This is a genomic window from Streptomyces sp. NBC_01390 (assembly GCF_045040105.1).
Classification (GTDB): Bacteria; Actinomycetota; Actinomycetes; order Streptomycetales; family Streptomycetaceae; genus Streptomyces.
Genome location: NZ_CP109551.1, coordinates 10,791,340 through 10,847,157, shown reverse-complemented (window position 1 = coordinate 10,847,157; position 55,818 = coordinate 10,791,340). Strand labels below are relative to the sequence as shown.

Here is a 55,818-nt window from a genome sequence, read left to right as displayed (position 1 = left end):
GCCCGTGCTGACGTGCAGCGCGCGCGAGTCGACCGGCCTGGACACCGTCTGGGACCGCCTCGAACAACACCGGACCCTGCTCGACTCGGCCGGCCGCCTCACCGCCAAACGCCGTGACCAGCAGGTCGACTGGACCTGGGCGATGGTCCGCGACGACCTGCTGGGCCGGCTGCACGCCGACGAGGCCGTACGTGCGCTCACGCCGGGCCTCGAACAGCAGGTACGGGACGGCGAGTTGACGGCCACTCTCGCCGCCGAGCGCATCCTCAGGGCATTCGGCGCCGGAGGCCACTGACCGTGGAAAGGGAATGAGGAATTCCTGAGACCGCTGCCCTGCCCGGCCGCCGCATGGTTGATGATGGGCGGGTCATGACCATGCTCCGTACGCCGACGACGTGCTCCGCGCCACTGCCCGTGTTCCGGGCAGCGGTGTTCGCCGTCGTCGGCACGGTGCTCGGGGTCAGCGCGCATCATCTCGGCGCCGGGGAGCCGGCCCCGTGGCGGTCCGGCGTGGTGGCGGCGGTGCTGCTGTTCGCCGTGGGACTGGCCGGTACCCGGCGCCCGCGTTCACTCGCCGCGGTGGTGGCGACCAGCGCGACGGCGCAGACGGGACTGCACGTGTGGCTGACGGCCGTTCACACACGTCCGTGGGGAGCCACCTCCGCGGCCATGCCCATGGCCGCGGACACGCATCCTGCGATGTCCGCCCATGGGACCTGGCCCGGGCGGCTCCACGACTCGGCGGCGATGACCGCCCTCCACGCCGTGGCCGCCGTACTCGTCGCCGTGCTGCTGCACCGCGCGGACGCGGCCTGCTGGTCGCTGGCGCGTGGTCTGACCGGGGTCGTCGACGCGGTGCGGGCGCGGATCGCCACCGTGCGGGCACTGCTCGACGGCCTGCCGGTGCCGTCCGGGCGCGGATCGCGGGCACGCCGCCCGCGCCGGACGGAGCCGCCGCCCCTCGGGACCGGACTCCTCAGGAACGTGGTCGTACGGCGGGGTCCGCCGCCGGCGTGGTCCGCCCACGCCCACTGACCCTGCCGGAACGACCGGACGCAGATCGGCCGTTCCGTGCCACCGCACGCCCGGAAAGACCCGGAGACACCCATGTTCACTGCCCCCGTCCAGCACGGCACCGCGCGACGCCTGGCCCTCGCGGCCGCCGCTGCCGGCACCCTCGTCCTCCTCACCGCCGGGCCGGCCGCCGCCCACGTGGAGGTCGAGTCCGACAAGGCTCAGGCGCTCGCGGAGAACGTCGAGATCTCCTTCGACGCCGAGGCGGAGTCCGACACCGCGGGGATCGCCGCGGTCCGGGTGATCCTGCCCGCGGGCATCGCGCCCGGTGACGTGACCTACGGCGAAGGCCCCAAGGGCTGGAAGTTCACCGCCGCCGACGACGGCTACACGATCAAGGGCCCGGCCCTGAAGGCCGGTGTGAACGCCGAGTACTCCGTCGTCGTACGGCAGCTCCCCGATGTGAAGGAGCTCGCCTTCAAGTCGCTGCAGACCTACAGCGACGGCAAGATCGACCGCTGGATCGAACTCGACGAGAGCAGCGAGCAGCCCGCGCCGGTGCTCAAGCTGAAGGCCGCAGCACCGGGTGCGAAGCCGGTCGATCCGTCGCCGAGCGCTACGGCGTCCGAGTCGCCGTCCGCATCCCCTTCCGAGTCTCCGTCCGCTTCTCCGTCCGTGTCGTCCACGTCCACGGTCGAGGCCACGGAGGCGACGAGCGACGACGGCGGGATGTCCGCGGGGGCCTGGATCGGCATCGGGGCGGCTGTGGTCGTGGCGGCGGGTGCGGCGTTCTACGTAGTACGACGCCGGAGCGCGACCCAGGAGTGACAGGCACCGTCAGCCCGTCCGGCGTTTGAGGACGAGCGCGTTCAGCGCGACGAGGGAGGCCGGGGGCATCGCCCCCAGGGACGGGACGGGTAGGGGCGGCGGGGGCGAGACAGACCCGCCGCCCCTCAGTCGTGCGGCGCGCTGCCGCTGACTCGGTGGTCGGCGTGGCTCAGCGCCTCCATCACCAGGCGGCGCAGATGCCCGTCCCGCAGGCTGTAGTGGACGTACCGGCCCTCGCGCCGTGTCTCCACCAGCCCCGCGAGCCGCAGCTTCGCCAGATGCTGGCTGACCGCCGTCCGTGACGCCTCGCACCGCTCGGTCAGCGAGCCGACGTCCGACTCCCCCTGCGCGAGCAGCCACAGCAGATGGAGCCGCGTCGCGTCGGACAGCAGCGCGAACACCTCGGTCGCCTCCGCGAGACGCGCGCTGTCCGGGGCACGCAGGTGCGCGTCGGCCGCAGTTGGCAGGGTCTCGCGAGCTGGCATGCCCTCAGCGTAGAGGCAGAACGGGCCCGTCGAGAGGGTCGGCGTACCGATTCCCGCATCAACATGTGCACGAGTGCGCACCTATGGCTAGAGTGGAGTCGGACCGCGCCCGCTCCCCGACCGGCCAAGGGACCGCCGCATGCTCTCCGTACTCCGCAACCGCACCTACCGCCGCCTCTTCACCGCCCAGGTGGTCGCCCTGACCGGCACCGGCCTCGCGACGGTCGCCCTCGCGCTGCTCGCGTACGACCTCGCGGGCGCGGACGCCGGTTCCGTCCTGGGTACCGCACTCGCGGTCAAGATGGTGGCGTACGTGGTGATCGCCCCGGCCGTCGGCGCGGTCGCCGACCGGCTGCCGCGCCGCGCACTGCTGGTCACGGCGGACCTCACCCGGGCCGGGGTCGCGCTGTCGCTGCCGTTCGTGGACCAGGTCTGGCAGGTGTACGTCCTGATCTTCCTGCTCCAGTCGGCGTCGGCCGCGTTCACACCCACCTTCCAGGCCGTCATACCGGACGTCCTGCCGGCCGAGCGCGACTACACGCGGGCGCTGTCCCTGTCCCGGCTCGCCTACGACCTGGAGAGCCTGTTCAGCCCGGCCCTCGCCGCCGCCCTGCTGTCACTGATCACCTACAACCGGCTGTTCCTGGGCACGGTGGCGGGATTCCTGGCCTCGGCCGCCCTGGTCGCCTCCACCGCACTGCCCGCACCCGCACCCACCACCACCCCGCGGACCGGCGGTGTCGGCGTGAAGCGGGCCGCGGGCGTCCGTCTCTTCCTGGCCGTCCCGCAGCTGCGCGCCCTGCTCGCCCTCGATCTGGCGGTGGCCGCGGCGGGCGCCATGGTCACCGTCAACACCGTGGTCTACGTCCGTGATCAGCTCGGCCGGAGCGCGGGTGACGTACCGCTGGCGCTCGGCGCGTTCGGTGCGGGCTCGATGATCGTGGCGCTGCTCCTGCCCCGGTTGCTCGACCGGGTCCCGGACCGTGCCGTGATGCTGCCCGGCGCCCTGCTGCTCACCGCCGTCTTCGTCGCTCTCGGCGCCATCACCTCGGCGGGCGGCGGCAGTTGGCGCTGGCCCGCGCTGCTGGCGGCCTGGGCGGCGTTCGGCGCGGCCTGCTCGGCGGTGCTCACTCCGACGGGGCGGCTGATCCGCCGGGCGGCGCCCGCCGAGGCGCGCACCTCGGCATTCGCGGCCCAGTTCTCCCTCTCGCACAGTTGCTGGCTGCTCACGTATCCGCTGGCCGGATGGCTCGGCGTCGCGGCCGGACTCCGGTCCGCGGTACTCGTCCTGGGCGCCGTCGCCCTGGCCGCCGCGCTGCTCGCCGTACGGCTGTGGCCCGCGCGGGAAGCGACGCCGGTCGAGCACGAGCACGCCGGTCTCCCCGTCGGGCACCCGCATCTGGCCGACGCCCGACGGGTTCGCGGCGGCTGGCGGCACAGCCATCACCCGCTCCTCGACAGCCTGCACGCCCACGGCTGACGGCCTGCCACCCGCCCGCCGGGACCGCCCGGTCCGGGATGCCGGCCATGAGCGACCCCGGTTTCGGTCAGGCGTCAGGCGTCGACCAGTCCGGGAAGGTGCTCGGCGAGATGCATGGCGTGCAGCCGTGCGAACTCGTCGTGCGTGCAGCGTCCGTACGCGGGGTGGGGGGCGTGCGGGCCCGTGTGGGCGGCGAACAGGGCCACCGCGTCCGCGAGGCCTGCCGCCGCCTCCGCCGCCGGCAGGGCCGGGTCCAGTGCCGGGGCTCCGTCGATCTCCGCGCCGAGCGAGTGCTTCGTCGCTCCACGGCGCAGGAAGATCCGCTTGGCCAGGGCGCCGGCCGTGGCCCGGAACAGGGCGGGCTTGAGTATGGGGTATCCGGTGACGGAGTAGCGGACGGTCTGGGCACAGTGCTGCAGCGTCTGCGAGAGGTTCCAGGGGCCGCCCGGAGCCAGCAGGTCGGGGGCGGGGCGGCCGCGGTCCGAGTGCAGACGCTCGGTGAGCTCGGTGAGGGTGGATGAGGTCATGGCGCGAGCGTATCCCGGTGCGAAACCATTTCGTTTCGCACCGATTCGCCCCCGTGTGCGCCGCCTCGTCAGCCTGAGGACGCCAGCCACGGCAGCGGGTCCGCGTAGTAGCCGTCGTAGATCACCTCGAAGTGCAGGTGCGGCCCGGTGGACAGCCCGGTGGAGCCGACCCGCCCGATCACGTCACCGGCGGACACGGCCTGCCCGGCGGTGACGCCGAGCGCGGACAGATGGCTGTACGTCGTCTCCAGGCGCTTGCCCTCGATCGTTCCGTGGTCGATGACGACGCGGTTGCCGTACGCCTTGGTCATCGCCGCGAAGACCACCTGACCCTGGCGGGCCGCGCGCACCTCGGCGCCCTGGGGCGCGCCGAAGTCCACGCCGGTGTGGAGTTTGGTCACGCCGGTGAGCGGGTGCTGACGCGATCCGAAGGGTGAGGTGACGACGAGGGTGCTCACCGGTGCGGCCAGGATCGCGCTCGCGGGTCCACCCCCGGTCGGGGGCTCCCGGTCGAACGCCTCGTAGCGCGGGAGCAGTCCTTTCACCTCGGCGAGGTAGGCCCGCGCCCCGGCGGGCACGCGTCCCGCCGCGGTGACCTCGTGGATGCCCACGGCGTACGCGGCGAGGGTGAGGTCCACCAGTTCGCCGTTGACGGTGCCCTCGGTCCTGAGGTCCGTGATCTTCCGTGCGAGGGAGCAGTCCTGGCGGCCGAGCGCCATGATGGCGTCGGCCTCGTCGCGCGGCGAGGAGGTTCCGTTGCCGTCGTCGTCCCTGCCCCAGGTCCGCCACTGCGCGGCCGTGAACCCGGCGATGCCCTGTTCGCCCGAGAGCTCCCCGGTGTCGTCGCGCCAGCCGGTGAGCTGGTCGATCTGGGCGGCGAGCACGGACGGCGCGACGACCGAGCAGGTGGCGGCCTTGCGCAGCCACGGCCCGTAGGTCTCGTTGACGCCGCCCCCGGCACTCTGCTGCGGGTCCGTGTCCGAGGGGCCGTCCCCGGGCAGACCGCCCGTCAGGGCCAGGAAACCGGCGACCGCGGAAAGGGTCACCAGACAGGGCAGCACCATCAGGGTGAAGAAACCCGGACCGCGTCTGCGGGGGCGCTCCACGGGCTGTTCCCGCTGCGGAGGGTCTGCGGGATCCCCGGGTGTCCCGGTCTGCCGTACGGCGGTCTGTGTCTCGTGCGGTGGTGTCCCGACGGCGTTGTCGTCGCTCACTCAACCGGCCGTTGCGGGGAGTTCCTCGTACTCACGTGCGGACGTTAGCGCCGCGTCGACCGCTCGTCAGCGGACCCGGGGGCAGAACCAGAGGCAGAAGTGGGTGCCGCCGGGGCAGGCCCGCCGGGTACGGCGTTCCCTCAGCAACAGCTCGCGTCCGCGCCGCCCGTCCCGACGTCCAGTCGGCAGAAGCAGGACGCCTCGATCGGGACGTCCGCCAGGGCGAGGGCGATCTTCAGCTGCTGGGCCACGATCCGCGCCTCCCCGTCCCTGCCCAGCCGGACCAGGCACTCGTGGAAGCCGTGCAGGGCCCAGACGTTGCCGGGGTGCTGCACCGCGCGCGGCAGTGTCTCGTCGAGGCCGAGGTCTGCCCGGTAGACGGCTTCCGCCTCGGTGACGCGTCCCTGTTCGAGGAGCAGGGCACCGTAGGCGTGCCGGGTGGGCTGCATCCAGCCCCAGGGCTCGTCGTAGGGAAGGTTGTCGTCGAGTTCGATCGAGCGCTCCAGGGCGGCGAAGGCGGCCTCGTGGTTGCCCTTGCGGTACTCCAGTTCGCCGTCGAGCATCGCCGACGCGACGGCGAGGATGTCGGGGCAGGTGTTGTTGAACAGCATCCGGGTCTCCGGGATCCGGGTGAGCGCCGAGCGGAACAGTTCGCGCTCCGCCTCGGCCTCGGCGATCCGGCCGGTGGCGGAGAGGGCGACCCCTCGGGCGTACCGGAGCATGGCCGTGGTCACGCAGTACAGCGACGGGTCGGCGGGGAGCGGCAGTTCGAGGACGTCCGCCCAGCGGCCGAAGCGGATCAGCACATGGACCCGCATGGCGAGAAAGCCCTCCAGCCAGTCGGCCATGGGCGGGCTCTCCACGCGCAGGAGTTCCTCCGGGACGGCTGCCTCCAGCTGCGCGGCGGCCTCCAGCGCGGTCCTGGACTGCCCCAGGAACATCGCGCCGTAGATCCTGAAGTGGTGGTTGTGCGCCCGGTAGAGGGTGTAGAAGTTCATCGCGCCGGACCGCTCACGGAACTTCTCGTCGGCGGCGATCGCCGTGCCGTTGTCTGCCACCACCCGCCGGTAGTCGCCGCAGAGCACGTCCAGGTGGGTGGGCATGTGCTGCAGGTGGCCGGCGTCCGGGACCAGGCCGCGCAGCCGGTCCGCGGCGGGCAGGGCGGTCTCCGGGGCGGCGGACATCTCCATCAGGTGGATGTAGAGGTGCAGGAGGCCCGGGTGGCGCGAGCCGGCGTCGGTCGCGATCGCCCGCTCCAGGACGGACTTCGCGACGAGGGTGCGGGCACCCTCGGCCGGTTCACCCGTGCGTACATCCCACAGCTGCCACGGCGTCAGGTTCATCAGCGCGTCGGCGTACAGCGCGGCGATGTCCGGGTCGTCGGGGGCGAGTTCGTACACCGTCCGCATACCGGCGGCGTAGGGCTCGTTCCACACCGAGCAGTCCTCGACGGCCTCGGGCTGCGGGTAGCGGGCCCGCAGAGCGCCGATCAGGGCCTGCTCGACCGGCGTGGCACCGGCCGCCGTCCGCCGCGCGCGTTCGACGGCGGCGTGGGTACGGGCGACGGTCCGTGCGAGGTCCTCGCCGTCGAAGAACTCCCAGGGCTTGTTGTAGTTCGGGCCGAGGGCGTAGGCGATACCCCAGTGGGCCATGGCGCAGTCGGGGTCCGCCGCGGCGGCGGCCTCGAAACAGGCGACGGCCTCCTCGTGGTGGAAGCCGTACGTCCACACCAGGCCCCGGTCGAACCACTTCTGGGCCTCGGCCGAGGACGTCGTCACGGGCCGCCCGTGAGTGCCGAGGTCGTAGCCGTAGTCGTCCATCCGTCTCTCCCACCGCTCGGGGCCTGTCCGGCGAGACTAGAGGCCGCCGCCGGCGCCCGTCCGCAGCCGATTCCGCCGCCTGCCGCCCTGGGCGCGGGGAGCCCGGCCATAAGATCACTCTCGTAGGCGCGAACGATGTTGACGGCTCGGGTGGGTGTCAACGTCCGTGCGGGGCAAGGGAAGTGAACGAGAGGAAACGACGTGAGCGAGCAGGGCAGCACGTCAGAGGGTCAGAGCCGGCTGGACACCTCGGTGGCCCACAACGCGCGGGTGTGGAACTACTGGATCGGCGGCAAGGACAACTACGTCGTCGACCAGGCGGTCGGTGACCACATCGACGCCGTGTTCCCGCTGATCCGCAGCGTGGCCCGCGCGGACCGCGCCTTCCTCGGGCGGGCCGTGCGCTTCCTGGTCGCCGACCGGGGAGTCCGGCAGTTCCTGGACATCGGGACAGGGCTGCCGACGGTGGACAACACCCATGAGATCGCCCAGCGCATCGCGCCGGAGTCACGGATCGTGTACGTCGACAACGACCCGATCGTGCTCGCGCACGCCCGTACGCTGCTGACCGGCACGCGCGAAGGGGCCACCGACTACATCGACGCGGACATCCACCGCCCCGACACCATCGTCCAACGCGCCTCGCACACGCTCGACTTCGACCGGCCCGTCGCCGTCATGATGCTGGGCATCCTGAACTTCGTGCTCGACACGGGCCAGGCACAGGACATCGTGCGCCGGGTCATGGCAGCGGTGCCCTCGGGAAGCTTTCTGGTCCTCACCCATCCGACGACCGACCCGGACCTCCACGGTGAGGGCAACGTCGAGGCGATGAAGTTCTGGAACGAGAACGCCACCCCGCCGATCACCGCGCGCCCCCGTGCCGAGGTCACCGCTTTCTTCGAGGGCCTGGAGCTTCTCGAGCCGGGACTCGTCTCCTGTGCTCGGTGGCGCCCGGAGAGCGACTCCGCAGACACTCTTCCGCAATTCGGCGCCGTCGCTGTGAAGCCCTGACCGAAGCCCTGACTGAAGCCGCTGGCCGACAAGAAAGGGACAGCGATTCCACAGGCTCTTTTCGGACGCGCATTCAGAGGCCGTCGGCGATAATCGCCATATGAGTACGACAACGTCTGAACTACTGGCCGCGTCGAGCGATCTACTCAACGTAACGGCCGCATTTGTCGCGGGCCTCTTCATCGCCGGCGCACTGATCTGGGCCTTCTGGTTCGGCATGCGGGTACGGGACCGGGAATCCGCCCGGCCCCGCCCCGACGAGCAACCCACTCTCCCGCCTTCCGGGCCGGTCCACGAGGTCCGCGAGATGAGGGAGCCCGACGAGATGCCGCGCGCGGCACAGGAGCGGGAGCGGCTCATGCCGCACGAACTCCACCACGCGTCGACGAAACGGCGCGAGGACCAGCAGCGGGGGCGCTGGGATCCCGGGTCCAGCGGGTCCTTCGGCAGTGGCGGCCTGGGGCGCCACTGAGCCGTCCTCGGCCTTGGTCCGCGGCCCTCGACCGGGGGTCGCGGCCCGCGGAGGTCTGCCCGGACGCGGTTGCCTTCAACAGGAGGCAACCATTCACCCGTTCGATTCGTATAACTCCTTGGAGGCGGGGCACAGGGAACTGGACAGTTGTATTTCCGGAGCTCCCCCGTCCACTTGACCGACGTCGTCGCCGATCGAGGAGAAGCGATGCAGCTGTTCGTCCTGAACTACGCGCGCCCGGCTGACCAGTTGGAGGTGAGCACTCCGTACAGCTATGACTGCGCACTGCAGTTGAATGTGCTTCCGGGCGGGCGGATTGCCGCTCATGACCATGCCGTGATGCGCGAATTCGGATCCACCACATCAACTGCCGGTTCCAAGACGCACTTCGATGACTGACATGGGCCTGACGCGATGACGGTCCTGGTTCTGACGTCCGAACAGGATGTGACGGCGGATCTCGTGGTGGCCCGGCTGAACACCACCGGCATTCCCGTGGTCCGGCTCGATCCCGCCGACCTGCCCGGCGAGGTCGCCCTGTCCGGCGAGTACGCGCACGGCGCCTTTCGCGGGTATCTCTCCGTCGGCGGCAGGGTGGTGGGCATGGACGGAGTGCGGTCCGTCTGGGTGCGCAGGCCGGGGGTGCCGGGGGCGCGCGCCGCCGTGCCGTCCGGCTGGCTCACGGAGGAGGCCTCACAGGCCTTCTACGGCATGCTCCGGGGCACCGGCGCCCGCTGGATGAACCATCCCGACGCCGCCGCCCGGGCCCGCCACAAGCCCTGGCAGCTCCATCTCGCGCAGCGCAGCCGGCTCCCCGTACCGCCCACCCTGATCACCACGTTCCCGCAGGCCGCCCGGGACTTCGCGCGGCGCTTTCCCGACCTGGTCGTCAAGCCCGTCTCCGGTTCGCATCCGCAGGAGCCGCCCAGGGTGGTGCCGACGAGCCGGGTGGCGCCCGACGTCGACTTCGCCGCCGTCGCGTTCGGGCCGACCCTGCTGCAACGCCGGGTCGACAAGCGGGCGGACATCCGGCTGACGGTGGTCGGCGACCGTGTCCTCGCCGCCCGCAAGGCCGTCGCACCCGACGCACACCCCGACGACATCGATGTCCGGTTCGCGCCCTCGGCCGAACCGTGGCGGCCGACCGACGTGTCGCCGCGGCTCACCGAGGCCGTGCACCGGTATCTGCGGGAGGCCGAACTCGCCTACGGCGCCTTCGACTTCGCGGAGGACACCGACGGGATCTGGTGGTTCCTCGAATGCAACCAGTCGGGTCAGTTCGGCTTCGTCGAGATGGACACCGGCCAGCCGATATCCCGGTCCGTCGCCGACTGGCTGGCCGGGGAAAGCCCGCCGGACCCACCCCTGAGCACCCATGCCCCCCTGGGGGCCGCCCACTTCGACGGGGCGCGTTCGCTCCCCCTGCGGACCTTCGGAGCCGACGTTCTCACCGTCGCCGACGAACTCACCGACGCGTACGTCGAGGTCTTCACCGCCCCGCCCTGGGACGACAGGGACCCCGAGGAGACCCGGGCGAGGTTCCGCGAGCGGCTGGAGACGGACGCGCACCGCCCGGGCTTCCGCGCCGTCGTCTCCTTCGCGGACGGCGGCGGAATACAGGGGTTCGTCACGGGCTGGACCACCGAGGCCCCGTTCCGCACCGACCGCGCGTACGGCAGGGTGACCGAGCTGCTCGGCGCGGAGCGCGTCGACGAGCTGCTGGTGGGCGCCTTCGAGATCGACGAGCTGGGGGTGCGGGCCGACGCCCGAGGCACCGGACTGGGGCGTCGACTGCTGTCCGCGCTCACCGCGGCCGCACCGGGCGGCCGGGCCTGGCTGCTGACCTGGGACCAGGCGCACGACACGGTGGCGTTCTATCGTCGGACGGGCTGGCGGGAGCCGGAGCCCCTGCCCGGCACGGAGTCGGACGTCGTGGTGTTCCTGTCCCCCTGCCACTTTCCCCCGCCCTCGACCCCCTCGCCTCGCTCCCCCACCTCGCCCGCAGGCGGTTGCACCGCCCCGTCCGAGCTCAACTGTTAATGGGATCCATTTTCATGTAGCGTCCTGTCTCGCTTGCCGACCGAGGAGGATTCCCATGGCCGTTCCCAAACGGAAGATGTCCCGCAGCAACACCCGCCACCGCCGGGCCCAGTGGAAGGCGACCACGACTCAGCTGGTGCCGGTCACGGTCGACGGGGTCGCGCACATGGTGCCGCAGCGGCTGGTCAAGGCGTACGAGCGGGGGCTCATCCGGCCCTGACCCGCCCGCCCCGTCGACAGTCCCGGCCTGCGCCACGGCCCTCAGTTGTTCCAGCTCTCGTCGTACGGGTCGCGCGGGGTCGGGACCGGCTTGGCCTCGGCGATGTCGAAGAACGGGATGACGCCGTGGTTCACCGGGTCCCTGGTCAGCCGGCCGGTGTACGTGCCGGTGAGTTCGAGCCAGGTGTCCGGTTGCAGGACCGGGGGGATCCGGCCGGTCAGCCCGACCTTGACCGGCTGGGCGTCGGCCGCACAGCAGTTGAGCGCCATCCGCACGAGGTACGGGGTGCCCTTGCCGTCGAGCGCGACGAACCCGGTGATGGAGATCCTGCGGTCGCCGAGCGAGCGCCCGTGGTCGTAGGCCGCGCGTCCCGCATAGTCGACCAGACTGAGGCGTACGGGGTCACCGGAGGGCAGCGGCGGGTAGGCCAGCGGCGCCTGCAGGGCCGTCCCCGTGCGCAGGGCACTGTAGGAGCCCAGGGCGGGCGGGGCCACCAGGATCAGGGCGAACAGGGGCAGCACCAGCAGCCAGGAGACACGCGGTTCGCGGTGGACGTGCGCGTCGTCCTCCGGTGCGTGGCCCTCGGACACGTGGACCTCGGTGCCAACGTGGCCGGTTCTCGCGTGTTTCCGCTCGTACCAGACCGTCGCGAGCGCGGCCACCATCAGCACCGCGCCCGCGCCGACGACCATCGGCTGGAGCCCTGCCTTGACGTAGCGCAGGTAGAGGTCGGTGGTGCCGGCATGCACCATCGCCCCGCCGACCAGAAACAGGACGACCGCCTGTGCCTGCCGGTTCACAGAAGCACCGTCCCGACCAGGACCGCCGACGCCACGGCCACGACGAAGGTGGCCGGTGCGAAGCGGAGAGCGAAACCGCGGCCGAAGGTGCCCGTCTGCATGGCGAAGAGCTTGAGGTCGATCATCGGGCCGACCACGAGGAACGCCAGCCTGGCCGTCAGCGAGAACTGGGTCAGGGACGCGGCGACGAACGCGTCCGCCTCCGAGCAGATCGACAGCAGCACCGCGAGGACGGCGAGCGCGAGGACCGCCACCACGGGGTTGTCCGCGGCGAGGCTCAGCCAGCTCGCCGGCACCATGGCCTTCAGGGTGGCGGCGGCCATCGCGCCGACCACCAGGAAGCCGCCCGCGTGCATCACGTCGTGCCGTACGGAGCTCCAGAACGCGGCCCATTTGCCGAGGCCCTCGTCCAGGGGATGGGCCGGCGGGCGAAGCCAGTCGGTGCGGCCGAGCCGCTGCCAGAGCCAGCCCATCGCGCAGGCCGCGAGCAGACTCGCGGCGAACCGGGCGACGACCATCTCCGGCCGGCCGGGGAACGCGATGGCGGTCGCGGTCAGCACGATCGGGTTGATCGCCGGGGCGGACAGCAGGAACGCCAGCGCCGCCGACGGGGCGACACCCCGCCGCACCAGAGCGCCGGCCACCGGCACCGACGCGCACTCGCAGCCGGGCAGGATCGCTCCGGCCATCCCCGCGACCGGCACCGCGAGAGCGGGTCGGCTGGGCAGGGCCCGGACGAAGAACGACGGGGGTACGAACACCGCGAGCAGCGCCGACAGCAGCACGCCGAGGACGAGGAAGGGCAGTGCCTGTACGACGACGGCGACGAACACCGTCATCCAGCTCTGCATCACCGGCTCGGACACGACCCGGCGGATCGGTCCCTGCAGGGCGACCATCAGGATCAGCAGCATGGTCAGGACGAGCGGCGAGCTGAACTGCCAGCCCTGCGGCTCGCCCTTCACCCTGCCCTGCGCCTCGTCCGGCGGGTCCTCCGTGTCGTGGTGGCCGGCCCCGGGCGGGGCCACTTTGGTGATGCTCACGGGTGAGGTACCTCCGGGCGTGGCTGTGCTGCGTGCGTTCCCTACCACTTCAGTACGCCCGGACGGGCAGGGTTGCTCATTTTGCGAGATCGGGGAACGGGCTAAGTTGGCGCGTATGCAGTCCTACACCATTGGTCAGGCCGCCCGTCTGCTGGGCGTGAGCCCCGACACCGCGAGGCGGTGGGCGGACGCGGGCCGGGTGAAGACCCACCGCGACGAGGGTGGGCGGCGGCTGATCGACGGACGTGATCTGGCCGCCTTCTCGATCGAGCTGGCCAACTCCGGCCCGGGCACCGGATCCGGCGAGGACGAGCCGTCGTACACCTCGGCCCGTAACGCCTTCGCCGGCATCGTCACGGCCGTCAAACTCGGTGATGTCGCCGCGCAGGTCGAGATCCAGGCGGGTCCGCACCGGCTGGTGTCGCTGCTGACCCGGGAGGCCGTGGAGGAACTGGGCCTGGAAGTCGGGGTGGAGGCGACGGCCCGGGTGAAGTCGACGAGCGTGCACATCGACCGGACATGAGCCGGGTGCACGGCCGGTGACGCACGACCGGCGGCGCGCGGGATGGCCGGAATTAACCGGTGGCTGTCTCTGCGCGGCCCTGGCTACGGTCGCGGGATGGTGGAGACATTCGGCACGTGCACAGACCGGTTCGCCCCCGTGCGCGCGGCGTTGGCCGCCTCGCTCGACGACAAGGACGTGGGCGCGTCCGTCGCGGTGTACCTCGACGGTGAACCGGTGGCCGACCTGTGGGGCGGCCACCTCGACGAGGCCCGTACCGTGCCGTGGGAGCGCGACACGATCACCAACACGTGGTCCACGACGAAGACGATGACGGCCCTGTGCGCCCTGGTCCTCGCCGACCGGGGCGAACTCGACCTGGACGCGCCGGTGGCCCACTACTGGCCCGAGTTCGCCGCGCACGGCAAGGACGACGTCCGGGTGCGGCACCTGCTGGGTCACACGGCCGGCCTGCCCACCTGGGACGTTCCGATGACGGTCGAGGACCTCTACGACTGGCCGGCCGCCACCGCCCGTCTCGCCGCCCAGACCCCGGCGTGGAAGCCCGGAGCCGAGGGCGGCTACCACGCCGTCACCTTCGGGCATCTCGTCGGCGAGGTGATCCACCGGGTCTCCGGCCGTACCCCGGGTGTCTTCTTCGCCGAGGAGATCGCCGGGCCGCTGGACGCCGACTTCCACATCGGGCTGCCCGCCGAGCACGACCACCGCGTCGCGCCGGTGATCGCGCCGCCCGAGCGTGTGCTCGACCCGGAGGCGGCCCTGCCGCGCGACCGCCCGGGCAACCCGCCCATCCCGCCCGCCACCGCCAACACCGAGGCGTGGCGGCGCGCCGAGATCCCCGCCGGGAACGGCCACGGCAACGCCCGGTCGGTCGCCGCCGTCCAGTCGGTCCTGTCCTGCGGCGGCACCGCACGAGGTGTACGGCTGCTGTCGGAGGCGGGCTGTGAACGCGTGCTGGAGGAGCAGTTCGCCGGGACGGACTCGGTCCTCGGCGTGCCCATGCGCTGGGGCCTGGGGTACGGCCTGCACAACGGCCAGCTCCCCAACCCGCGTACGTGTTTCTGGGGCGGCTGGGGCGGTTCGATTGTCCTGGTCGACATGGACGCGCGCCTGACGGTGGCCTATGTCATGAACCGCATGATCGACGCGGGCGCCCTCGGCGACGACCGGGCCTTCCTGATGCTGGCGGCGGCCTACGAAGGGCTGTCCGGGTGAGAGACTCGCCCCCGTGGAACAGCCCCTCGTCTCCCCCGCGCCCACCTTCGCCGGCCTCGTCGGCCGGGCCCGGGCGCTGGTCCGGGACGACCGGCGGGCCGTCCTCGGTATCGCCGGGAGTCCCGGCTCGGGCAAGACGACGCTCGCCGAGCGGCTCGTCCAGGCACTGAACGGCGATGGCTCGCCCTGGGTCGCCCATGTGCCGATGGACGGGTTCCATCTCGCCGACGTCGAGCTGGAGCGGCTCGGTCTGCGGGACCGCAAGGGCGCGCCCGACACGTTCGACGCGGCGGGATACGCGGCGCTGCTGCGCCGGCTGCGTGCGGACGGGCCGGGGGCGAGCGACGGCGAGATCGTCTACGCGCCGGGGTTCGAGCGGGTGCTGGAGCAGCCGGTCGCGGGTGCGATCCCGGTGTTCGCGTCGGCGCGGCTTGTCGTCACCGAGGGCAACTACCTGCTCCTGGCGGAGGGTTCGTGGGCGCGGGTGCGTGCCCAGCTGGACGAGGTGTGGTTCTGCGAGCTGGACGAGGACGAGCGGGTCCGCCGGCTCGTCGCCCGGCACGAGGAGTTCGGCAAGGACCACGACTCGGCGCTGGCGTGGGCCCGGGGTACGGACCAGCGCAACGCCGATCTGGTGGCCGCGACCCGGGACCGGGCGGATCTGGTGGTGCCGGGGTCGCTGCGGTACGCGACCGCCGGGTGATACGAGGCCGAGCGGTGCGCGGGTGAACCGCTCGGCCTCGTACGTTCTGCTTCCCTCCGGCCGCCCCCAGTCCTCAGTCGAGAAGCGTCAGCTCCGGTTCGCCGTGGGCGTCGCCCGCCACCTCGCCGATCAGCGCCGTGAAGGCCTCGGTGCGCACCCGCAGGCCGTCCGGCGTCGCCTCGAAGACCGGGGCGAAGGGGCCGTCCCCGTCGGCGCCGTACCGTACGGCGAAGACGGTCAGCCCCTCCGGTGCGCCGGGCGCCGGGTCGGCCTCCAGCGCGGTGGAGGTGACCAGGTGGCGCCAGCCCTCGTCGGGGTTGCCGTAGCCGCGCGGGTCGGACGCGAGGGCGAAGGCGGCCTGTTCCTGGGTCGTCTCCGTGCGGGCGTCGAAGTGGTCCACGCCCTTCGACAGGGGGTGCGTCAGACGCAGGGGGCCCGCGGAGGTGACGCCGACGGCCTCGGCCGTCCTGCGGACCCGGTCGCCGTCGTCGGTGGCGTACGGCAGTCCGGCGAGCAGGTAGGGCGTGCCGTCGAGGTGTTCCACGGCGACCGTGACCCACAGGGTCGTGCCGTCCGTGACGTACAGGGACCGGAGGTGGCGCAGTACGTGGTCGCGGCCGACGACGGGCTTGGTGACCAGCTTGGCCGCGAGGCCGGCGGTGCGCACGTCGCGCACCCGGACCTCGCCCATGGGGCGGCACAGCAGGAAGCCGTCGGTCACCGGGCCGAAGCCGTGCTGACGGCCCACCACCGCCGGCAGGTGGTAGGTGCCCGCCGCCTCGACCAGTGACGGGGTCATCTTGTCGTCGAAGGCCACCGAGACCGTGCCGGCGCGGAGTTGGTGGCGCGACGGCCGGGTCGAGGGGGTGCGGTGCCAGGGGGTGGTGTCCTGGATCTGCCAGACCAGCATCCACGCGAAGTGGCCGTCGATGCCGCCGTCCTGCTTGACCGCGTGGCGGGCCCAGCGGCTGTCGCCCCGGTAACGGCCGAGGTCGGCGCCGATACGGGCGCCGAAGTAGCGCAGGCCGAGGACGGACTCGAACGCGGAGTGCTGTTCGCTGTAGCGGGGGCCGCCGTTGTCGTAGCCGCCGTTCGTGAGGCGGGCGTCGATGTAGCGGGCCAGCGCGTCGCCGTCCTCGGCGAAGATCTCCTCGCCGCTGATCCGGTGGGCCTGGGCCAGGAAGGAGAGGGAGATCGGGCCGTAGTTGTTGTCGTAGGCGCCGCCGTGCTCGGGGGGCAGTGCCGCGCCCCGGTCGCTCACCCGGTGGGCGCGGATCTTGTCGACGTACAGCGAGATCGCGCGGGACCGCACCGACTTCCCTTCCTCCGGGGGGAGATGGGGCGCCAGCATCAGACCGCCGACGACGCAGCCGATGGCCTGGTTTCCGGCCTCCTGCGGGTTGAAGAAGGTCGCCTCGGTCAGCCAGCGCCAGTAGCCCCGCGCCAACTCGACCAGTTCCGTGCGCTGTTCGTCGGCGACGAGTCCCTCGGCCGCGTCCAGGAGGTTCACCGCCTGGAGCAGCGCCCACACCGTGCTGGGCCAGTCGCCGATGGGGTGGGCGCCGGACTCCAGTACGTAACGGGCGTACGGCAGGCGGGAGTTGCGCACCTTCAGGTTCGGGTAGCCGGGGTTGTCCTCGACGTAGACGCGCTCGCGGAGATGGAAGACGAGGCTGCGGTGCACCGCCTCCGGCAGCCGCGGGTTCTTGCCGCGCTGCCAGGCGAGCGCGAGGAGCGAGGTGATGCCGAGCGAGGTGTCGCCGATGTCGTCGACGCAGTCGGGGTGTTCGAGGTTGCCCTCGGGGGTGAGGCGGGCGAGGGCCTGCTCGACGGCGTCGGCGAGGACCGCGTCGTACGCCTCGGGGGTGTCGGGCAGGTCGTGCAGGGGGCCGCGCTGGTGGGTGAGGTGCACGGGGATCAGTCCTTCATGCCTGGGGTGGCCATGGTGGGGTTCGTCGGGGTCACTCGACGGATGCGGGCCGGTGGGCGCGCAGTGCGACGGTCAGTGTGTGCGGGCCGAGTCCCCCGATGTGGACGCGGTTGCCGGTCGTCGCGTCGGTGCCGCCGGCCACGGTGTAGTCCTGACCGGGGTCGTACCGCAGGAGGTCGCTCCGGTCCGGCCCGGCGAGGGGTTCGCCCGCCTCGACAGCGGCCTCGACCCGGATCTCGTCCTCGCCGGCCCGGTAGGTCATCGGCCCGGTCGTCAGGTACCAGCGTCCGTCGCCGAGCGGGACGGCGCCCTCGGGTGCTCCGCCCGGCCGGAAGGTCAGTTCCAGGGCCCAGGGCACCCGGGGGCCGCTGATGTCGATCCGCAGGTCGGCGCCGTCGTCGCGCAGGTCCACCTCGACGCTGGTCGTGTGGGAGACCTCGTCCCGAGGGCGCTCCGGGAAGGCCATGGCGGCCGAGAAGCGTCCGTCGTCCACCAGTCGGTAGTCGCCGTCGTCCCGTCTCCGGTCCTTCGGGAGCGGCTGGTAGTAGGCGGCCGTGAGGGTTTCGGTGAGTTGGTACCGGTTGTCGGCGAGCTGTCGCATCTCGGCGGCGCGGAACGGGCCCAGGTCGAAGAACCCGCGCGCAAGACGGACCGCGTCGAGGACGGCGGCACCGGCGAACAGACGCAGGAAGGTGGGGTTGCAGGCGAGGCCCGAGCGGATGCGCCGGTGCTCGGGCACGTCGGAGCCGCCGTACACCACCGTGTGCGCGTCGGCGGAGGCGCGGGTGGCGAGACGGGCGGTGGTGAGGTAGCGGTCGCGCGGCAGGGTCTCCGGGGCCGGGGCCGGCAGGGAGCGGCACAGGTCCGGGGTGAGGAGGGTCTGGGCGAGCAGGTCGGGGTCGTCGATGCCGCCGGTGGCGGCCAGGCGGGCCGCGCGGGCGAAGTCGCCCCGGCCGGTGCGGATCGCGAGCAGCCGGTAGTGCGGCAGGTAGGGCCACAGGGGGAACGAGAGCTTCTGGTCCTGGCGGCGTGAGTGGACGGTCTCCACCGTGCCGTCCGGCCTGATGAGGTCGAGGGTCGTGGCGAGGTTGCGTTCGACGGCGTCCAGCAGGTCGGTGCGGTCGAGGACTTCGGCCAGCAACAGCAGCGACGGGTTGGTCACATGGGACGCGTAGACGGCGCTGCGTTCCGAGTACAGGCCCTCCGCGTCGATGTCGACCCCCTCGGAGAGCCACTCCTCGACACGGTCGAGCAGCCTGTCGTCGGGGAAGGACCGGTGCAGCCGGGCCAGCGCCGCGCACAGCTCCCAGCGGTGGTTCGGGGTGTGCACGCCACCGGTCAGGAGACTGGCGGTGGCGGCTCCGGCGATCTCGGCGAGCGCGGCCGTCACCTCGCCCAGTTCCGGTCCCGCGTCGGCGGCGAGGACGTATGCGTCGCACACGTCGTTCACGGTGAACGCGGAGTCCGGCGGTGACTGCACGTTGTCTCCGCCGGCGAAGAGGCCGGTGGTGGTCTGCGAGGCTCGCAGAGCCCGGACGTGGGTCGTCGCGGCGGCGACGGCCTGGCTGCTGCCGTGCAGTGCCGAGTCCGGGGAACGGTATGCCGCGACCAGGGTCTTCACCCGCCGCGCCAGACCACGGTGCGGCACACCGACGGGTTCCTCGTCGTGGCCGGCCGCCGACGGGGCGGCCGACCGGTCCGCGGCCCCGGCAACCGCGCGGACGAACTCGTGGTCGAGCGGGGTGGGCAAGGTCAGTCCTTCAGTCCGGCGTTGATGTCGGCGCCCATGACATAGCGCTGGAAGACCAGGAAGACGAGGATCAGCGGGATCATGGAGATGACCGAGGCGCCGAGCAGTACCGACCAGTTGATGTTCTGCGCGCCGACGATGCTCTGGATGCCGATCTGCACGGTGAACTTGTCGGGGTCGTTGAGCATCAGCAGCGGCCAGATGTAGTCGTTCCACCGCCACTGGAAGGACAGGATGGCCAGCGTCAGCATGATGGGCCGGGACAGCGGCACCATGATCCGCGCGAAGATCGCCAGCTCACGCGCGCCGTCGATGCGTGCGGCTTCCACGAGTTCGTCGGGAACCGTCAGGAAGAACTGGCGGAACATGAAGCAGCCGGTCGCGGTGAGCACGGCCGGGAGGATGATGCCGGCGAAGGAGTTGTAGAGGCCGAGGTTGCGGACCACCAGGAACTCGGGGGCGAGCATGACCTCGCCCGGCAGCATCGTGGTGGCCAGGATGCAGATGAAGAACGCCTTCAGCCATTTGTTGTCGTACTTGGCCAGCGCGTACCCGGTGCAGCAGCTGACGCCCACCGTGAGGATCGTCGTGATCACACACACGAGGGCCGTGTTGAGGAAGTACTGGGAGAAGTTGGCGCTGTCCCACGCCGCCTTGAAGCCCGACAGGGTGGGGTTGTGCGGAACCAGCGTCAGCGGATACGAGAACAGGTCGCTGGACGGCTTGAAGGAGCTGAGGACGAACCACAGCACCGGGAACCCGTACAGGCACGCCATGATCCACAGCAGTGTCGTCGGGGCGATCGCCCGCCGGAACCCGCCGCTGTTCGCCCCGCTGGGCCGCTTCTTGGCTGCGGGCCGCTTGGCGTCGCCGTCGAGCGGTCGTGGCACGTCTGTGGTTGTCATCGGTTCTCCACCCGTCGGTTGACGATCAGCTGGACGATCGCGACGGCCATCAGGATGATCATGAGCACGAATGACGCGGCGCTCGCGTAGCCGATCTGGCCGCGTTTGAAGCCGGTCTCGTAGATGTACTGGACGAGCAGGTTGTTCGAGGTACCGGGTCCGCCGTTGTTGAGGGCGACGAACACCGGGTACTCCTTCATCGAGTTGATCGTGTTCAGCAGGATGACGATGAACGAGGTGGGCGCGATGCTCGGCAGCGTGATGCTGAAGAACTGGCGCCAGGGGCCGGCGCCGTCGAGCGAGGCCGCCTCGTAGTAGGACACCGGTACGTTCTTGATCGCCGCGATGAACAGCAGCATCGAGAAGCCCGTCCAGGCCCAGGACGCCGCCATCACGACGACTATCAGGGACAGGTCCGCGTTCGACTGCCACGGAACGGCGCTGCCGCCGAACTTCTCGATGACGTAGTTGACCAGTCCGAAGTTCTCACCGAACATCCACCGCCACAGGACACCCACGACGATGGGCGACAGCAGCCACGGAATGAAGAAGAGGACGCGGGCGACCGACCCGCCCTTGGCGTTCTTGCTCACCAGCAGGTTGGCGGCGAGCAGGGAGACCGCGAAGTTCAGCGGCACGAAGAGCACGGCGTACAGCAGCGTCCGGGTCAGCGCGTCGTAGAAGGTGGAGTCCCCGAACAGGTTGTGGTAGTTGTCCAGTCCGATGAACTGGAACGCCCCCACCCCCGTGTAGTTCGTGAACGAGTAGACGAGCCCGATCACCGCCGGCCAGACGAAGAACAGCGCGAAGAGCACCACATTGGCCGCGATGAGGACGAGCGGCGCGAGGGTGTACTTGTTGCGTCTCCTGGACCGGCTCGGCGGGCTCGCGGACACGTCCGGGGCGCGTTTTGTCATCTTCCTGACTCCGTGCTGGTGGAATGGATTCCGGTGGGCTCACGCCATGAGCCCGGCCTTGGCCGGGCGGCCGGGCCGGGCGGCGGGGTCGAGACTCCGCCGCCCGGCCCTCGGGCCTACGATCAGCCGCCGACCTGCTGGTTGTAGCCGGCGACGATGTTCTCCAGGGCCTTGTCGGCCGACTGCTGGCCGTTGATGGCCTTGCCGAGCTCCGTCTTGGTCGGGTCCTCGGTGAGGCTCTTGCCCTTCAGCACCCAGTTGGTCTGCGCGCCGTTGAAGTAGCCGGAGATCGGGGCGTACAGCGGGATCGACTCGTTGTAGAGCTTGAACGCCGCCTGCGCCGCCTCGGACTTGAAGGGGTACGTCGGGTTCAGACCGCTCTCGACCGGCAGGAAGCCGGACGCCTCGCACAGCGCCTGGTAGTGGGCCGGCTCGTACAGCCAGGACAGGAACTTCTTCGCGGCGGCGGACGCGTCGGCGTTGTTGTTGAAGCCCACGACGTTGCCGCCGCTGTTCACGTCACTGGCCTGCACCGGCTCGGCGGGAGTCGGGACGCTCGCCCACTCGAACTTCTTGATGCTGTCCGCGAAGGCGGGCACCTGCCACACGCCGGACCAGTAGGCGACGACGTCACCGCTCTGGAACATGGCGGACGGGTCGGCGCCGCTGGTCCACACCGACTTCGGCATGGTCTTGTCGTCGTTCCAGCCGACGAAGGTGTTCACGGCCTTCTTGGTCGCCTCGTCCACCGAGAACTTGCCGGAGTCGTCCGCGTGGACGTACTGCCCGCCCATCTCGTACACCATGGCGCGCAGCCGCGAGGGCGACTGGTCGAAGGTCAGGGAGTACTTGGCCTTGGTCTTCTCGCGGACCTCGTTCGCCGCCTTGATGAAGTCGGTCCAGGTCCAGGTCTTGTCGGGCGAGGCCGGGTAGGAGACACCGGCCTTCTCGAAGAGCGTCTTGTTGATGTACATGCCGGACGCGGTGACGTCCGAGGGGATGGCCAGCACCTTCCCGGACGAGTCCTTCGCGAGGAAGTTCGGGTTGATCTTGTTGGTCGCGTTGTTGGCGATGGAGGCGAGGTCGATCAGCTTGTTCGACCAGATCGGGTCCAGCGCCGGCACGGCGGCCACGTCGGGCAGGGAGTTCGCCTGCGCGGCGTTGTGCAGCTTCGTCGTGTAGCCGTCGTAGGGGATGTTGACGAGCTTGACGGCGACGCCGGTTTCCTTCTTGTAGTCCGCCACCATCTTCTTCCAGCCCGCGTCCTGCCCCGGAACCGTGGAGATCCAGAACGTCAGCGACTTGGACGTGCCGCCCGAGTCCGAGTCCCCTCCGCAGGCGGTGAGGAGCAGGGCACCCGCCGTGGCAACGGCAGCGAGGGGAGCCAGGCGGCGCATGCCGCCGGGGCCGATTCGGCGCGAGCGCCGTACACCCACAGTGGTCATCTTCGATCCCTTTTTTCGTCGTAGGAGACGGAGCACGGCACCGACTGAGGCGGTACGGGTGCATTTTGCAGGAATAGTCGCTTTCCGGGGGCGCGGCCTCGCCCGGCCACGTCGTCCACGCGGGGCCGCATCCCCGGCCGTCCAGGCCGTCACCGCACGGGCACGCCCTCGTGCGGTTGCCGTACATCAGTACGGGCGGGAGGCTCACCCCAAGTCGGCGTCCCGGCCGACTTAGAAAGCGCTTGTCCGGACATTGGCAGACCGAGTCCGAAACCGTCAATCCTTCGCCCGCGCTGCCTGGGTCACGGTTTGGACTCCTCTGGCGACCGCGAGCCGTGCCGCACCCACCACGGTGCCGAGATCACCGACCTGACTGCTGACCACCTCGGTGGGCCAGCTCAGCCGTGCCAGCTCGGCCCGCACACCGGGCAGGAGCTGCGGAAACGAGCCGGTGCTGCCGCTCAGGACGAGCAGTCCGGGGTCCAGTACGGCGGTCACGGCGGCGGCCAGCCGGCCCACGTCCACCGCGTGGCGGTCGACGACGGCGCGGGCTCCGGCGCTGCCCTGTTCGGCCAGCGAAAACAGCCGTTCGACGGTACGAGGGTATGAAACGTCGGATTCCGGCCAGGCTTCGGCGGCCCGGCGCAGCAGGGAGCGGGCGCCGATGTACTCCTCCAGGGCCTCACGGCGGGGCTCGAGGGCGTCGTCCCAGGGGTAGGGCAGTCGGGCGAGCTCTCCGGCCGCCCCGTTGGCCCCGGCCAGCACCTGGCCCCCCACGACGATGCCGAGACCGATACCGACACCGATCCGCAGATAGCCGAAGGTGTGCCGGCCGCGCGCCGCGCCCTCGTACAGCTCGGCGAGCGCGGCACAGTTGACGTTGTTCTCCAGGTGGACGGGCACCCCGGGCGGCAGCGCCACGGCCACCGCGTCGAAGACCGGTCCCGCCTTGGCGGTCGCCGGACGTACGGTGCCCTCCTCGGCGCGCGCGGTGACGTCACCGACGGCCACCACGATGGCGCGCAGCGGAGCGTCGGCGGGGAGCGCGCCCAGCGCTTCGCGCACCACGTCGGCGGCCTCGTCACGGGAGCCGGTGGCCTCGGCGAGCAGGGTGCCGTCCAGGGCGCAGCCACGCACCCTGGTCAGGGCGGGGCCGAGGTCGACGGCGAGTACGGAGCCCGCCGCGGGACCGAGTGCGTATACGGCGGCGGAACGGCCGGTGGGCCCGGAGGCGATGCCAGAGTGGGCGGCGAGCCGGGCGCTCTCCAGCTCCGCCACGGCGGAGGACACGGTCGGCTTCGACAGGCCCGCCAGACTCGCGAGCTGCGGCCGGGTGGCGGTGCCCGCCCCGGCCAGCACGGCGAACACCGCGCTCGCGCTCTCGGTCAGGCGGGGGGCCTTCGCCACTTCATGGTCCACAGTTCTCCCCCAGGTCGAGGGCCGCGCTCCCCGGTAGCTCGATGTCGTGGGATGCGGCGACGGGATGCCTTGGTATCGCGGTTTCCCGCCTCGCTCCGGCCCGTCGGGCCGCCATCTCGGTCGAGTGCGCGATACCTCTTGACACGCACTGTACTTCGTTAGTTAACTTCCTAACGAATGTCACGGTACTCGCCTGCCGTGTCCGCCCAGAGGCCCGTCCCGGGGCTTCCCTAGTTCTTCCCCTGCTCCTCAATACAGCTTCCGTACAGCGGGTTTCGCCTGCTCCCGGCACGGTTCGCCCACCGTCGCAGCCACAGCGCAACGACGAAAGAGGATCCGTGCAGGACTCTCCCTTCCCGCGCCCGCTCGTCGTGGGCATCGACGTGGGCGGCACCAAGACGCACCTGCGCGCCTACGCCGGGGACGATCTGATCGCCGATCACATCCGCCCCAGCGACGGCTGGCGTCCGCACGACCCCGTGGCCGCCGCCGGCTGGCTGGCCGCGCTGGTCACGGGCGCCCTGCCCGCGGGCGCGCGCCCGTCCGCCGTCGCCGTGGGCGGACACGCCTGCGAGACACCCCGGCAGTGCGCACAGATCAGCGCCGCCCTGCATCCTCACTTCGACGCGCCCGCGTCGGTCGTCGGCGACGCGGAACTGCTCGTTCCCGCCGCCGGTCTGGCCCGGGGCGCCGGCCTGGTCGCCGGCACCGGTTCCGTCGCGGTGGGCCGCAGAGAAGACGGCACCCTCGTCCAGGTCGGCGGCTGGGGCGCGCTCCTCGGCGACGAGGGCGGCGCCGCCGGTCTCGTCCGCGAGGCCGTCCGCGCGGTGTGGGCGGCACACGACCGCGGTGAGGAACCCGACGAACTCACCAAGGGCCTCCTCGCCGCGTTCGGGGTGCCCGACGTGCCCGCGCTCGGTGGGGCGCTGGAGGCCACCACCTCTCCCTCCGCCGACTGGGGCCGGCACGCGCCGGTCGTGTTCGCCGCCGCCGAGTCGGGCTCGTCACTCGCCGGCACGGTCGTCGCCGAGGGCGGCCGGTCACTCGCCGCGCTCGTCGCCCGGCTCGCCGCGCGCGGTGTCCCGGTCGACGACGTCGTGATCGCGGGCGGTACTGTGCTCGCTCAACCAGCCCTGCACGACGCGCTGTTGGCGTCTCTCGCGCAACTCGTCCCCGGCGCCCGGCTACAGCCGTTGAGGGTGCCGCCGGTCGAAGGGGCCGTGGAGCTGGCTCGTTCACTCGTATGACGGTTCGCGGCCGTCTGGCGGTCGCCGAACCATGGGCATCGGTACATGCCCTGGCCGTAGATCTTCGCTCGTACGACCCACCCCGTGCGCTTCCTCCTCCGGAAACACACAACACGCAGGCCTCGTACACCCCATGTGCCTCATACGTACCTGGGACACCGCCGTCCGCATGTCGTCACCCGGCCGCAGGGCCGAAGAACTCAAGAGAGGCATCGCATGCCGTCAGCAGCCGGGCACCACGCCACCCCGTCGGCCCGTGGCCGTGAATTCGCCGTCGACAGACGCGGGTTCCTCCGTACCTCCCTCGGCGCGTCGGCGGGCTTGCTCGCCGCGCCGACCGCCGTCAGCTGGCTGGCCGCGGCCGACGCGAAGGCGGCCACCGCGCCTCTCGCGTTCGTCGACGACTACAGCACGAACATCGTCGCCAACTCGACGGCCGAGACCAACGCGGTGATCCGTGTGCTCGGCGGCTTCGCCAAGGTGTGGAAGACCGCCGCCGCCTGGAACACGGGCACGCCGCTGCTGCCCGAGATACTGCGCGCCAACGTGCGCTACAGCATCCGCCTCACCCACGCGCGCACCGAGGAGCAGGCGAGGGAGGCCTTCGTCTACGACCGTCAGCACCAGAGCTACGCCGTCATCGGCGGCCTCGGCCCGCTGGCCGACCTGTACCGTTCGGGCGCCAAGGCGGTCACCTCGATCACCTCCGCTCCGCACGGCATTCCGGCCGCCAAGATCAACGACGCCGTCCCCGCCGACGCCCCCGCGGGATCCGCGCTGGGCGCCGGCTCGTACGACTCCGACCTCGGCCAGGTGGCCAAGCTCGTCGACACCGTGCGCGGCGACTTCACCTCCAGCAACCCCGCCAAGTTGAGCTTCCAGTACCCGCGGCCGTGGCGGATGAACGAGAACAGCGAGGTCGTCGAGACCGGAACGACCGACGCCCTCGGGTTCCCGGTCTACGACTCCGACGTCGTCGTCGTGACGCAGCTGCTGCGGCAGCGCAGCGACGTCCCGGCCGAGGACGGCGGTTTCCCCAGCGGCCACACCAACGCCTTCCACCTGGCGGCCCTGGCGTACGCGTACGCGGTCCCGGAGCGCTTCCAGGAGATCGTGACCCGCGCCTTCGAGCTGAGCCACACCCGGATCATGTCCGGCATGCACTCCACCGTCGACGTCATCGGCGGCCGGATCATGGCCACCGCGCTGGCCGCCGCCGTGCTGTACAAGCCGGAGAACACCGCGCTCAAGGCCGCCGCCCGCAAGCAGGCCGCCGAGTACTTCCAGGCCAAGACGGGCACGACGGCCGACACGCTGTTCGCCTACGCGCACTCCGACGCCCACGACAAGTACGCCGACCGGACCGCGAACCTCGCCCTGGTCACGCCCAAGCTGACGTACGTCCTTCCCCGGCAGGGCCGCTCGACGCCGCTGACCGTCCCGAAGGGCGCCGAGGTGCTGCTGGAGACGCGGCTCCCCTACCTGAGCGCGGACCAGCGCCGGGCGGTGCTGCGCACGACCGCGGTGCCCTCCGGTTACGTCCTGCTCGACGGCTTCGAGCAGTGGGGGCGGCTCAACCTGGTCGCCGCGGCGGACGGCTACGGCTCCTTCGAGTCCGACGTGACGGTCAAGCTCGACAAGGCGGCGCACGGCTTCGGTGCGGCCGACGCCTGGCGCAACGACATCGACGGCCGGGGCGGCCTGACCAAGACGGGTACCGGCACACTCACGCTGACCGGGCAGAACAGCTACACCGGCGGGACGGACCTCAAGGCCGGCGTGCTGGTCTCGGCCTCGTCCCACGCGCTGGGCCACGGCGATGTCCGGGTACAGGGCGGGACGCTGCGGGTGACCGAGCCGGTGCAGCTGCACGGCACGTACTCCCAGCAGTCGGCAACGCTTGCGGTCACGCTGCGCAAGGACCGTCACAAGGAGGTCGTGACGGTGAGCGGGCGCGTGGTCCTGGCGAAGGGCAGCGTCCTGTCGCTGACCCTCGACGCCAAGAACCCGCCCGCCGTGGGCAGCGTCGTCCCCGTCATCGGCGCCACGGCCCTCCGGGGCCACTTCGACCGTGTCGTGGTGAACTCGGACAAGATTCGCGCCGTACCCGTCTACACCGCAAAGGGTGTTTCAGTACGACTTATGAAGCGGTAACGCGCGGCGCGGGGCGGGAGCCGATGCGAGAGTAGGGCCATGGCCCGGCTCCGGATCACTCCCGCCACCGCGCGGTCGGCGTCACCGCGGGGCGGACGATGACGCGCGATCGGCACACGGTTCTCGACCCCAGGACACCCCCTGATACGGGGAGCCCGCCCGGCTCCGAGGCTCCGGAGGAGGTACTCCCCGGTGCCGGAGCCGCCACGCCGGCGCCCCCGACCGGACGGTTGTGGCTCGTCGCCCGGCTGAGACGTCACCGGCGCCTGCTGATCCCGCTCGCCGTCGCCGTCCTGCTCCTCCAGATGGCCGTGGCGATGGTCACCACGGCGGTGGAACAGACGCCCACCATCGACGAGCCCGTGTACGTCGGCACGGCGGCCGTCTACCTCCACGAGCACAGCCTGCGCCTCAACCCCGAGCACCCGCCGCTGGGCAAACTGCTCATCGCCGCCGGGGTGGCCGCGGCCCACCCGCACTTCGACCGGGACTACGCCGGCGACCAGGGCCACGTGGGCCGCCATCTGCTCTACGAGTCCGGCAACGACCCCTGGCGGCTGATGATGTGGGCGCGGCTGCCGGTGATCGCGCTGACGCTGCTCTTCGGGCTGGTGGTGTTCACCTTCGGCCGTGAACTCGCCGGTGCGGTCGGCGGGTTGGTGGCGCTCACCCTGTACACCTTCTCGCCGGACATCGTCGCGCACGGCTCGCTGGCCACCCTCGACGTACCGTCTGCCGGGTTCGTGCTGACGTCGGTGTGGCTGCTGTGGCGGGCGAGGGGCCGGCCCCGTCTGTATCTCCCGCTCGCCGGAGCCGCTCTCGGGGCGGCCCTGGCCACGAAGATGAACACCCTCGCCGCCGTCCCCGTGCTGCTCCTGCTGGCCGGCCTGTCGGTGTGGCGCGCCCGGCGCACAGCGGTCCCGGGAGCGCGGCTGAAGCTGCTCGCTCGGGCCGGCGCGGGCGCGGCCGTGGTGGCCCTGGTCGCGGTGGCCGTCGTATGGGCGTCGTATCTCGCCGTCGATCCCCGGTTGCACTGGGCGCCGGTCTCCGGGGATGTCCCGGCCGTGCACGGGTTGTGGGGGCGACTGACCGGTCTGCTGCCCTTCCCGGAGGCCTACCGCGACGGGACGCGCATGCAGTTCGGTCTGGAGAACGCACACTGGGAGGGCTTCCTCTTCGGGCGGCACTACGAGGGTTCCCTCTGGTACTACCTGCCGGCCGCGCTGCTCGTGAAGACACCGCTCGGCGCGCTGGCACTGTGGTCGGCGGGCATGGCAGCGTTTTTGACGATCCGTCAACTACGGCCCGTCGCACCTTACTTGCTGCTTCCCACGGCCGTGCTGCTGGCCGCGGCCATGGACGGGCAGCGGAACTTCGGGGTGCGGTACGCCATTTTCGTGCCGATGTTCGGGGCGGTGGCGGCGGTCGGTGTGCTCGCTCTGCGGCGGCGGTGGGTGCCGGTCGCGGCGGCGGGGCTGCTGGCTTTCGTGGCGGTCAGTTCGCTGCGCACGTTCCCGTTCTATCTGCCGTACTCCAACGAGGCGTTCGGGGGAACGGCGAAGACGCACGAGCGGCTGCACGACTCCAACGTCGACTGGGGCCAGGACCTGGGGCGGCTCGCGGACCGGCTGCGGGACAGGTACGCGGGTCAGCGGGTCTGGCTGGTCTACAAGGGCAGTGGGGTGCCGGCGTTCTACGGGATCCAGGCGTCCGATCCTCGCGGCCGGCCGGAACGGAAGGTGCGCGGGCTGCTGGTGGTGTCGGACTCGTCGGTCGCCAAGGCGCGGGGGCCACTGGCGCGGCTGATCCACAGCAGCCACGAGGTCGACGAGGTCGGCCACTCGATCACGATCTTCCGCCGGTGAACGGTGAGCTATGTTGAGTCGCTGTGGGAGACGAACGAGGCACATCGGTGCCATCGCCGCAGCAGGCACGCGCCCAGGCGTCCGCGATCACCTCGGGGAAGACGGCCCCCGAGGCGGAAGCGGCCCCGACCTCCCGGCTGCGGGAGTTGTTCGACGGGCCCCGGCTCTCCCCCGGACAGCGGCGCATCGCGCAGTATCTGATCGAGCACATCACCGAGGCCGCGTTCCTGTCGATCACCGATCTGGCGGACCGCGTGGGAGTGAGCCAGCCCTCCGTGACCCGGTTCGCGGCGGCCGTCGGCTTCAGCGGCTACCCCGCACTGCGCGAGAGGCTCCAGGCCATCGCGCTCAGCACCCTCGCGAGCGCGCCGGGCACCGCGGAGGAGAACCGGAGCAACGAGCTCCAGGCCGCCGTGGACGCCGAGATCGCGAACCTGGAGAACCTTCGGCGGGACTTCGCCGACCCCGACCGCGTGATCGAGGTCGGCCGGCATCTGTCCCGCTCGACGCCGCTCACCGTGCTCGGTCTGCGCATCTCCGGGTCGCTGGCGGAGTACTTCGCCTACGCCGCCCGCCGTATCCACCCCGACGTCCGGCTGGTGACCCGGGGCGGCAGTGTCGCCTACGACGCGCTGCTGCAGTCGCGGGGGGCCGGGGGCACCTGGGTGCTGGCCTTCTCGATGCCCCGGCACGCGCAGGAGACGCTCACCGCGGTGCAGGTCGCGCGGCGGGCCGGGCTGCGGGTGGCCCTGATCACCGACCTGGCCCTCGGCCCGCTGGCCGACGAGGCCGACGTCGCCTTCGCCACCGGCACCGGATCCCGGCTGGTGTTCGACTCGTACGCCGGGCCCGCGGTGCTCTCGGCCGCGCTGCTCCAGGCCATGACGGACGCCGATCCGGAGCGGACCCAGGGGCGCCTGGAGGAGTACGAACAGAGCGCCGACCAGCACCACTTCTTCCTCCGGGACTGAATCGCCCGCCTGCGCCCTCGTCCGGGCGTATGGGTGTTCATCCCGTTTTGTGCATGAATTTTTTCATACTTCTTGCAAACCGGACGGCATATATAAATACTGCTCACGGATCGCGTCCCGGTGGGACTCCGGGACGCGTTCCACGCCCTGCACACCCGCTGCCGCCGTCTCCTACCCGCGTCGGCGCCGTGGGTGTCCGGACGGGTGCCGCCTGCGCGAACGCCCGTTGTGGCCCCGGCCATCCCCTAGGCCGGGGCCGCTGAATCCCGTCGCACCACCCTGTCGACGCCGCACTACCGGAGCGATGAGCATGCCCATGACGTCCACGATGACCACGCGCACCAGTCCGGACTGGCCCTGTCAGGTCAAGATCCCCGGCAGCTACGACTGGGAGCGCTCGGCGGTCAAGTGGCTGCGCGAGCTGGTGCCGACGCGCTACGCGGGCTACCCCACGCTGATCCGCCACCCCGTACTGCTGGCCAGGCACGCGCACATCCAGGTCCAGCACGAGATCCGGGTCGCCCGCACCGCCCTCCAGACGGCCCGCGCCGACCTGCCCGGCCTCGGGCTGAGCGAGTCGGTCATCGAGCACACGATCAAGATGTACGCCGCCGAGGTGCTCCAGCTCCAGCACATCGCCCGCAGCATCCGCGCGGTCAGCCAGGCCCTGGTCGACACCCACGCCGCACGCTGAGGCCGCCCCGCTCGCCGGGTCAGCGGTCCGTCGGGGCGGCGACTCGTCGGCCAGGTGGTGCCAGCCCGATCCGCCGACAGGCCGGCTCAGGAACCCGTACGGGACTCCAGGTCCTTTCGGGTGTCGTCCCCGTAGACGCCCGACTCGTCGCCGCGGATGCCGTACCAGAGCTGGAAGCGGGCCACGGCCTCGGTGAGGGCGGTGTCGTAACTGCCGCTGGTGGCACCGTGGGTGTAGACGTCGGGGATGCGCAGCAGGCGCTCCTGGAGGTCGGTCACCTCGGGACCGCTGTCCCCCTCGCGCAGAGTGCCCGCGCCGTCCGGGTCCGCCACGGCCGGTGCCGAAGGTACGGGAGCCGATGAGGCGACGGGCGGGGCGACCGAAGGCGCCGCCGGACGGACCTCGTCACCCTCGGCGCTGCCGGGGAGCAGCAGGGCCGAACCGAAGCCGACCAGAGCCGCCGCGCTGACCGCGACCGCGATGGCGGCCCGGCGCAGGTTCGGCCCGAACCCGAAGCCGACCCGCTCGCTCTGTTCCGCCGGACCGGACTGCCCCCCACGTCCCCGCCGCTGCCTCCGTTCGGCGCGTCCGCGGTGGGTGACCGGGGGCAACTGCTCCGTCGCCTCCTCCACGTCGGGCGCGGGCCGGGGCAGCGGGACGGCCTCGTAGCCCTCCGGCATTCCGGCCATCGCCTCCTCGTGCTCTCGCATGAGCTGCGCCAGCGCCTCGGTACGGCGGCGGCGCACCACGCGCGTCGGCTCCAGGGGCCGACGCCCTTCCGGCCGGCCCGGTGCGGGCGGTGTCGACACTCTGCACCCCTTCCCTGCGTACGGACTCCACACGGGCCGCGTACGGCGATGCCGTCGGCTCCGTGAAGTGATACGCGATCAGGAGCCACCGGGTTCAGCACGACGGGCCGAGGTTGAGAGAAGAGCGATGCCCGTCGCCGCCCCGGCTCAGGTACCGCGCACGGCGAAGTGGTCCAGGTGGTCCGGAGCGGGCGCGGAAAATAGTAGCCATGAACATAGTAGCCATGTAATCTATTCGGCATGAGCAAGGTTTCACCGGGCCCCACGCCCGGATTTCTGGTCTGGCGGCTCGCCAACAAGTGGCGTGTCGCGGTCGATCGCGCGGTGGGGCCGCTGGGCCTCACCCACGCGCAGTACTCACTGGTCGCATCGCTGTACGGCATGCAGCACGCCGGCGAGCGGCCCAGTCAGCGCCGCCTCGCCGACCACACCGGCCTGGAGGCGCTGTACGTCTCGAAGCTGGCACGCGCCCTGGAGTCGGCCGGTCTGATCGAGCGCACCCGCGATCCCCGCGACCCGCGCGCCGTACAGCTCGCCCTCACCGAGCAGGGCCAGGCCGTCACGCGGCAGGCCATCGAGGTGGTCCAGGAACTGCACCAGCAGCTGCTGGAGCCGCTCGGCGGTCCCGGCGCCCCGCGGACGCGCGCCTTCACCGACGAGCTGATGACCCTGCTCGACGCACCTCTCACTCCCTCCCTGCCGAACGACCAGAGGAGAACACCATGACGGCCACCGCATCCACCACCGCACCCGCCGCCGACGGCCGCACCCTCGGCCTGGCTCACTACGCCGCCCGCGGCGTACTGGAACACGTCCTGGCCCGGTACGGCGCCACGTTCCAGCAGCAGGTCGCCCTGCGCGCCGCCGTCACCGCCGACGCCCCACGGACACCGGACGATCTCGTCGCCCAGGTCCAACACTCCCTCAAGGCCGATCCGGCGGACATCCGTGCCACCCTCGACGAGTTGTTGTCCAAGCAACTGCTCACCACGGACGGCACGCACCTTCGCCCCACCGACGCCGGGCGCGAACTGCTCGCCGCCGTCGGCGCGGAGACCGCCCCCATCACCGCCCGGATCTGGGGCGGGATACCCGCCGAGGAACTGGCCGCCGCCGGTCACGTCCTCGCCCTAGTCGCCGAGCGCGCCAACGCGGAGCTCGCGGCGCTGACCGTCTGACCTCCGCAGCCGGGTCGGCATCCACTGCGCCGAACGTGTCATCCACGAAATCGTCGATCGCCGAACCCCCGACCCGACCCAGCAGCGACACCGGGACCGATGCCGCGTCCGATCTCCAGGACACTCAGTTCCCCATGTGGAGCGCACTGAGTGCCATCAGCATCGTTCTGATGCTAGTTTCCGGACCATGACCAAACCGCCCATGCGGGACGCCCTGGTCGCGGCGGCCTTCCAGCTCTTCCTGGAGCGCGGCTACGAACAGACCACCGTGGACGACATCGTGGCGCTGGCCGGGGTCGGGCGGCGATCGTTCTTCCGCTACTTCCCGTCCAAGGAGGACGTGGTCTTCCCCGACCACGAGCGGTGCCTGGCCGACATGACGGCATACCTGGCCGACAGCCCCGAGGACGCGGAACCGGTCGGGCGGGTCTGCGCCGCGGCCCGCATGGTGCTGCTCATGTACGCAGAGAACCCGGCCTTCTCCGTCCAGCGCTACCGGCTCACCAAGAAGGTCCCCGGACTGCGGGCCTCCGAGTTGTCGGTGGTCTGGCGGTACGAGCGCGCCCTGGCCGCGTATCTGCGTGAGCGTTTCGCGGGGCGGCCCGACGGGACGCTGCAGGCCGACGTGATCGCAGCGTCCGTCGTCGCGGCCCACAACAACGCACTGCGTTCCTGGCTGCGCTCGGACGGACACGGCGACGCGACCACGGCCGTCGACCACGCCCTGGACTACGTGAAGTCGGCGTTCGGCACCCCACCCGTACCCCGCAAAGAGAACGAGCCGCAGCTCGAGTCCGGCCCCGACTCCGAGGACGTCGTGGTCGTCGTCTCGCGGCGTGGGGCGCCGATGTGGCGGGTCGTCCAGGAGATCGAGTCCCTGCTGGGAACTCCGCGCGAAAATTGAGGGTACGCAGTGCCTTTACGCATGACACTGAGTGCCATACCCTGAGGCCGTGCACGGTGGCACAGCGAACCGCGCACTTCGGATTCAGGCCGAGCGCAGGGAGACACCGTGTACCACTCACTAGGCGCCACACGTCCGACGGGCGCAGGCTCAGCCACAGGCCTGCTCGACGCGCCGGCCGACACGAACACCCTCGTCTTCCAGCGCTGCGGCTGGTGCGCCACCGCCATGTACCACCGGCTGCTGTGCCCGGTCTGCGCGGGCAGCGACCTGCGCATGGAGCGCAGCGAGGGCACGGGCACGGTCCGGCACGCCACGGTGGTCAACCGGAACACCCCGGCCGCACGCAACGTGTCACTGGTCGAGATGGCCGAGGGATTCGTCGTACGCGGCCGGGTGATGGGCCCCGCCATCGGCATCCACAGCGGGGACAGGGTCCGGCTGGCCATGGCCAAGGACCCGGTGCGCGGCGAGCCGGTGTTCCAGCTGCTGGACGAGCCGTACCGGGCCTGGATCTGACGCTCTGACGGCCTCGACCTCCTGACACTCCGTCAACTCCTGGCACATTGAAGCTGTTCCCCTCCCCCGCCTCACCAACCTCCGCCGCACGCACACCCATTGATCCTCCTCCACAGGCAACCCACAGGTCCCTGAGCCCGTCCTCCGAGCCGAGAGGGGCCCGTCGGAAGACCGCGGGCCCTGAGCAAGGGCCAGGAGGAGAGAGCATTGCTACGTGCCGGGCGAATATGGGTCACCGCGGCTGCGGTACTCGCCGTGGTGGGAGGATCGCCGGGATGGGCGCAGGCGCAGCAGCCGACGAGGACTGAGGTCGCGGCCCAACAGCTGCCCTCGGACTGGACGTTCACCGGAGAGGGTGCACAGCGGCAGCTCGTCTGGCGCTCCGGCAGGCCGGTGCCGATGGGTGACGCGCGCGTCGAGTTCTACGCGGGCGGCCAGTTGCTCGGGCGGCCCGTGGCGGCGCGGGACGGCCGGACGTTCCGGCTTTCGCTGGAAGAGGCGCTGAAGGCCGACGGCCTCAAGGGTGCCGAGGCGCTCGGGGACCTTCAAGTGCGCGCCGGTGGACGCCGGTTGGACGCGGCGGGAATCGCGGCGCTCCCGGACCGGCGCCGGGCCGCTGTCGCTCCGCCCGCCGCGGCGCCGGCCAATCCCGTGGACCCCGGCAAGCCGGGCTCGTACCGTACGGTCTCGGGCGAGTACACGCTGGACTCGGTGAAGCTGCCCGGGATGCCCGTGCCGGTGGAGATGAAGGCCGTGGTGGTCGCCCCGACCGGGGCCACCGGCCGCAGGCCTCTCGCGCTGTTCCTGCACGGACGCCACTCCACCTGTTACAAGCCCGGCAGCACCGATGTCGACGGCGCCTGGCCCTGCCCGGCCGGTGAGAAGCAGATACCGAGCTACCGGGGATACCTCCGCGACCAGAAACTCCTGGCGTCCCAGGGCTATGTGACGGTGTCGATCTCCGCCAACGGCATCAACGCCCAGGACTCGGACCTGGAGGACGCCGGGGCGCAGGCCCGTTCCTCCCTGGTCCGGCAGCATCTCGCCCGCTGGGCGGGCTGGACCACGAACCGGCCCTCGGCACCGGCGATCGTACGGACCGCCCCGCCGGCCGACCTCTCCCGAGTGCTGCTGGTCGGCCACTCCCGGGGCGGCGAGGGCGTCAACCGCGCCGCCATGGACAGCCTGTACCGGCCGCCGGCCGACCAGGACGGGGCCCCCGGCCCGGTGCGCTGGAACATCCGGGGCACCGTCCTCATCGGCCCGACGATCTTCGGTCAGAACCCGGTCGCCGACGTGCCGTCGATGACGATTCTGCCCGGCTGCGACGGTGATGTGTCCGATCTCCAGGGCGAGTTGGCCGTGGACGGCACCCGCGGGATCAGCCGCGGCAGCGCCCTGCACAGCGCGGTCTACGTGATCGGCGCCAACCACAACTACTTCAACACGGAGTGGACGCCGGGGCTGGCACAGGCACCGGCGGACGACGACTTCTGGTCGGACCCGAACGACCCGAACGACCGGGACCCGGTCTGCGACGTGGGCACCAGGACCCGGCTGACCCCCGACCAGCAGCACAGGGCGGGCGCCTCCTACATCGCGGCGGCGGCCCGGCTGTTCGTCGCGGGCGACGACCGGGTCCGTCCGCTGCTCGACGGCTCCGGCCTGCGGGCGCCGTCCGCCGACCCGGCGCGCGTCCTCACGCACGCGGTGGGCGCAAACCGTTCGGCCGGCATCCTGCCGGACGGCGCGGTGACCGTGCAGGGCGGCGGCGGACGGCTGTGCTCGGCCGTGGACGACCGTCCTTCGGTCAGGTGCCTGGCCCCGGACGCCGGTCAGTCCCCGCACTTCGCGAGCTGGGCGACGGAGCGGGAGGTCGGCCGCCGGGCGGTCGCCGTCAAGTGGTCGCAGCCCGGTACCGCGGTACGGGTGACTCCCGGGCGACCGGTGTCCCTCAGCGGCGCCAAGGCCCTCGCCCTGCGCGTCGTCGTGCCCCCGAACACCACCGGGACGCAGTTGGACGTGTCCGTCACCGACACCGCGGGCAAGCGCGCCACGCTCGGCCGGGTGCGCGTGGACGGACTCCCCGGCAGCAACCGGACGGCTTCGTACTGGGCGCGGGAGGTCCGCGTACCGCTGTCCGCCGCCGCTCGGGCCGGGGTCGATCTTCGCAAGGTGCGGAGTGTGGAGCTGACTCCGCGCAGCCGTGCGGGCCAGGCCCTGCTGATCGACACCTGGGGCTGGCGCCCCGGCACACCCGCGGTGCGCCCGGCCGCGCTGCCGCGCGTCGACCTCGGACGGCTGATCGTCAAGGAGGGTGACTCCGGCACCCGGACCTACCGGGTCCCGGTCCGGATCACCGGGCAGGGAGGCGGCACGGTCCGCCTCTACGCCCAGAACCCCGGGACGGACACCATGACGAGCCGGTTGGTCACGGTGCGCCCCGGCGAGCAGAGCATCGACGTGCCGGTGACGGTGAAGGGCGACACCCTGTACGACTACGACGTCTGGCGCAGCGTGTTCGTGAAAGCGGTGCGCGGTGCCGTCATCGGCTCGTACAGCGGTGGGGTGAACGTCGAGAACGACGATCCCCGGCCCACCGTCACCATCACCCCCGTCGCGGACCGGGTCACCGAGGGACAGCCTCTGACCTGGCGTGCGACGCTGTCGGCGCCTTCCCGGGCCGAAATGTACGCCTACCTGGAGGTGCTGCCGGTCACCGGCGGCGCGGAGCTGTCCACCACGGATGTCGACCCGGCATGGCTGGCGGACGCCACCGGTCAGTCCCCGCTGCCTGAACGGCCGTTGTCCAAGATCGACGGACTCTACCTCTTCATGGACATCCAGCCGGGGCAGTTGACCACCGACGTGAGCCTGCCGACGGTCGCGGACACGGTGGCCGAACCGGAGGAGTCGGTACGGCTGCGCGTGGCCGACTACGACGAGGAGACCGGGGAGCCGATTCCTGGGCCCGAGTTCACGGGCACCGTGCTCGACGCGTCGTAGCGACGCGTCAGTGGTGGATGTGCGTCAGTGAGTGAAGGTGGGACCGCTGCCCCTGCGGGCGCGGTCCCACCTTCAGCTGTTCACGAGGGTGATCCGGATCCCGACCGTGCCCGTCCTGCCGCGCCGCAGCCGGCTGCCCAGGAGGGTGAGGCGGCCGAGTACGCCGTACTTGCGGGCGAGAAGCCGGCGGTAGGCGTCGGTCGCGGGCTGGTCGAGGATCTCGGCGGTGGCGGGGACCTGGTCGCCGGTCGGGTTGCCGCGGACGTCGCAGGGGCCGACGAGGACGTCGGCCCGGTTGCGGATCCGCTTCACCTTCCAGGAATCGGCCACCGACCAGGCGCCGAGAGCGTCCCCGTCCCGCACCACCCAGACCGGGGTGGCGACAGACGTGCCGTTCTTGCGGAAGCTGGTGATCAGCAGGTACTTGCCCGCGCCGAGCCGGTCCAGAGTGCTGGTGTCGTCCATGGGCGGGAGTCTAGGCGCCGGGACTTGACCTGCCACCCGGCGCCCGCCCCTCCCTCCTCGCCTGCCCTCACCAGCGCGGCAAACCCGGAGCACCCGAGGCCACAACCGACGCGTCCAGACTCTCGCCAACATCAACAACCTTGTCTAGATTGCAGGTTGACACTTTCTCGCCGGTGTTCAGGAGCTGCCCCCGTGCCCGAGAACCCCCCGGCCGCATCGCTGCAGGCGCGGATCAACTCGCGTCAGCCGCAGACGGCTCGGATCTGGAACTACTGGCTCGGCGGCCGGGACCACTACGAGGTCGACCGCGCGGCCGGCGACCGGATCCGTGAACTGCACCCCGGCATCGGCGAGTACGCCCGAGCTGACCGCCTCTTCCTGGCGCGGGCGGTGCGTCATCTGGTCACCGAGTGCGGGATACGGCAGTTCCTCGACATCGGCACGGGACTGCCGACCGCCGACAACACGCACGAGGTGGCCCAGCGGATCGCCCCGGAGACCCGGGTGGTGTACGTCGACAACGATCCGCTCGTCGTGGTCCACGCCCGCGCCCTCCTCACCAGCACACCCGAGGGGCGTACGGACCATGTCGACGAGGACCTGCGCAACGTCGACGCTGTCCTCGAACAGGCCGCGCGCACCCTGGACCTCACCCGGCCCGTCGCCCTGATGCTGCTCGGGGTGGTCATCTTCCTCGGCGACGACGAGGACCCGCACGGTGTCGTACGACGGCTGGTGGACGCCCTCCCACCGGGCAGCCATCTCGCGCTGTCGCACACCATCACCGGCCCGGCGCTCGGCGAGGTGGACGCGGCGGTGCGGTACTGGAACGCGCACGGCACCCCCCGGCTGACCCAGCGCAGCCCCGAGGAGGTGGCGCGTTTCTTCGACGGCCTGGACCTCCTGGAGCCGGGGGTCGTGTCCTGCTCGCGCTGGCGCCCGGAGTCGGTCCGCACCGGCCAGGACGAGCCGGCGGAGGTCGCCATGTACTGCGGAGTGGCCCGCAAGCCCTGACACGGTCCGCCCTCGGCCGACGGAACCGAACGGGATCTTGGAGATGGTGAACACGAACACCGCTCGCCACGTATGGAAGTGAGGGTCACTCAACGACCGGAGGGCCCCGCGGTGTCCACACCGCGCGTTCGGGGTTCGGGAGCCATTGATGAGGCACGCACGACGACGGATCGTCCGGCGAGCGACACGGCTGGCGGCCGTCGGCGGAGTGATCCTCGGCGGACTGATGGTCACCCAGGCTGTGGCGAGCGAGCCGCCAGAAGTCAATCTGCCGTTCAGCTCCGCCCAGGCGGCCGGCACCACCGGCAGTGAACTCGTCACCGAACTCGGCACCGACCGGACGGCGGGCAGCTGGATCGCGGCCGACGGGAAGCCGGTCGTCGCGGTCACCGACGCCGCGGCCGCGTCGGAGGTGGAGAAGGCGGGCGCTCGCGCCAAGGTCGTGGACCACAGCATGAACGACCTCAAGTCGGCGACACAGACGCTGCGTTCGGCTCCTCGCGTGGCGGGCACGGCGTGGGCGGTCGACTACACGAAGAACGAGGTGGTCGTCCAGGCCGACAGCACCGTGTCGGCCGCCGACTGGGCCAAGCTGTCCGCGGTCGCCAAGAGCATCGGCGGTTCCGTGCGCATGGAGCGGAGCGGGGGCACGTTCACCACCCGTATCAACGCGGCGCAGCCGATCCTGTCGACCGGCGGGCGCTGCTCGGCGGGCTTCAACGTGACCAGCGGGTCGGCCGACTTCATCCTGACGGCCGGCCACTGCGGGCCCAACGGTTCGGTGTGGTTCGCGGACACCGCGGGCCAGAACGAGATCGGCAAGACGATCAGCGGCAGCTTCCCGATCAACGACTACTCGCTGGTGCAGTACGACGGCGGCTCGGCCGGTGACGGCGCCGATGTCGTCGCCATCGGCAACGGGCGGGGCGTGCGGATCACAGGTGCGGCCGATCCGACCGTCGGGCAGAAGGTGTTCCGCAGCGGCAGCACCACCGGCCTGCGCGACGGCAAGGTGACCGGACTCAACGCCACGGTCAACTACCCCGAGGGCACGGTGTCGGGCCTGATCGAGACCACGGTGTGCGCCGAGGCGGGTGACAGCGGCGGCCCGTTGTTCTCCGAGGGCATCGCGCTGGGGATCACCTCGGGCGGCAACGGCGACTGCAAGACCGGCGGTACGACGTTCTTCCAGCCGGTGACCAAGGCTCTGGCCGCGCTCAATGTGCGGCTGATCGGCCAGGCGGGTCAGGCGGCCGCTCCGGCGCCGTCCGCGGCGGCCACGCAGAGCGCCGTCGCCCCCGGGGAGGCCCAGCCGGGCTCGGTGGCACCGGTGACGGGCAGCTCCGCCGGGGAGGCACTGCTGGACAAGCTCGCGGACCCGAAGAACGTGGGCCCCGGACTGCTGATCGCGGGTGGCAGCCTGATCGCTCTGGTCGCCACGCGATGGTTCCGGGTGGAACAGGACCGCAGGGACTACCGCAGGTCGTACGCGGCCACCTGGCGCTGACGCTCCGCTGGTTCGGCGGTGCTTCGGCCGAGGGCCCGGTGGGGGCTGGTCGCGCAGTTCCCCGCGCCCCTTCAGGGGCGCGGGGACGACGAACCGGAGAAACACTGAAGGCCGGGGCTGACGCGCTCTGTGCGCGGCCCCGGCCCTGTCGGCCAGACGTCGATCGGAAGTGGTTACGCGTCGCGCCCGGGGTGCGGGGAGACCGCGGCCCATTCGGCGACGAGCTGCTGATACGTCAGCCGCTGCTCGCTGTTGAGGATCCCGCCCGACCGGAGCCACAGGGCCCGGATCTCTTCGTTGACGTCGGCTGCCGAGCGATCAGGGGCGGATTGAAGAGTGGTGGACATGCTGTGAAGCATATGACGCCCCCGGTGAAAACTAAATCGATTAATACGGACTATTCCGGCATTTCCGACCGTGTTACTGATCACGTGCAGTACGTCACCCTCCCCGCCCCCGCCTCGGAGTTCACCGGTCGGCCGCCCCCAGCACCAGGACCTGGATGGCGAGTACGGCGGCCCCGCGCGCCCAGTCGTGGAAGTCGGAGACCTTGGTCTCCAGGTTGACCGGGTCCGCCAGCGGATGCCGGTTGGCGAGGATGCTCTCCTCGATCGTGGCACCCGCGACCGCGACGAGACCGACCCCCTCCCCGGCGAGCAGGATCTTCTCGGGCATCGCGAAGTTGGCGATCTGGGCGACCAGCGTGCCCAGCGCGCGGGCCGCCTCGTCGACGACGCGGGCGGCCATGGGGTCACCGGCGGCGGCCCGCGCGAGGATCTCGTCGTACGTCAGATCGTGGCCGGTGGCGGCGCGGATCTGGTAGCGGATGCTGGGGATCGTGAGCAGGGAGATGGCACTGCCGCGCTCCCCGTCGGGGGTGAGCGGGCCGTTCGGGTTGACGATCCAGCGGCGTCCGATGCCGAGACCGTCCTCGGAGGACGGCACCCGCCGACCGCCGCTGACCAGGCCGTAGCCGAGGCCCGCCCCTATGGTGAGGACGGCGAAGCGGTCGAGGCCACGGCCCGCGCCGAACCAGCTCTCGGCCTCGACGAGCGCGGTGACGTCGTTCTCCACGACCACCCGCAGTCCGGTGCGCTCCTCGACGAGGTCGGCGAACGGGACGTCGTACCAGTCCAGGAAGACGGAGTCGGCGACGACCGAGCGGTTCTCGACACGTCCGCCCACGCCGATTCCGATGCCCGACACCGCGGGGTGGGCGGCGGTCAGTTCGGCGGCCATCCCGGCGACCAGGTCGGCCACGCGGGCGGGGTCATGGCTGGTGAGGGGCCGGTCCAGGCGGGCGACGACCTCGCTGCGCAGGGAGGTGACGACGCTGTAGACCATGTCGTCGGTGATCTTGAAGCCGAGAAAGGCGCGGGACTCGGCGACGACGTCCAGGGGCTGCGAGGGCCGCCCCTGGCGTACTTCCTCCGGGGATCCGGTGTCGGGCGCCTCGACGAGCAGTCCCGATTCGAGCAGCGGTTTGGTGAGCCGGGTGAGGCTGCCGGCGGAGAGGTCGAGCCGCCGGGCGAGTTCGGCGCGGGACAGGGGGCCGTGGACGAGCACCTCGATCGCCACCGTTCGCTCGCCGGGGCTCAGCGGCGGCCAGCCGTCGGTCACTGCGGTCATGCCGATCAGACCCCTCACCTCTTCGACCTTTTCTTTTGCCACGAAACTAACAAGGTCACGATACGGCGAGAATCCTGGCTGAGAAAAGATGTCCACCCGCACCTTGACGAATGGATTCTTCCACCTCGAAAGTAAGTGCCCTGAGGACGAGCCGCCGACGAGCAGACGAGGGAGTCTCTCCATGACCGTCGCCTCCACCAGCCCTCCCCTGCGTCGACCACATGGTGACGGGGCGCTCGCGGCGCTCTTCGTCGCCCCGGCGATGCTGGGCTTCCTGGTGTTTCTGCTCTGGCCGACGCTGCGGGGCGTCTACCTGAGCTTCACCCGTTTCAATCTGCTGACTCCCGCCGAGTGGGTGGGGCTCGACAACTACGTCCGGATGGTGCACGACCCCATCTTCTGGGACTCGTTGACGGTCACGGTCGAGTACGTCGCCATCAACATCGGCGTTCAGACGGTGTCGGCGCTCGCCATCGCCGTGCTGCTCCAGCGGCTGACCCAGTCCGCGGTCCTGCGCGGCATCGTGCTCACCCCCTATCTGATGTCGAACGTCGTCGCGGGCATCGTCTGGCTCTGGATCCTCGACACCCAACTGGGCATAGGCAACGAGATCGTCGCGGCCCTCGGCTTCGACCGGATCCCGTTCCTCGCCGACGAGACCTGGGCGATCCCGACGATCGCGCTGATCAACGTCTGGCGGCACGTCGGTTACACCGCGCTGCTGCTGTTCGCGGGCCTGCAGGCCATCCCGAACGACATGTACGAGGCCGCCAAGGTGGACGGGGCGAGCGAGGGGCGGATGTTCTGGCGGATCACCATGCCGTTGCTGCGGCCCGTGCTCGCGGTGGTCCTGATCATGACGGTGATCGGCTCGTTCCAGGTCTTCGACACCGTCGCGGTGACGACGTCGGGCGGTCCCGCGAACGCCACCAACGTGCTGCAGTTCTACATCTACGGCGCCGCCTTCGGCCGCTTCCAGTTCGGCTACGCGTCCGCGATGTCCGTGGCCCTGCTGGTCGTGCTGAGCGCGATCACGTTCCTCCAGTACCGGCTCACCCGGGCCGGCCACACCGACCTCGGCTGACCGGGAGGAGCGAGACCATGACAACTCCGTCAACCCTGATGACACCGGCGGCCACGCCGACACCCACCAAGGCGGTCGTACGACCGCTGCGGCGCCGGCCCTCCCTCGGGCGGATCGCCGCCTGGGCGGTGATGACCGCGATCGTGCTGGTCACCCTGCTGCCGTTCTACTGGATCCTGCGCACCGCGCTGTCCACCAACGCGGGTCTCGCCGCCGACCCGACCAACCCCCTGCCCGTGCATCCGACCACCGGTGGTTTCGAGCGGGCGCTCGGACTGCAGTCCACCAAGGAGGCGATAGCGCAGGGCGGCGCGGGCGGCGGGCTGGACTTCTGGCGCTACCTGCTCAACTCGGTGTTCGTGTCGACCCTGATCACCGGCTGCCAGATCTTCTTCTCGGCGATGGCCGCGTACGCCTTCGCCCGGCTGCGCTGGCGCGGCCGGGACACCGTCTTCGGGCTGTTCCTGGCGGGCCTGATGGTCCCGGCGATCTTCACCCTGCTGCCGAACTTCGTCCTGATCAAGCAACTCGGCCTGGTGGACAACCTGTTGGGGATCGCGCTGCCGACGATGTTCATGACGCCGTTCGCGGTCTTCTTCCTCCGCCAGTTCTTCATGAACATCCCGCGCGAGGTCGAGGAGGCGGCACTGCTCGACGGCGCCGGCAAGATCCGCGTGTTCTTCCGGGTGCTGCTGCCGATGGCGTCCACGCCGGTACTCACGCTCGCGATCCTCACGTACATCACCGCCTGGAACGACTACTTCTGGCCGCTGATGGTGTCGTACAGCGACAGCTCGCGCGTGCTCACGGTGGCGCTGGCGATCTTCCGGGCACAGACCCCGCAGACGGGCGTCGACTGGTCGGGGCTGATGGCGGCGACCTTGATCGCCGCGCTGCCGATGCTCGTGCTGTTCGCGTGCTTCGCGCGCCGCATCGTGAGCTCCGTCGGCTTCACGGGCATCAAGTGACCGCGCCGACCGACCACCTGCTCACCTGCTCACCTGAAAGGACGGACATGCGAATTCGTACGGTCGTGGCACTGACCGGAGCTCTGGCGCTGTCCCTCGCTACCGGTTGCGCGCAGGGCGGGGCGGCCGGCTCGTCGTCGGACACCGTGACGTACTGGCTGTGGGACGCCAACCAGCAACCCGCCTACCAGGCCTGCGCGAAGGGCTTCGAGCGGGAGAACCCCGGCCTGACGGTGAAGATCACCCAACTGGGCTGGGACGACTACTGGACCAAGCTCACCGCGAGCTTCATCGCGGGCACCCAGCCGGACGTGTTCACCGACCACATCCAGAAGTTCGGCCAGTTCGCCGATCTGAAGGTCCTCGAACCGCTCGACGACCTCGGCATCGAGGACTCCGCCTACCAGCCGGGCCTCGCCGCCAACTGGATGGGCCAGGACGGCCACCGCTACGGCGCGCCGAAGGACTGGGACACCGTCGCCCTCTTCTACAACCGGAAACTGGCGACGGCCGCCGGTCTCACCGCCGCACAGCTGAACGACCTCTCCTGGAACCCGAAGGACGGCGGCACCTTCGAGAAGGCGATCGCGCACCTCACCGTCGACAAGAACGGCAAACGGGGTGACGAGGCCGGCTTCGACAAGAACAACGTCAAGGTGTACGGCCTCGCCACCAACGGGGGCGGCGACGGCGACGGCCAGACCCAGTGGAGCACCTTCGCCGCCTCGGCGGGCTGGACCTACACGAACGAGAAGCGCTGGGGCACCGAGTACCGGTACGACAGCAAGACCTTCCAGTCGGTGATCAAGTGGTACTTCGGTCTCGCGGACAAGGGCTACATGGTCCCCTTCACGGACTACAACTCCCAGTCCAACCAGGCGAACACCCAGATCTCGTCGGGCCGGGCGGCAGCCGCGTTCGACGGTGCCTGGATGATCTCGTCGTACGCCGGCTTCAAGGGCCTGGACATGGCCACCGCCGTCACTCCGGCCGGCCCGACGGGCAAACGCGCCACGATGATGAACGGCCTCGCCGACTCCGTCACCAAGGACGCCCACAACATGGCGGGCGCCAAGAAGTGGGTCGCGTACCTGGCGTCCGCCGAGTGCCAGCGGACGGTGGGGAGTTACGGGATCGTCTTCCCGGCCACGCCCGACGGCACGAAGGCCGCGGTGGCCGCGTACCGGAAGAAGGGCATCGACGTCTCGGCGTTCACCCGGCCGGTCGCCGGCGAGAAGGCGGGCGGGAAGGAGTTCGCCACCTTCTCCTACCCGATCACCAACTACGCGGCCGACGTGTACGCGTTGATGCACCCGGCCATGCAGGACATCTTCGGCAACGGCAGGTCCGTGACCAGCCTCGACCGGACCAACAGCCAGATCAACCTGATCCTCGACCAGTGACGACACCGAAGTCACCGGTCGGACACCATACGAAGGGCACGCACAACATGACGTTCTCCCTCGGCATCGTGGGCGCCGGGCAGTTCTCCGGCCAGTTCGCCAAGCTGTTCCTCGCTCATCCGGGCGTCGGCGAGGTGTATGTGACCGACCTCCTGCCGGAGCGCGCGGAGCAACTGGCCGCGGCGGAAGGCCTGTCGGGCACGTTCCCGTCGTACGAGGCGATGCTGGAGTCGCCCGCGGTCGACGCAGTGGCGATCTTCACCCAGCGCTGGACACACGGGCCGCTGGTCCTGAAGGGCCTCGGCGCCGGCAAGCACGTGTACTCGGCGGTGCCGATGGCGATAACCGCCGAGGAGATCGGCGCGATCATCGACGCCGTACGGGCCACCGGACTCACGTACATGATGGGTGAGACGAGTCAGTACAACCCGGCGACCGTCCACGCCCGCAACCAGATCGCCGAGGGCGCCTTCGGCAGGCTCTTCTACGCCGAGGGCGACTACGTCCACGACATGGACCTGGGGTTCTACGAGGCCTACCAGTACAGCGGCGGCGAGAACTGGAAGGCGACGGCCAGTTATCCCCCGCTCCTGTACCCGACGCACTCGGTGGGCGGGGTGCTCGGCGCCTGGCAGACGCACGCGATCAGCGTGTCGGCGATAGGCGTGCGGGACGAGCGCGGCGACGGTGTGTTCGACAAGGAGGTCAGCCAGTTCGGCAACGACTACTCCAACGCGAGCGCCCTGTTCGAGGTCGCGGGCGGCGGTTCGTTCCGTACGAACGAGTTCCGGCGCGTCGGCTACCCCTCGCAGATCCGGGAGTCGCGGTTCCGGTTCTTCGGTACGGACGCCAGCATGGAGCAGCTCGCCACGGTCGCCTTCTGGCAGGACAAGAAGGGGGTCACGGACATCAGCGAGCTGCTGGAGCCCAAGCCCACCATGGCTCCTGACGATCCGTCACTCCAGCACATCGCGCCGGACCTACGGGCCGCCTTCACGTCCGGCTCGGCTCCGGTGCACGACCGGTCGCGCCTCCCGAGGGAGTTCGACGAGCTCCACAACGGCCACGAGGGCAGTCACCACTTCCTGGTGGACGACTTCGTGACGACGGTCAACACCCGCACCCTGCCGTCGGTGAACGCGTGGGTCGCCGCCCGCTACACCCTGCCGGGCATCGTGGCGCACGACTCGGCGCGGCAGGGCGGGGCGAGGCTGCCGATCCCCGACTTCGGGGACGCGCCCGAGGCGTGACCCGGGGCACGGTACGAGGGTCGGCCGGGTGCCTCAGGTGCCCGGCTTGCGCCCGTACACGAAGACGTCGTCGCCGTTCTTCAGCAGCGACCAGTACTTCTTGGCGGTCGTCTTCGTCATGTTGACGCAGCCGTGCGAGCCCGGGGGGTTCCACATGCTGAGGCCGACGGAGTGGAAGGCCTGCCCGCCGTCGAAGAACTGGCTGTAGGGCATCGGCACGTTGTAGATGTTCGAGACGTGGTCGATGTCCCGCCAGTAGATCTTCTTCAGTCCGGTGCGGGTCTCGTAGCCGTCGCGGCCGGTGCGGACCGGCACCGGGCCGTAGACGAGGCGGCTGCCGTCCTGGATCCAGCTCAGCTGGAGCGTGAGGTTGACGCAGGCGATACGGCCCTTGTTGGTCGGGCACTTGCCTTCCTTGTTGGGGTTGTTCCCGACGGCCCGCTGCTTCAGCATCAGGTCCATCACGCCCCAGGTGACGGAGCCCGCGTAGCCCGCGCTGGGAGTGATGCCGTGCTTCTTCTGGAAGTTCTGGGTGGCCTTGCAGTCGGCGGCGGACTGCACACCGTCGACGGGCCGCCCGAGGAACTTCTCCACCTTCTTCTGGTACGGGCCGGTCTGCGTCGTGCAGCTCGCGGCCTGCGCCGGGGCGGCGGTGGCCACCAGCGCGAGCGGCGCCACGAGCCCCGCGACTCCGAGCGCGACGACCCCTCGTCTGCGTACGTCCCCCATGTCGGTACCTCTCTCCTGCGTGCTGCGAGCGGGTTGTCATGAACGTTCTCTGCTTGCTAGACCGCTGTTCCGGCTGATCGGTTGTGGATCCGCCCGGGCCGGGACGAAACGGTGACACTCCCGTGGCCCGCCCATGTCGTGCCCCGCCGCGGTGTCATGGTCCGACCGTACTGTCCCGGCGATCAACTGGGCAGATAGCGTTCGGACATGTCCGCGTTCATTCAGCAACTCCCCGCTCTCATAGGTGTCGTCATCGGAGCCCTCGGCTCCTACTGGGCCATCGCACGAGGGGAGCGGGTCCGCTTCACGCGCGAACGGGAGGCGCGGTGGGAGGAGCGGCGGCTGTCGGTGTACACCGACTACGCACGGGTGCTCAAGAAGTCGGTCACGCTGACCTACCGGGTCGCGGCGGGCCTCGGCAACGACCCGCATCCGCATCCCCTGACGCCCGAGGAGGCGGCGCCGCTCATCGCCGAGGCCACCGTCGCCAGGGACCCGTACGGGGAGGCCCTGCTTCTGCTGGGCGACCCCGAGGTGGTGGCGAAGGCCCGGGAGTGGGTCGCCACACTGCTGGAGATGGAGGCGTTCCTGCGCGAGCGGACCGAGGATCCGCGCGCCTGGCAGGTGCTGCTGCAACGCCAGCGGTCCGGACGTGAGGGCTACTACGCGGCCGTTCGCAGCGACCTGGCGCTGCCACCGGGCCACTCCGCCCGCTGGCCGGTGGTCCCGGCCGGGGGACCACCGGCGACGGCGACTGATGCGTAGGCCCGCGCCTGCGCATCAGCGGATGATTCACCTGACGAGTGCTGTCTCTACCGGTATCCGGCCGTGTCCGCCGGTTTCCCCGCGTCCTGGACCTCGATCACATAGCGCCAGGCGTCCGGACGGCTGCCGTCGAGGTCGGTGAAGCCGTAGACCTTGGCGAGCCCGCCGCTGGAGAGGGACTCGCCGTTCCAGCGGGACACGTCCGGGTCGGCCGCCAGAGCCGTCACGGCGCGGCCCACGAAACGCGGGGTCTCCGAGATGGCGAAGTGCGGGACGCGTTCCAGGGCGTCCCGCCAGTTCTCCTCGCGGACGCCGAAGTGTTCGAGCATCATCTCGGAGCGCAGCCAGCCCGGGGTCAGCGCCACGGCGGTGGCGCCGCGCGGGCCCAGTTCGTGGCCGAGGGCGAAGCCCATGCGCAGGACGGACGACTTGGCGAGGTCGTAGAAGAAGGAGGTCCGGTAGGTGTCCCGGTTGTAGTCGGCGGTGCCGTCGGTCATCTCGACGACCAGGCCACCGGGGTTGCGCAGCAGCAGGGGCAGGGCGTGGTGGCTGGTGATCGCGTGTGTCTCGACGGCCAGCCGCAGCAGCCGCAGCCCCTTGTCGAGGTCGTGCTCCCACACCGGGCTCTCCCAGTCGAAGAGGTTCTCGCCGCCCCAGATGTCGTTGACCAGGACATCGAGCCGGCCCTGCTCCTCGGCCACCCGGTCCACCAGCACCCGTACCTGCGCCGGGTCCAGATGGTCGGTGGGTACGGCGATGCCGTGGCCGCCCGCGGCGGTGACCAGGTCGGCCGTGTCCTCGATGGTCTCCGGCCGGTCGTACTCGGAGCGCTGCTGCCGGGTGCTGCGGCCGGTCACGTAGACGGTGGCCCCGGCGGCCCCGAGCTCCACGGCGATGCCGCGCCCGGCCCCGCGGGTCGCCCCGGCGACCAGGGCGACCCTGCCCGCGAGCTTCCCGCCCTGAGCCCCTGCGCCTTGAGCCCCTGCGTCCTGTTGCCCGTCCAGGGGGCTGTCCGTCGTCCTCGGCATGTCCGTGTCTCCTCCGTGCGTGACCGCAAGCCCGACCGACCCGGTCTGCGGGCCGGCGTCACGTCCAGGGTGTCGCTGATACCGGACATCCGCTGTCGGGTATTCCGCTCACGACATGCCGCAGGGCGGGCAGCTGCTCCGCCAGCGGGTCCAGGCCCACGTCCTCGCGGCGCTCCTCGACCGTCTCGGGGTGGCGGATCGGGTACGGGCACAGGGTGTCCGCGTTGATGCGGGTGCCGTAGAACTGCGGCTGGCCCAGCTCGACCGCGCAGTGGTCGGCGATGTAGGCGTGGTGCACGGCCGGACAGCCGCCGTCCGCCACCGCCTCCGCGATCAGGTCGCGGCAGGTGAGCTGGAAGCCGAGGTCGGCGGTGTGCAGAAGGATCATCAGCGCCGCCGTCGAGGCGGGCTCGCCGACCTGGGCGGCCTGGGGCCAGCCGCGCCGGGCCACGACCGATCTGAGGGCGTCGGCGTTGGCGCCCCGGCACCGGGTGACGAAGTGCCGGTTGAGCGCCGTGGGCGTCTCGCGGGCCAGCCGGGTCAGCCGCTGGTCCTCCTCGGCCCGGCGCACCAGTTCGGCGGCCAGAGCGCCGTGTCGCGGCTCGGCCGCGCCGGGGCTTCTCGGTTGTCCGTGCGTCACGGGGGCCATCCAGGTCTCGCATCACTTCGGGGTGGGGCTACGTACTCGTCCGGATCTGTCGGGACGTCAACTTCCCGGCGGGGGACGGGTTTCGGTGACACCACCGCGCGATGTACGGCAGGTCACCCGATCACTATGGTGACCGACAGGCACAGCTCGCAACCTTCGTTCTGATAATTTCAGAATGAAGCGCAAAGCCCTGTCGGTGTCAACCGAAGACATGGCACACTGCCCGCTGTGACGGCTGTCCCCGGAGGTCCCACGTGAGCGACAACCGCTCAGGCGGAAGTGCCCCCACCGTCCTTCGGATGGTCCTCGGCAAGCGGCTGAGGCAGCTGCGGGAGCGGGCAGGGGTCTCGTTCGAGGACGCCGCACGGGCGATCGAGGTCACGCCGTTGACGGTCCGCCGGATGGAGAAGGCCGAGGTCGGCCTCCGCATCCCCTACGTGAGGGAGCTGCTCAGCACCTACGGGGTCCGGGCCAAGGAGATCGACGACTTCCTCCACCTAGCCAGGGAGGCCAACCAGCCGGGCTGGTGGTACTCGTACCGCGATGTGCTGCCGGACTGGTTCAGCGCCTATGTGAGCCTGGAGAGCGAAGCCACCGTCATCCGGCTCTACGAACCCCACTACGTCCCCGGCCTGTTGCAGACCGAGGACTACGCCGTCGCGCTGCTGCGCATCGGCTTCCCCAACGACAGTCCCGAGGACATCCGGCGCCGGGTCGCCCTGCGGCTGAAGCGCCAGGATCTGCTCGACAAGCCCGAGGCGCCCGCCGTCTGGGCCGTACTGGACGAGACCGTGCTGCGCAGGCCCGTGGGCGGGGCCGAGGTGATGCGGGCTCAGATCGATCACCTCAGTGAGGTGTTGGAGTATCCGAAGGTCCGGCTCCAGATCATGCGCTTCGCCGCGGGTCCGCATCCGGGAGCCTTCGGTCCCTTCCACTACTTCCGCTTCGGCTTCTCCGAACTGCCCGACGTCGTCTACACGGAGAGCCTCGCCGGCGCGCAGTACTTCGACCAGCCCGCCGACGTCGTGACCTACCTGGAGGTACTGGACCGGATGTCCGTTCAGGCGGACCCGGTCGCTCGGACCAGGGAGATCCTGGCAGCACTGCGTAAGGAGTTGTGAACCATGGCAACCGACAACCCCGTCCACAGCGGCATGCCCGCGTCCGAACTCGGCTCCGAGGGCTGGCACAAGCCCTGGAGCGGCACCAACGGCGGAAGCTGCGTCGAGGCCAAGCGACTGCCCGACGGCAGTGTCGCCTTCCGGCAGTCCAAGGACCCCGACGGGCCCGCGCTGGTCTACTCCCGGGACGAGATCGTGTCGTTCCTGGAGGGCGCCAAGTCCGGCCAGGCGGACTTCCTGATCGCCTGACACCTCGGCCCGCCGTACGCCTCCGGCGCGAGCTGTCCGCGTACGGCGCACCACCACATCCGCACAACCGGACCACCCGTTCGTGGACTCCCGCCGTGCGGGAGTCCCGTACAGACTGAGGGAGTTGACGCGCCACCGCGCCGTCGCGCGGCCTCGCCGCATCCGTGTCCCCGCGCCCCACCTGTCCCAACTCCCATGATTGAAAAGGCAGTTGACGATAGGTTGACGATGTCCGCGCGAGGCAAGTCAGGAGAACTCCGATGACAGAAGGCCGGCCCACCCCCGACCAGGAAGCACTGTCCAAGATCGACACCACGGTGCCCCACTCCGCCCGCATCTGGAACTACTGGATGGGCGGCAAGGACAACTACGAGGTCGACCGCGCGGCAGGCGACGAGTACCGCGAGATCGCCCCCGACATCGAGACGATGGCACGCGCCTCGCGCACCTATCTCATCCGCGCGGTCACCTTCGTGGCCCGCGAGTGCGGCATCCGCCAGTTCCTCGACATCGGCACCGGCCTGCCGACGTACGACAACACGCACCAGGTCGCCCAGAAGGTGGCCCCCGAGTCGCGCATCGTCTACGTCGACAACGACCCGCTCGTCCTGCGGCACGCACAGGCCCTGCTCACCAGCACCCCCGAGGGCACCACCGACTACATCGACGCGGACCTGCACGAACCCGAGAAGATCATCGAGGCGGCTCGCCGGTATCTGGACTTCGACCAGCCGGTGGCGCTGATGCTGATGGGCATCCTCGGCCACATCCAGGACTGGGAGGAGGCCAAGGCGATCACGCGACGCCTCCAGGCGGCCCTGCCGCCGGGCAGCTACTTCGTGCACTACGACAGCACGGACACCGACGAGGAGCTCAAGCGCGCCCAGCAGGGGTACGACGACACGGGCGCCGTCCCGTACGTGCTGCGCAGCCCGGACAAGCTCTCCGCGCTCTACGAGGGTCTGGAACTGGTGGAGCCGGGCATCGTCTCCTGCCCCCTGTGGCGCCCGGAGCCGGGCACCTCTCCGCAGCCGACAGATGTGTACGGAGGCATCGCCTACAAGGCGTAGCCGCTTCCGCTGTACCGGTCGGCCATGTTTAATGTCATCCTGTCGATCGACAGGATTCCTGGCAATAGCCCGACCGAACGGAACCGCATGTCCCTCCTCGCCAGGCCTGCGGTGGCCTCCCTCATCGCCAAGGTGTTGCAACGTCTCGTCATGCTGGCGGACCGACGGCCCAGCGGGCGGGGCTCCGCCGCCGCGTCCCACGCTCGCCTTCCCGAATTCCCGCGTGCCACAGCTGAGTTGACGATCCCGACCTCGGTCGCCCCGGCCCGGGTCGTGGTCTACCGGCCGGCGACCGAGGACCCGGCCCCGCCGGTCCACGTCAACTTCCACGGCGGCGGATTCATCATGCCGTTGACGGAGTCGGACGACGCCTTCTGCCGTGCCGTGGCCGCACTGGCGGGCGTGGTGGTCGTCAACGTCGACTATGTCGTCGCCCCGCAGCACCCGTTCCCGGCCCCGCCCCGGCAGGCGTACGAGGTCGTCCGGTGGATCGCGGCGCACGGCGCCGAGCACGGCTGGGACGGTGCCCGGCTGACCGTGGGCGGGCAGAGCGCCGGCGGCGGTCTCGCCGCGGCCGTGGCCCGCCAGTCCCTGGAGGAGGGCGGCCCCGCGATCGCGCTCCAGGTCCTGCACTACGCGCCCCTCGACCTGGCGACCGCGGCGAAGGACAAGCGGGCGGCGATCGCCAAGCCGATGCTGCGCCCGTGGATGGGCGAGGTGTTCGACAGCGCGTACGTACCGGACCCGCGCGAACGCACCGACCGGCTCGTCTCCCCCGCCCACCCGAAGGAGACCGCGGACCTCAAGGGCATCGCCCCGGCCCTGGTCGTCACCGCGGCGCACGACCGCCTCCGGGCGGAGGCCGTGCGCTACGCCGAGCGGCTGCGCCAGGTGGGATCGCTGGTCGAGCACCTCGACATGGCCGGGGTCGACCACGGCTACGACCTCGACGACGAGGAGAAGGCCCGGGAGGTCTACCCCCTCGTCGCCGACCACGTACGGCAGGCCACGGCGGCCCTCTGACCCCGCGCCGCCGGCCCTCGGCGTTCAGCGCAGGGTGAGCGGGGTCTCCGTCTCGGCCCGGGTCAGTTTCTCCGGGTTGCGGACGTAGTAGAGGCCTGTGACCAGGGCGTTCTCGACGCGCATCGCCAAGATGCCGTCGAGCTCACCGTCCAGGTGCACGACGAGCGCCGGGCCGCCGTTGACCACGGTGGGGGCGACGGTGATCGGGGCCTTGTTCTTGCCCAGGACGCCGACCAGGAACCGGGCCACCTTCTCGGCGCCGGTGATCGGGCGCAGCGCCGCCTGTTTGATTCCACCGCCGTCGTTCACCATGACGACGTCCGGAGCGAGTACTTCCAGGAGAGCCCGCGGGTCCCCGGTCTCCAGTACACGCCGGAACGATTCATGGACGGCCCGGGTCTCCTCGGCCGAGACCTGCCGGCGGGGGCGGCGGGCATCGACGTGCCGACGGGCGCGGTGGGCGATCTGCCGGACGGCCGCGGGAGTCTTGTCGACGGCGGCGGCGATCTCGTCGTAGCCCGTGTCGAAGACCTCGCGGAGCACGAAGACGGCGCGTTCGGTCGGCGAGAGGGTTTCGAGCACCAGCATCAGGGCCATCGAGACGCTCTCGGCGAGTTCGACGTCATCGGCCACGTCCGGCGCGGTGAGCAGCGGCTCGGGCAGCCACTGACCGACGTAGGCCTCCTTGCGTCGGCTCATCGTGCGCAGCCGGTTGAGGGACTGGCGGGTCGTGATCCGGACCAGGTAGGCGCGCTGGTCGCGGACCTGTGCGAGGTCGACCGCGACCCAGCGCAGCCAGGTCTCCTGGAGGACGTCCTCGGCGTCGGCCGCCGACCCGAGCATCTCGTAGGCGACGGTGAAGAGCAGGTTGCGGTGGGCGACGAACGTCTCGGTCGCGGGGTCGGTCCCGGGTGCCGGGTCGGTGCCGGGAGCCGGGTCGGTGCCAGGGCCCGTGGTGCGGTCGCTCATGTCCCGGCCACTGTCCGGCGCGGGGGCTGGCGTCGGCCGCCGTCGGTTCTCGGGCGTGATTCCACAGCAGGGTCCTTTTCGTTGTCGTCGACAGCCGTGCGATCGGCAGGGGAACACTGCCCGGCGCCCGGCGCTGACACGCCGGGCGGTGTCTCAGGCTGCCCGCTCGGCGGTGACCCTTTCCTGGTCGGCCCTGGCCCGGAGGAGCTGGCGGCGCTTGGCGTCCTTGCTCCACCAGGTGTGCGCGCCGGGCTTGCGTGCCTCGTACGACAGCTGCCAGGGGATGCTCCTGCAGATGAGTTCCTTGACCTTTGCGCCGGTCCGGCCGCCGAGGTAGTACCTCTTGGCCGTGTCGTCCCTGCCCATGATCTGGAAGACGCCGGCGTGACGCCCCAGGCTGATGCAGGTGGCGACGAACCCCACGTCGATGGCGGCGGGCCGCTCCCCCGCGATGCGGCTGAGCACCGTCTCGGCGGCCTGCGGGCCCAGCTGGACCGCCGCCTGGCAGCTCATCCGGAACGGCAGGTCCGACGGGGCCGCCGAGTCCCCGGCCGCGACGACGCGCTCGTCGTCGACGCTCGTCAGTGTCTCGTCGGTGAGCAGACGGCCCAGGGCATCGGTGCGCAGTCCGCTGCGGGCTGCCAGGTCCGGCACCCCGAATCCGGCGGTCCAGACGGTCACCGCGCTCGGCAGCTCGCGGCCACCGGCGAGGCGTACGGCGTCGCGGGTCACCTCCGTCACCTTCGTGCCGGGGCCGTCGAGCACGCTCACCCCGAGTGCGGCGAGCCGCCTGGCCACCGCGCGCCGGCCCCGCGGATGGAGGGACAGGCCGAGCAGGCCGCCGCACACCAGGGTCACGGTGCGGCCCTGTTCGGCGAGCTCGGCGGCGGTCTCGATGCCGGTCGGACCGGCGCCGACCACGGTCACCGGGGCCGAGGCGGGCGCGGCGTCGAGGGCCGGCCGGAGCCGCTGTGCCTCCTCCAGGCCGGCGATCGGGTACGCGAACTCGGCGGCGCCGGGGACGCGGGGGTCGGCGCTGCCGCTGCCCACGGCGTAGACCAGGTGGTCGTAGCCGACGGTGGCGCCGCTCTCGAGCGTGACACCGCGCCCGGCCGTGTCGATCCGGGTCACGGTGTCCACCATCAGCCGGACGTCCTGGGCCAGGATCTTCCGGTAGTCGGTGACCGCGTCGTGGGTGCCGCCGACGAGTTGGTGGAGGCGGATCCGGTCGACGAAGGCCGGGCGCGGATTGATCAGGGTGACGGTCACGTCGGCTCGCTGTGTCAGCCGGTTGGCCGCCATGACTCCGGCGTAACCGCCGCCGATCACGACCACTTCGGTGTTGCCGCTCATGGTGTCTCCTCCGCTTCGACGGTCGCCCCTTGGATGGGGTTCGGCCTCAAGACACCGGCTGGGCGAGGGTTGTGACAGGTTCGGGGACTTTTTCTTTCTTTCGCCGAGGGCATGCGCAGCACCTTGCGCAGTTGCCACCCAGTTGGCCCCTGGTTGGTGAGCACTTGGCTCGCCGTTTACGCGCGGATAACCGCCGTTACGGCCACTTCGGCTATCAGGTCAAGCGTCCCGGACTATTGACTCCATCACCCTGCTGTAGCGATCCTCATCACAGATTTGCGCGAGCCATGACAACCTCTGTGCGAGGACGTGAGTGATGACCGAGCCTGCTTTCCCCCCTCGCCCGCGTCGCGGTCGCAGACCCCTTACCGTGCTGCCCCTGCTGCTCGCTGTAATGGCGCTGGTCCTCGGTACGGGGCCCAGCTCGGCGG

55 protein-coding genes and 1 pseudogene (2 of these 56 cut by a window edge) are annotated in these 55,818 nt (G+C 70.9%); 35 read left to right on the top strand and 21 right to left on the bottom strand.

Going from position 1 to position 55,818, the window contains the following annotated elements:
• The 3 genes from meaB to OG241_RS48330 all read left to right on the top strand — a co-directional run.
• On the top strand, positions 1–295 hold the 3' end of the coding sequence (gene meaB, locus OG241_RS48340; protein WP_405825341.1) for a methylmalonyl Co-A mutase-associated GTPase MeaB. The gene continues 689 nt to the left of window position 1, outside the view; the window shows 295 of its 984 coding nt (coding positions 690–984); the start codon falls outside the window, past its left edge; its stop codon occupies positions 293–295.
• Between the two features lie 74 nt (positions 296–369).
• On the top strand, positions 370–1,035 hold the full coding sequence (locus OG241_RS48335; RefSeq protein WP_405825339.1) for a hypothetical protein: 666 nt from the start codon (positions 370–372) through the stop codon (positions 1,033–1,035).
• Positions 1,036–1,107: 72 nt separating this feature from the next.
• Positions 1,108–1,842: a DUF1775 domain-containing protein gene (locus OG241_RS48330; RefSeq protein WP_405825337.1), complete on the top strand. Its 735-nt coding sequence runs from the start codon at positions 1,108–1,110 to the stop codon at positions 1,840–1,842.
• A gap of 125 nt (positions 1,843–1,967) precedes the next feature.
• Here the strand turns inward: OG241_RS48330 and OG241_RS48325 are convergent, their stop codons facing one another.
• Positions 1,968–2,327, bottom strand: coding sequence for an ArsR/SmtB family transcription factor (locus OG241_RS48325; RefSeq protein WP_405825335.1), 360 nt, complete (start codon positions 2,325–2,327; stop codon positions 1,968–1,970).
• A 139-nt stretch (positions 2,328–2,466) separates the two neighbouring features.
• Between OG241_RS48325 and OG241_RS48320 the strand changes: the two genes are divergently transcribed.
• Positions 2,467–3,807 (top strand): MFS transporter, encoded by a 1,341-nt coding sequence (locus OG241_RS48320; protein ID WP_405825331.1) that lies wholly within the window; start codon positions 2,467–2,469, stop codon positions 3,805–3,807.
• Positions 3,808–3,881: 74 nt separating this feature from the next.
• Here the strand turns inward: OG241_RS48320 and OG241_RS48315 are convergent, their stop codons facing one another.
• The 3 genes from OG241_RS48315 to OG241_RS48305 form a co-directional block, all read right to left on the bottom strand.
• Positions 3,882–4,334, bottom strand: a complete 453-nt coding sequence (locus tag OG241_RS48315) for a DUF1569 domain-containing protein (protein WP_405825329.1) — start codon at positions 4,332–4,334, stop codon at positions 3,882–3,884.
• Positions 4,335–4,402: 68 nt separating this feature from the next.
• Positions 4,403–5,548, bottom strand: a complete 1,146-nt coding sequence (locus OG241_RS48310; protein ID WP_405825328.1) for a M23 family metallopeptidase — start codon at positions 5,546–5,548, stop codon at positions 4,403–4,405.
• Positions 5,549–5,688: 140 nt separating this feature from the next.
• Positions 5,689–7,368 carry a tetratricopeptide repeat protein gene (locus OG241_RS48305; RefSeq protein WP_405825326.1) on the bottom strand — a complete coding sequence of 560 codons (1,680 nt, stop codon included), beginning with the start codon at positions 7,366–7,368 and terminating at the stop codon, positions 5,689–5,691.
• Positions 7,369–7,569: 201 nt separating this feature from the next.
• Between OG241_RS48305 and OG241_RS48300 the strand changes: the two genes are divergently transcribed.
• The 6 genes and pseudogenes from OG241_RS48300 (at position 7,570) to rpmF (ending at position 11,114) form a co-directional block, all read left to right on the top strand.
• The gene (locus OG241_RS48300; protein ID WP_405825324.1) at positions 7,570–8,382 is read left to right on the top strand and encodes an SAM-dependent methyltransferase; all 813 of its coding nucleotides are present in this window, start codon (positions 7,570–7,572) and stop codon (positions 8,380–8,382) included.
• Positions 8,383–8,482: 100 nt separating this feature from the next.
• Positions 8,483–8,854 carry a DUF6479 family protein gene (locus OG241_RS48295; RefSeq protein WP_405825322.1) on the top strand — a complete coding sequence of 124 codons (372 nt, stop codon included), beginning with the start codon at positions 8,483–8,485 and terminating at the stop codon, positions 8,852–8,854.
• A gap of 207 nt (positions 8,855–9,061) precedes the next feature.
• The gene (tgmA, locus tag OG241_RS48290; RefSeq protein ID WP_006378039.1) at positions 9,062–9,253 is read left to right on the top strand and encodes a putative ATP-grasp-modified RiPP; all 192 of its coding nucleotides are present in this window, start codon (positions 9,062–9,064) and stop codon (positions 9,251–9,253) included.
• A gap of 15 nt (positions 9,254–9,268) precedes the next feature.
• Positions 9,269–10,207 (top strand): annotated as a pseudogene (tgmB, locus tag OG241_RS48285) (ATP-grasp ribosomal peptide maturase); the annotation flags it as partial.
• Positions 10,190–10,894 carry a GNAT family N-acetyltransferase gene (locus tag OG241_RS48280; protein WP_405826847.1) on the top strand — a complete coding sequence of 235 codons (705 nt, stop codon included), beginning with the start codon at positions 10,190–10,192 and terminating at the stop codon, positions 10,892–10,894. The pseudogene tgmB and the gene OG241_RS48280, both read left to right, overlap by 18 nt.
• A 55-nt stretch (positions 10,895–10,949) precedes the next feature.
• On the top strand, positions 10,950–11,114 hold the full coding sequence (gene rpmF, locus OG241_RS48275) for a 50S ribosomal protein L32 (protein ID WP_360811741.1): 165 nt from the start codon (positions 10,950–10,952) through the stop codon (positions 11,112–11,114).
• Positions 11,115–11,155: 41 nt separating this feature from the next.
• Here the strand turns inward: rpmF and OG241_RS48270 are convergent, their stop codons facing one another.
• Both OG241_RS48270 and OG241_RS48265 read right to left on the bottom strand, forming a co-directional pair.
• Positions 11,156–11,914 (bottom strand): TIGR03943 family putative permease subunit, encoded by a 759-nt coding sequence (locus OG241_RS48270; RefSeq protein ID WP_405825319.1) that lies wholly within the window; start codon positions 11,912–11,914, stop codon positions 11,156–11,158.
• The gene (locus OG241_RS48265; protein WP_405825317.1) at positions 11,911–12,957 is read right to left on the bottom strand and encodes a permease; all 1,047 of its coding nucleotides are present in this window, start codon (positions 12,955–12,957) and stop codon (positions 11,911–11,913) included. The genes OG241_RS48270 and OG241_RS48265 overlap by 4 nt, the downstream gene beginning before the upstream one ends.
• A 115-nt stretch (positions 12,958–13,072) precedes the next feature.
• On the opposite strand from OG241_RS48265, the gene OG241_RS48260 reads away from it, so the two are divergent.
• The 3 genes from OG241_RS48260 to OG241_RS48250 all read left to right on the top strand — a co-directional run bounded on the left by OG241_RS48260 (position 13,073) and on the right by OG241_RS48250 (position 15,398).
• A complete protein-coding gene (locus OG241_RS48260) occupies positions 13,073–13,480 on the top strand; it encodes a molybdopterin-binding protein (RefSeq protein ID WP_405825315.1) in 408 nt (135 codons plus the stop codon).
• A gap of 96 nt (positions 13,481–13,576) precedes the next feature.
• The gene (locus tag OG241_RS48255) at positions 13,577–14,695 is read left to right on the top strand and encodes a serine hydrolase domain-containing protein (RefSeq protein ID WP_405825313.1); all 1,119 of its coding nucleotides are present in this window, start codon (positions 13,577–13,579) and stop codon (positions 14,693–14,695) included.
• 13 nt (positions 14,696–14,708) lie between these two features.
• Positions 14,709–15,398, top strand: coding sequence for a nucleoside/nucleotide kinase family protein (locus tag OG241_RS48250; protein WP_405825311.1), 690 nt, complete (start codon positions 14,709–14,711; stop codon positions 15,396–15,398).
• A 73-nt stretch (positions 15,399–15,471) separates the two neighbouring features.
• On the opposite strand, the gene OG241_RS48245 is transcribed toward OG241_RS48250, so the two are convergent.
• The 6 genes from OG241_RS48245 to OG241_RS48220 form a co-directional block, all read right to left on the bottom strand.
• The gene (locus OG241_RS48245; RefSeq protein ID WP_405825309.1) at positions 15,472–17,310 is read right to left on the bottom strand and encodes a hypothetical protein; all 1,839 of its coding nucleotides are present in this window, start codon (positions 17,308–17,310) and stop codon (positions 15,472–15,474) included.
• 49 nt (positions 17,311–17,359) lie between these two features.
• A complete protein-coding gene (locus tag OG241_RS48240) occupies positions 17,360–19,078 on the bottom strand; it encodes a hypothetical protein (protein WP_405825307.1) in 1,719 nt (572 codons plus the stop codon).
• A 2-nt stretch (positions 19,079–19,080) separates the two neighbouring features.
• On the bottom strand, positions 19,081–19,983 hold the full coding sequence (locus tag OG241_RS48235) for a carbohydrate ABC transporter permease (protein ID WP_405825305.1): 903 nt from the start codon (positions 19,981–19,983) through the stop codon (positions 19,081–19,083).
• Positions 19,980–20,900, bottom strand: a complete 921-nt coding sequence (locus OG241_RS48230; protein ID WP_405825304.1) for a carbohydrate ABC transporter permease — start codon at positions 20,898–20,900, stop codon at positions 19,980–19,982. Before OG241_RS48230 ends, OG241_RS48235 begins: the two co-directional genes overlap by 4 nt.
• Before the next feature lie 122 nt (positions 20,901–21,022).
• Positions 21,023–22,345 carry an ABC transporter substrate-binding protein gene (locus tag OG241_RS48225; RefSeq protein ID WP_405825302.1) on the bottom strand — a complete coding sequence of 441 codons (1,323 nt, stop codon included), beginning with the start codon at positions 22,343–22,345 and terminating at the stop codon, positions 21,023–21,025.
• A 276-nt stretch (positions 22,346–22,621) separates the two neighbouring features.
• Entirely contained in the window at positions 22,622–23,764 is a 1,143-nt protein-coding gene (locus OG241_RS48220) for an ROK family transcriptional regulator (RefSeq protein ID WP_405825300.1), read from the bottom strand.
• A gap of 338 nt (positions 23,765–24,102) precedes the next feature.
• Between OG241_RS48220 and OG241_RS48215 the strand changes: the two genes are divergently transcribed.
• The 5 genes from OG241_RS48215 (at position 24,103) to OG241_RS48195 (ending at position 30,695) form a co-directional block, all read left to right on the top strand.
• Positions 24,103–25,011, top strand: coding sequence for an N-acetylglucosamine kinase (locus tag OG241_RS48215; protein ID WP_405825298.1), 909 nt, complete (start codon positions 24,103–24,105; stop codon positions 25,009–25,011).
• A gap of 216 nt (positions 25,012–25,227) precedes the next feature.
• Positions 25,228–27,165, top strand: coding sequence for a phosphatase PAP2 family protein (locus OG241_RS48210; protein WP_405825296.1), 1,938 nt, complete (start codon positions 25,228–25,230; stop codon positions 27,163–27,165).
• 98 nt (positions 27,166–27,263) lie between these two features.
• Positions 27,264–29,030 carry an ArnT family glycosyltransferase gene (locus OG241_RS48205; protein WP_405825294.1) on the top strand — a complete coding sequence of 589 codons (1,767 nt, stop codon included), beginning with the start codon at positions 27,264–27,266 and terminating at the stop codon, positions 29,028–29,030.
• Between the two features lie 47 nt (positions 29,031–29,077).
• On the top strand, positions 29,078–30,001 hold the full coding sequence (locus OG241_RS48200) for a MurR/RpiR family transcriptional regulator (RefSeq protein ID WP_405825292.1): 924 nt from the start codon (positions 29,078–29,080) through the stop codon (positions 29,999–30,001).
• 304 nt (positions 30,002–30,305) lie between these two features.
• Positions 30,306–30,695, top strand: coding sequence for a hypothetical protein (locus OG241_RS48195; RefSeq protein WP_405825290.1), 390 nt, complete (start codon positions 30,306–30,308; stop codon positions 30,693–30,695).
• A gap of 86 nt (positions 30,696–30,781) precedes the next feature.
• On the opposite strand, the gene OG241_RS48190 is transcribed toward OG241_RS48195, so the two are convergent.
• On the bottom strand, positions 30,782–31,504 hold the full coding sequence (locus OG241_RS48190) for a peptidoglycan-binding protein (RefSeq protein ID WP_405825288.1): 723 nt from the start codon (positions 31,502–31,504) through the stop codon (positions 30,782–30,784).
• 240 nt (positions 31,505–31,744) lie between these two features.
• Between OG241_RS48190 and OG241_RS48185 the strand changes: the two genes are divergently transcribed.
• From OG241_RS48185 to OG241_RS48165, 5 genes are all read left to right on the top strand, one after another.
• Positions 31,745–32,230 (top strand): MarR family winged helix-turn-helix transcriptional regulator, encoded by a 486-nt coding sequence (locus tag OG241_RS48185; protein ID WP_405825286.1) that lies wholly within the window; start codon positions 31,745–31,747, stop codon positions 32,228–32,230.
• Complete coding sequence (locus OG241_RS48180) at positions 32,227–32,682, top strand: MarR family transcriptional regulator (RefSeq protein ID WP_405825284.1); 456 nt, start codon at positions 32,227–32,229, stop codon at positions 32,680–32,682. The genes OG241_RS48185 and OG241_RS48180 overlap by 4 nt, the downstream gene beginning before the upstream one ends.
• A 202-nt stretch (positions 32,683–32,884) precedes the next feature.
• Positions 32,885–33,586, top strand: coding sequence for a TetR family transcriptional regulator (locus tag OG241_RS48175; RefSeq protein ID WP_405826846.1), 702 nt, complete (start codon positions 32,885–32,887; stop codon positions 33,584–33,586).
• 108 nt (positions 33,587–33,694) lie between these two features.
• Entirely contained in the window at positions 33,695–34,105 is a 411-nt protein-coding gene (locus tag OG241_RS48170) for a Zn-ribbon domain-containing OB-fold protein (RefSeq protein WP_405825282.1), read from the top strand.
• A gap of 207 nt (positions 34,106–34,312) precedes the next feature.
• Entirely contained in the window at positions 34,313–37,111 is a 2,799-nt protein-coding gene (locus OG241_RS48165; protein WP_405825280.1) for a hypothetical protein, read from the top strand.
• Positions 37,112–37,183: 72 nt separating this feature from the next.
• Here the strand turns inward: OG241_RS48165 and OG241_RS48160 are convergent, their stop codons facing one another.
• Positions 37,184–37,576: a PPOX class F420-dependent oxidoreductase gene (locus tag OG241_RS48160; protein WP_405825278.1), complete on the bottom strand. Its 393-nt coding sequence runs from the start codon at positions 37,574–37,576 to the stop codon at positions 37,184–37,186.
• A 192-nt stretch (positions 37,577–37,768) separates the two neighbouring features.
• Between OG241_RS48160 and OG241_RS48155 the strand changes: the two genes are divergently transcribed.
• Entirely contained in the window at positions 37,769–38,590 is an 822-nt protein-coding gene (locus tag OG241_RS48155; RefSeq protein WP_405825276.1) for an SAM-dependent methyltransferase, read from the top strand.
• 148 nt (positions 38,591–38,738) lie between these two features.
• A complete protein-coding gene (locus tag OG241_RS48150) occupies positions 38,739–40,097 on the top strand; it encodes a S1 family peptidase (protein ID WP_405825274.1) in 1,359 nt (452 codons plus the stop codon).
• A gap of 173 nt (positions 40,098–40,270) precedes the next feature.
• Here OG241_RS48150 and OG241_RS48145 read toward each other — a convergent pair whose 3' ends face one another.
• Both OG241_RS48145 and OG241_RS48140 read right to left on the bottom strand, forming a co-directional pair.
• Complete coding sequence (locus OG241_RS48145; RefSeq protein WP_006380218.1) at positions 40,271–40,456, bottom strand: hypothetical protein; 186 nt, start codon at positions 40,454–40,456, stop codon at positions 40,271–40,273.
• 109 nt (positions 40,457–40,565) lie between these two features.
• Complete coding sequence (locus tag OG241_RS48140) at positions 40,566–41,726, bottom strand: ROK family protein (RefSeq protein WP_405825272.1); 1,161 nt, start codon at positions 41,724–41,726, stop codon at positions 40,566–40,568.
• Positions 41,727–41,907: 181 nt separating this feature from the next.
• On the opposite strand from OG241_RS48140, the gene OG241_RS48135 reads away from it, so the two are divergent.
• From OG241_RS48135 to OG241_RS48120, 4 genes are read left to right on the top strand one after another with little or no spacing between them, the layout of a single operon-like run.
• The gene (locus OG241_RS48135) at positions 41,908–42,810 is read left to right on the top strand and encodes a carbohydrate ABC transporter permease (RefSeq protein WP_405825271.1); all 903 of its coding nucleotides are present in this window, start codon (positions 41,908–41,910) and stop codon (positions 42,808–42,810) included.
• Between the two features lie 17 nt (positions 42,811–42,827).
• On the top strand, positions 42,828–43,778 hold the full coding sequence (locus OG241_RS48130) for a carbohydrate ABC transporter permease (RefSeq protein ID WP_405825269.1): 951 nt from the start codon (positions 42,828–42,830) through the stop codon (positions 43,776–43,778).
• 47 nt (positions 43,779–43,825) lie between these two features.
• The gene (locus OG241_RS48125) at positions 43,826–45,181 is read left to right on the top strand and encodes an ABC transporter substrate-binding protein (RefSeq protein ID WP_405825267.1); all 1,356 of its coding nucleotides are present in this window, start codon (positions 43,826–43,828) and stop codon (positions 45,179–45,181) included.
• Between the two features lie 47 nt (positions 45,182–45,228).
• Positions 45,229–46,431: a Gfo/Idh/MocA family protein gene (locus tag OG241_RS48120; RefSeq protein ID WP_405826844.1), complete on the top strand. Its 1,203-nt coding sequence runs from the start codon at positions 45,229–45,231 to the stop codon at positions 46,429–46,431.
• Between the two features lie 33 nt (positions 46,432–46,464).
• Here the strand turns inward: OG241_RS48120 and OG241_RS48115 are convergent, their stop codons facing one another.
• Entirely contained in the window at positions 46,465–47,160 is a 696-nt protein-coding gene (locus OG241_RS48115) for a L,D-transpeptidase family protein (protein WP_405825265.1), read from the bottom strand.
• Between the two features lie 207 nt (positions 47,161–47,367).
• On the opposite strand from OG241_RS48115, the gene OG241_RS48110 reads away from it, so the two are divergent.
• On the top strand, positions 47,368–47,925 hold the full coding sequence (locus OG241_RS48110; RefSeq protein ID WP_405825263.1) for a hypothetical protein: 558 nt from the start codon (positions 47,368–47,370) through the stop codon (positions 47,923–47,925).
• Positions 47,926–47,972: 47 nt separating this feature from the next.
• Here OG241_RS48110 and OG241_RS48105 read toward each other — a convergent pair whose 3' ends face one another.
• Both OG241_RS48105 and OG241_RS48100 read right to left on the bottom strand, forming a co-directional pair.
• A complete protein-coding gene (locus OG241_RS48105) occupies positions 47,973–48,953 on the bottom strand; it encodes an SDR family oxidoreductase (RefSeq protein ID WP_405825261.1) in 981 nt (326 codons plus the stop codon).
• 58 nt (positions 48,954–49,011) lie between these two features.
• Complete coding sequence (locus OG241_RS48100; RefSeq protein WP_405825259.1) at positions 49,012–49,602, bottom strand: DUF6624 domain-containing protein; 591 nt, start codon at positions 49,600–49,602, stop codon at positions 49,012–49,014.
• A gap of 299 nt (positions 49,603–49,901) precedes the next feature.
• Here OG241_RS48100 and OG241_RS48095 point away from each other — a divergent pair, with 299 nt between their 5' ends.
• The 4 genes from OG241_RS48095 to OG241_RS48080 all read left to right on the top strand — a co-directional run bounded on the left by OG241_RS48095 (position 49,902) and on the right by OG241_RS48080 (position 53,065).
• Positions 49,902–50,723, top strand: a complete 822-nt coding sequence (locus tag OG241_RS48095; RefSeq protein WP_405826842.1) for a helix-turn-helix domain-containing protein — start codon at positions 49,902–49,904, stop codon at positions 50,721–50,723.
• A gap of 3 nt (positions 50,724–50,726) precedes the next feature.
• On the top strand, positions 50,727–50,972 hold the full coding sequence (locus tag OG241_RS48090) for a DUF397 domain-containing protein (RefSeq protein ID WP_405825257.1): 246 nt from the start codon (positions 50,727–50,729) through the stop codon (positions 50,970–50,972).
• 260 nt (positions 50,973–51,232) lie between these two features.
• Positions 51,233–52,042: an SAM-dependent methyltransferase gene (locus OG241_RS48085; RefSeq protein ID WP_405825255.1), complete on the top strand. Its 810-nt coding sequence runs from the start codon at positions 51,233–51,235 to the stop codon at positions 52,040–52,042.
• Between the two features lie 87 nt (positions 52,043–52,129).
• Positions 52,130–53,065, top strand: coding sequence for an alpha/beta hydrolase fold domain-containing protein (locus tag OG241_RS48080; protein WP_405825253.1), 936 nt, complete (start codon positions 52,130–52,132; stop codon positions 53,063–53,065).
• 24 nt (positions 53,066–53,089) lie between these two features.
• Here the strand turns inward: OG241_RS48080 and OG241_RS48075 are convergent, their stop codons facing one another.
• Together OG241_RS48075 and OG241_RS48070 are read right to left on the bottom strand one after the other, a co-directional pair.
• The gene (locus tag OG241_RS48075) at positions 53,090–54,034 is read right to left on the bottom strand and encodes an RNA polymerase sigma-70 factor (protein ID WP_405825251.1); all 945 of its coding nucleotides are present in this window, start codon (positions 54,032–54,034) and stop codon (positions 53,090–53,092) included.
• Positions 54,035–54,187: 153 nt separating this feature from the next.
• Positions 54,188–55,387 carry an NAD(P)/FAD-dependent oxidoreductase gene (locus OG241_RS48070; RefSeq protein ID WP_405825249.1) on the bottom strand — a complete coding sequence of 400 codons (1,200 nt, stop codon included), beginning with the start codon at positions 55,385–55,387 and terminating at the stop codon, positions 54,188–54,190.
• Between the two features lie 394 nt (positions 55,388–55,781).
• Here OG241_RS48070 and OG241_RS48065 point away from each other — a divergent pair, with 394 nt between their 5' ends.
• A protein-coding gene (locus OG241_RS48065) for a discoidin domain-containing protein (RefSeq protein WP_405826840.1) crosses the window boundary here: on the top strand, positions 55,782–55,818 show its 5' end (the start). 1,958 nt of this gene lie beyond the right edge of the window; the window shows 37 of its 1,995 coding nt (coding positions 1–37); the start codon lies at positions 55,782–55,784; its stop codon lies off the right edge, out of view.

Bases quoted from the DNA above. Each gene is read 5' to 3' on its own strand.
- OG241_RS48335 (WP_405825339.1), top strand. From the start codon at position 370: ATGACCATGCTCCGTACGCCGACGACGTGCTCCGCGCCACTGCCCGTG.
- OG241_RS48330 (WP_405825337.1), top strand. From the start codon at position 1,108: ATGTTCACTGCCCCCGTCCAGCACGGCACCGCGCGACGCCTGGCCCTC.
- OG241_RS48325 (WP_405825335.1), bottom strand. From the start codon at position 2,327: ATGCCAGCTCGCGAGACCCTGCCAACTGCGGCCGACGCGCACCTGCGT.
- OG241_RS48320 (WP_405825331.1), top strand. From the start codon at position 2,467: ATGCTCTCCGTACTCCGCAACCGCACCTACCGCCGCCTCTTCACCGCC.
- OG241_RS48315 (WP_405825329.1), bottom strand. From the start codon at position 4,334: ATGACCTCATCCACCCTCACCGAGCTCACCGAGCGTCTGCACTCGGAC.
- OG241_RS48305 (WP_405825326.1), bottom strand. From the start codon at position 7,368: ATGGACGACTACGGCTACGACCTCGGCACTCACGGGCGGCCCGTGACG.
- OG241_RS48295 (WP_405825322.1), top strand. From the start codon at position 8,483: ATGAGTACGACAACGTCTGAACTACTGGCCGCGTCGAGCGATCTACTC.
- tgmA (WP_006378039.1), top strand. From the start codon at position 9,062: ATGCAGCTGTTCGTCCTGAACTACGCGCGCCCGGCTGACCAGTTGGAG.
- rpmF (WP_360811741.1), top strand. From the start codon at position 10,950: ATGGCCGTTCCCAAACGGAAGATGTCCCGCAGCAACACCCGCCACCGC.
- OG241_RS48260 (WP_405825315.1), top strand. From the start codon at position 13,073: ATGCAGTCCTACACCATTGGTCAGGCCGCCCGTCTGCTGGGCGTGAGC.
- OG241_RS48255 (WP_405825313.1), top strand. From the start codon at position 13,577: ATGGTGGAGACATTCGGCACGTGCACAGACCGGTTCGCCCCCGTGCGC.
- OG241_RS48235 (WP_405825305.1), bottom strand. From the start codon at position 19,983: ATGACAACCACAGACGTGCCACGACCGCTCGACGGCGACGCCAAGCGG.
- OG241_RS48230 (WP_405825304.1), bottom strand. From the start codon at position 20,900: ATGACAAAACGCGCCCCGGACGTGTCCGCGAGCCCGCCGAGCCGGTCC.
- OG241_RS48225 (WP_405825302.1), bottom strand. From the start codon at position 22,345: ATGACCACTGTGGGTGTACGGCGCTCGCGCCGAATCGGCCCCGGCGGC.
- OG241_RS48210 (WP_405825296.1), top strand. From the start codon at position 25,228: ATGCCGTCAGCAGCCGGGCACCACGCCACCCCGTCGGCCCGTGGCCGT.
- OG241_RS48205 (WP_405825294.1), top strand. From the start codon at position 27,264: ATGACGCGCGATCGGCACACGGTTCTCGACCCCAGGACACCCCCTGAT.
- OG241_RS48195 (WP_405825290.1), top strand. From the start codon at position 30,306: ATGAGCATGCCCATGACGTCCACGATGACCACGCGCACCAGTCCGGAC.
- OG241_RS48185 (WP_405825286.1), top strand. From the start codon at position 31,745: ATGAGCAAGGTTTCACCGGGCCCCACGCCCGGATTTCTGGTCTGGCGG.
- OG241_RS48180 (WP_405825284.1), top strand. From the start codon at position 32,227: ATGACGGCCACCGCATCCACCACCGCACCCGCCGCCGACGGCCGCACC.
- OG241_RS48175 (WP_405826846.1), top strand. From the start codon at position 32,885: ATGCGGGACGCCCTGGTCGCGGCGGCCTTCCAGCTCTTCCTGGAGCGC.
- OG241_RS48160 (WP_405825278.1), bottom strand. From the start codon at position 37,576: ATGGACGACACCAGCACTCTGGACCGGCTCGGCGCGGGCAAGTACCTG.
- OG241_RS48150 (WP_405825274.1), top strand. From the start codon at position 38,739: ATGAGGCACGCACGACGACGGATCGTCCGGCGAGCGACACGGCTGGCG.
- OG241_RS48145 (WP_006380218.1), bottom strand. From the start codon at position 40,456: ATGCTTCACAGCATGTCCACCACTCTTCAATCCGCCCCTGATCGCTCG.
- OG241_RS48140 (WP_405825272.1), bottom strand. From the start codon at position 41,726: ATGACCGCAGTGACCGACGGCTGGCCGCCGCTGAGCCCCGGCGAGCGA.
- OG241_RS48135 (WP_405825271.1), top strand. From the start codon at position 41,908: ATGACCGTCGCCTCCACCAGCCCTCCCCTGCGTCGACCACATGGTGAC.
- OG241_RS48130 (WP_405825269.1), top strand. From the start codon at position 42,828: ATGACAACTCCGTCAACCCTGATGACACCGGCGGCCACGCCGACACCC.
- OG241_RS48125 (WP_405825267.1), top strand. From the start codon at position 43,826: ATGCGAATTCGTACGGTCGTGGCACTGACCGGAGCTCTGGCGCTGTCC.
- OG241_RS48120 (WP_405826844.1), top strand. From the start codon at position 45,229: ATGACGTTCTCCCTCGGCATCGTGGGCGCCGGGCAGTTCTCCGGCCAG.
- OG241_RS48115 (WP_405825265.1), bottom strand. From the start codon at position 47,160: ATGGGGGACGTACGCAGACGAGGGGTCGTCGCGCTCGGAGTCGCGGGG.
- OG241_RS48110 (WP_405825263.1), top strand. From the start codon at position 47,368: ATGTCCGCGTTCATTCAGCAACTCCCCGCTCTCATAGGTGTCGTCATC.
- OG241_RS48105 (WP_405825261.1), bottom strand. From the start codon at position 48,953: ATGCCGAGGACGACGGACAGCCCCCTGGACGGGCAACAGGACGCAGGG.
- OG241_RS48100 (WP_405825259.1), bottom strand. From the start codon at position 49,602: ATGGCCCCCGTGACGCACGGACAACCGAGAAGCCCCGGCGCGGCCGAG.
- OG241_RS48095 (WP_405826842.1), top strand. From the start codon at position 49,902: ATGGTCCTCGGCAAGCGGCTGAGGCAGCTGCGGGAGCGGGCAGGGGTC.
- OG241_RS48090 (WP_405825257.1), top strand. From the start codon at position 50,727: ATGGCAACCGACAACCCCGTCCACAGCGGCATGCCCGCGTCCGAACTC.
- OG241_RS48085 (WP_405825255.1), top strand. From the start codon at position 51,233: ATGACAGAAGGCCGGCCCACCCCCGACCAGGAAGCACTGTCCAAGATC.
- OG241_RS48080 (WP_405825253.1), top strand. From the start codon at position 52,130: ATGTCCCTCCTCGCCAGGCCTGCGGTGGCCTCCCTCATCGCCAAGGTG.
- OG241_RS48075 (WP_405825251.1), bottom strand. From the start codon at position 54,034: ATGAGCGACCGCACCACGGGCCCTGGCACCGACCCGGCTCCCGGCACC.
- OG241_RS48070 (WP_405825249.1), bottom strand. From the start codon at position 55,387: ATGAGCGGCAACACCGAAGTGGTCGTGATCGGCGGCGGTTACGCCGGA.